39 protein-coding genes are annotated in these 50197 nt (G+C 51.5%); 15 read left to right on the top strand and 24 right to left on the bottom strand.

Features of this window, described 5'->3' with window-relative positions:
- Positions 1–692: hypothetical protein (locus ORL50_RS27450; protein ID WP_266019720.1), on the bottom strand; the 692-nt coding region annotated here is incomplete at its 3' end.
- 942 nt (positions 693–1634) lie between these two features.
- Here ORL50_RS27450 and ORL50_RS27440 point away from each other — a divergent pair.
- The 3 genes from ORL50_RS27440 (at position 1635) to ORL50_RS27430 (ending at position 4846) form a co-directional block, all read left to right on the top strand.
- On the top strand, positions 1635–3263 hold the full coding sequence (locus tag ORL50_RS27440; RefSeq protein ID WP_266019718.1) for an RNA-directed DNA polymerase: 1629 nt from the start codon (positions 1635–1637) through the stop codon (positions 3261–3263).
- Positions 3253–3987, top strand: a complete 735-nt coding sequence (locus tag ORL50_RS27435; RefSeq protein WP_266019716.1) for a hypothetical protein — start codon at positions 3253–3255, stop codon at positions 3985–3987. Before ORL50_RS27440 ends, ORL50_RS27435 begins: the two co-directional genes overlap by 11 nt.
- Positions 3988–4453: 466 nt before the next feature.
- Positions 4454–4846, top strand: coding sequence for an antitoxin Xre/MbcA/ParS toxin-binding domain-containing protein (locus tag ORL50_RS27430; RefSeq protein ID WP_266019714.1), 393 nt, complete (start codon positions 4454–4456; stop codon positions 4844–4846).
- A 1592-nt stretch (positions 4847–6438) separates the two neighbouring features.
- Here the strand turns inward: ORL50_RS27430 and ORL50_RS27420 are convergent.
- The 10 genes from ORL50_RS27420 to ORL50_RS27375 form a co-directional block, all read right to left on the bottom strand.
- Positions 6439–7923: a TnsD family Tn7-like transposition protein gene (locus ORL50_RS27420; RefSeq protein ID WP_266019712.1), complete on the bottom strand. Its 1485-nt coding sequence runs from the start codon at positions 7921–7923 to the stop codon at positions 6439–6441.
- Positions 7924–7944: 21 nt separating this feature from the next.
- Entirely contained in the window at positions 7945–9390 is a 1446-nt protein-coding gene (locus tag ORL50_RS27415) for an ATP-binding protein (protein ID WP_266019710.1), read from the bottom strand.
- The gene (locus tag ORL50_RS27410; RefSeq protein WP_266019709.1) at positions 9387–11555 is read right to left on the bottom strand and encodes a TnsB C-terminal domain-containing protein; all 2169 of its coding nucleotides are present in this window, start codon (positions 11553–11555) and stop codon (positions 9387–9389) included. The genes ORL50_RS27415 and ORL50_RS27410 overlap by 4 nt, the downstream gene beginning before the upstream one ends.
- Positions 11548–12447, bottom strand: coding sequence for a TnsA endonuclease N-terminal domain-containing protein (locus ORL50_RS27405; protein ID WP_266019708.1), 900 nt, complete (start codon positions 12445–12447; stop codon positions 11548–11550). The genes ORL50_RS27410 and ORL50_RS27405 overlap by 8 nt, the downstream gene beginning before the upstream one ends.
- 565 nt (positions 12448–13012) lie before the next feature.
- The gene (locus ORL50_RS27400; protein ID WP_082069125.1) at positions 13013–13666 is read right to left on the bottom strand and encodes an antitoxin Xre/MbcA/ParS toxin-binding domain-containing protein; all 654 of its coding nucleotides are present in this window, start codon (positions 13664–13666) and stop codon (positions 13013–13015) included.
- 409 nt (positions 13667–14075) lie between these two features.
- Positions 14076–14426 carry a copper-binding protein gene (locus tag ORL50_RS27395; RefSeq protein ID WP_045058206.1) on the bottom strand — a complete coding sequence of 117 codons (351 nt, stop codon included), beginning with the start codon at positions 14424–14426 and terminating at the stop codon, positions 14076–14078.
- Positions 14423–17581 (bottom strand): efflux RND transporter permease subunit, encoded by a 3159-nt coding sequence (locus ORL50_RS27390; RefSeq protein WP_115146705.1) that lies wholly within the window; start codon positions 17579–17581, stop codon positions 14423–14425. The genes ORL50_RS27395 and ORL50_RS27390 overlap by 4 nt, the downstream gene beginning before the upstream one ends.
- Positions 17578–19062, bottom strand: a complete 1485-nt coding sequence (locus ORL50_RS27385) for an efflux RND transporter periplasmic adaptor subunit (protein WP_045058204.1) — start codon at positions 19060–19062, stop codon at positions 17578–17580. Before ORL50_RS27385 ends, ORL50_RS27390 begins: the two co-directional genes overlap by 4 nt.
- On the bottom strand, positions 19059–20315 hold the full coding sequence (locus ORL50_RS27380; protein WP_090470168.1) for a TolC family protein: 1257 nt from the start codon (positions 20313–20315) through the stop codon (positions 19059–19061). Before ORL50_RS27380 ends, ORL50_RS27385 begins: the two co-directional genes overlap by 4 nt.
- 99 nt (positions 20316–20414) lie before the next feature.
- Complete coding sequence (locus ORL50_RS27375; RefSeq protein ID WP_045058202.1) at positions 20415–20756, bottom strand: hypothetical protein; 342 nt, start codon at positions 20754–20756, stop codon at positions 20415–20417.
- Positions 20757–21117: 361 nt separating this feature from the next.
- On the opposite strand from ORL50_RS27375, the gene ORL50_RS27370 reads away from it, so the two are divergent.
- From ORL50_RS27370 to rloA3, 4 genes are all read left to right on the top strand, one after another.
- Positions 21118–23472 carry a heavy metal translocating P-type ATPase gene (locus ORL50_RS27370; RefSeq protein ID WP_045058201.1) on the top strand — a complete coding sequence of 785 codons (2355 nt, stop codon included), beginning with the start codon at positions 21118–21120 and terminating at the stop codon, positions 23470–23472.
- Between the two features lie 30 nt (positions 23473–23502).
- Complete coding sequence (locus tag ORL50_RS28990; RefSeq protein WP_311770672.1) at positions 23503–23919, top strand: TFIIB-type zinc ribbon-containing protein; 417 nt, start codon at positions 23503–23505, stop codon at positions 23917–23919.
- A 181-nt stretch (positions 23920–24100) separates the two neighbouring features.
- A complete protein-coding gene (locus ORL50_RS27360; RefSeq protein WP_045058199.1) occupies positions 24101–25015 on the top strand; it encodes a cation diffusion facilitator family transporter in 915 nt (304 codons plus the stop codon).
- 72 nt (positions 25016–25087) lie between these two features.
- Positions 25088–25603: a retropepsin-like aspartic peptidase RloA3 gene (gene rloA3, locus ORL50_RS27355; RefSeq protein ID WP_090470184.1), complete on the top strand. Its 516-nt coding sequence runs from the start codon at positions 25088–25090 to the stop codon at positions 25601–25603.
- A 249-nt stretch (positions 25604–25852) separates the two neighbouring features.
- Here the strand turns inward: rloA3 and ORL50_RS27350 are convergent, their stop codons facing one another.
- Positions 25853–27553 carry a phosphoethanolamine transferase gene (locus ORL50_RS27350; protein ID WP_045057964.1) on the bottom strand — a complete coding sequence of 567 codons (1701 nt, stop codon included), beginning with the start codon at positions 27551–27553 and terminating at the stop codon, positions 25853–25855.
- Between the two features lie 194 nt (positions 27554–27747).
- A complete protein-coding gene (locus tag ORL50_RS27345) occupies positions 27748–28155 on the bottom strand; it encodes a hypothetical protein (RefSeq protein WP_045057963.1) in 408 nt (135 codons plus the stop codon).
- A 938-nt stretch (positions 28156–29093) separates the two neighbouring features.
- Between ORL50_RS27345 and ORL50_RS27340 the strand changes: the two genes are divergently transcribed.
- From ORL50_RS27340 to ORL50_RS27330, 3 genes are all read left to right on the top strand, one after another.
- Positions 29094–29771, top strand: coding sequence for a heavy metal response regulator transcription factor (locus ORL50_RS27340; RefSeq protein ID WP_090470194.1), 678 nt, complete (start codon positions 29094–29096; stop codon positions 29769–29771).
- 285 nt (positions 29772–30056) lie between these two features.
- On the top strand, positions 30057–30389 hold the full coding sequence (locus ORL50_RS27335; protein WP_045061364.1) for a DUF2790 domain-containing protein: 333 nt from the start codon (positions 30057–30059) through the stop codon (positions 30387–30389).
- A gap of 132 nt (positions 30390–30521) precedes the next feature.
- A protein-coding gene (locus tag ORL50_RS27330) for an IS3 family transposase (protein WP_416236051.1) occupies positions 30522–31741 on the top strand; the annotation gives its coding sequence in 2 pieces (ribosomal slippage) (positions 30522–30867 and positions 30867–31741; 1221 coding nt in all).
- On the opposite strand, the gene ORL50_RS27325 is transcribed toward ORL50_RS27330, so the two are convergent.
- From ORL50_RS27325 to ORL50_RS27310, 4 genes are all read right to left on the bottom strand, one after another.
- Positions 31733–33175, bottom strand: a complete 1443-nt coding sequence (locus ORL50_RS27325) for a heavy metal sensor histidine kinase (RefSeq protein WP_045061363.1) — start codon at positions 33173–33175, stop codon at positions 31733–31735. The genes ORL50_RS27330 and ORL50_RS27325 overlap by 9 nt on opposite strands.
- Positions 33172–33846 carry a heavy metal response regulator transcription factor gene (locus tag ORL50_RS27320; protein WP_045061362.1) on the bottom strand — a complete coding sequence of 225 codons (675 nt, stop codon included), beginning with the start codon at positions 33844–33846 and terminating at the stop codon, positions 33172–33174. Before ORL50_RS27320 ends, ORL50_RS27325 begins: the two co-directional genes overlap by 4 nt.
- Positions 33847–34329: 483 nt before the next feature.
- Complete coding sequence (locus ORL50_RS27315) at positions 34330–35757, bottom strand: heavy metal sensor histidine kinase (RefSeq protein ID WP_045061361.1); 1428 nt, start codon at positions 35755–35757, stop codon at positions 34330–34332.
- Complete coding sequence (locus tag ORL50_RS27310; RefSeq protein ID WP_045061360.1) at positions 35754–36428, bottom strand: heavy metal response regulator transcription factor; 675 nt, start codon at positions 36426–36428, stop codon at positions 35754–35756. The genes ORL50_RS27315 and ORL50_RS27310 overlap by 4 nt, the downstream gene beginning before the upstream one ends.
- Positions 36429–36793: 365 nt before the next feature.
- On the opposite strand from ORL50_RS27310, the gene ORL50_RS27305 reads away from it, so the two are divergent.
- From ORL50_RS27305 to ORL50_RS27285, 5 genes are all read left to right on the top strand, one after another.
- Positions 36794–38080: a TolC family protein gene (locus ORL50_RS27305; protein WP_152644308.1), complete on the top strand. Its 1287-nt coding sequence runs from the start codon at positions 36794–36796 to the stop codon at positions 38078–38080.
- Positions 38081–38168: 88 nt separating this feature from the next.
- A complete protein-coding gene (locus ORL50_RS27300) occupies positions 38169–39398 on the top strand; it encodes an efflux RND transporter periplasmic adaptor subunit (RefSeq protein WP_045061359.1) in 1230 nt (409 codons plus the stop codon).
- Positions 39399–39424: 26 nt separating this feature from the next.
- Complete coding sequence (locus tag ORL50_RS27295) at positions 39425–42598, top strand: CusA/CzcA family heavy metal efflux RND transporter (protein ID WP_045061358.1); 3174 nt, start codon at positions 39425–39427, stop codon at positions 42596–42598.
- 143 nt (positions 42599–42741) lie between these two features.
- The gene (locus tag ORL50_RS27290) at positions 42742–42939 is read left to right on the top strand and encodes a co-regulatory protein PtrA N-terminal domain-containing protein (protein ID WP_017341679.1); all 198 of its coding nucleotides are present in this window, start codon (positions 42742–42744) and stop codon (positions 42937–42939) included.
- Between the two features lie 142 nt (positions 42940–43081).
- Entirely contained in the window at positions 43082–43414 is a 333-nt protein-coding gene (locus tag ORL50_RS27285) for a DUF2790 domain-containing protein (RefSeq protein ID WP_017341680.1), read from the top strand.
- A 377-nt stretch (positions 43415–43791) separates the two neighbouring features.
- Here ORL50_RS27285 and ORL50_RS27280 read toward each other — a convergent pair whose 3' ends face one another.
- The 7 genes from ORL50_RS27280 to ORL50_RS29225 all read right to left on the bottom strand — a co-directional run bounded on the left by ORL50_RS27280 (position 43792) and on the right by ORL50_RS29225 (position 50124).
- Entirely contained in the window at positions 43792–45117 is a 1326-nt protein-coding gene (locus tag ORL50_RS27280; RefSeq protein WP_045061357.1) for an OprD family porin, read from the bottom strand.
- A gap of 712 nt (positions 45118–45829) precedes the next feature.
- Positions 45830–46132, bottom strand: coding sequence for a hypothetical protein (locus ORL50_RS27275; protein ID WP_045061356.1), 303 nt, complete (start codon positions 46130–46132; stop codon positions 45830–45832).
- 375 nt (positions 46133–46507) lie between these two features.
- Positions 46508–47011, bottom strand: coding sequence for a hypothetical protein (locus ORL50_RS27270; RefSeq protein WP_266019691.1), 504 nt, complete (start codon positions 47009–47011; stop codon positions 46508–46510).
- Between the two features lie 15 nt (positions 47012–47026).
- Positions 47027–47770, bottom strand: coding sequence for a hypothetical protein (locus ORL50_RS27265; RefSeq protein ID WP_266019689.1), 744 nt, complete (start codon positions 47768–47770; stop codon positions 47027–47029).
- 2 nt (positions 47771–47772) lie between these two features.
- On the bottom strand, positions 47773–48906 hold the full coding sequence (locus ORL50_RS27260; protein WP_045060514.1) for a nucleoid-associated protein: 1134 nt from the start codon (positions 48904–48906) through the stop codon (positions 47773–47775).
- A 284-nt stretch (positions 48907–49190) separates the two neighbouring features.
- Entirely contained in the window at positions 49191–49442 is a 252-nt protein-coding gene (locus ORL50_RS29230) for a BPSL0761 family protein (protein WP_409339150.1), read from the bottom strand.
- 289 nt (positions 49443–49731) lie between these two features.
- Entirely contained in the window at positions 49732–50124 is a 393-nt protein-coding gene (locus ORL50_RS29225) for a DUF6957 family protein (protein WP_404942396.1), read from the bottom strand.
- Positions 50125–50197: the final 73 nt, after the last annotated feature.

The raw sequence follows: 50197 nt of genomic DNA, 5'->3' as shown, positions 1-50197 counted from the left end.
TTGCTAGAAATATTAATGATTTCTTTTAAATTATTTGTTCTAAGTTTTTCTAGTGACGACTTGAGATATTCTGACTCGGATAAATTTGTTTGCCTGATTACTTCAAGCTGATTCTTGATTGCGTCTGCTGCATGCTTCTGATCATTTTCAATTTTACTAAGGGCTGTTATTGCTTTTTCGGGATTTTCTGTGCTTAAAGCACTTTCGACATTTTCAGAGTTTATAAAGCTTAATGAACCGATCGCAACCACTGTGTTGATTAGTGACTGGTCATCTTCCCTTAACCAGTTCCTGACTTTTTCGATCACTACAATGGCAGCTTCTCTTTTTCCTAATTCGTCTTTAGAAATGCTCACGACCCCCTGTTGCAATTTTATAATTTCGTCTACAGCCGTGTAATTACTATAAAAGGTTTTAGATACATCCCTCAACAACTTTACATCAGCAGTTACCATCTCCACCTGCAACTTAAGCCTTTCTTCCTCTTTCGCTCTTGCTTGTTCAGATGCCTGACGTGCTTGCTCTGCCCGCTCTTGGTCTCTTTTTCTTCCATGCTCACCCAATGTCAGCACATCTGCGCTAGAATCAACTATCTTTCCCCAAGTTTCGCCCAAATTGAAAGCAGAAACGTCTGAACTAACTAGGACGAGAGAAAATATAAAACTGAACGTCATAACAGATTTATTGTTCATGAGATTCACTTTACTTAGACCCTAAGGTCAGTAAAGTGCAGTCCATCCATATTAAAATGTCAAATTGACATTATCGACAATCGACGAATGGTATTTGCGTCAGTTAACTTTCTGCGTGCATATATATCTCATTGCTATTCACATTATTCTAAAAATGTTAACCATCGCTTAGCGTTGCCGGCGGCAACGAATTTCCACATTTTTTTCGTTGTTCGTGGATCCGGTGGTGGACGGGTTGACTGGTCCCTCCACGACAATATCACCAGTCATGAGCACGACAAATCCCTACAACTACCCGCTACACATTAATGGGCAATGCGCCGTAACTTACTAAGCCGAGCTACACCACACCCAGCCTCTCGTGCCCATGCCCTCCTCCTCTAAGTTTCAACCCTCTGGATTACTGGCACTTTCCGACTTACCACCCTCGACGACCTGGGACGATCAAGCAGCCGCTGTATTGCCTTTGTGAGCTTACGTTCCCGTCCTCAGTACAAAGAATCTGAGAGCTGTCCAGCTCTTGCTTGGTCATACGAAGCTTGAAAACACCGTCAGATCCCTGAGAATCGACGCCGATGAAGTACTCGAAATGGCGGAGCAAACGGAAGTCTGACCATCCACAGCGAGGCGATGCTAGACCGTCGTTGGCCCGACCCAAAGCGACCCGTCGCGCATGACAGCTAGAGTTTTGGGAATTATTCACGCACCGATAAACGAAGACCTGGACCTGCGGCGTCAGGTGCGACCCGCTGCAAGCGGCTTGTCTGCGCAAGACGGTGATCCGGTTCACGCGATCAGCGGAAGGTTCAAAGCTAAGTTCAGATGCCTGCGTAAGCTACGAAGCGTCTATCGACATGCACCGGGCGTGCTGAGATGATCGCTGGTGAGGGGTTGTCGGTGCACTGAGCCCGGCTAACAGAGGTCGTCGGGCGGGGAAAGGACATGTCTGAAATAACACTGGAGCATTTTCTGCGTGCGGCAGCTGATATCGGAGCGCACGGAGACAACGACACACTGCCTTTCGATGTCGACACGAATTTTGTTTCAGCTAAGCAAAATGAGCTAGCAGAGGTCGCTTTCTGTTTTTCGGAGGAGCTGCGTAAAGATAGTGTGTCCAACAGCAAACACAAAATTGCAGCATTAACTGTATTCAGCGAGCGCCTTTTGGTCGCAACCGGTGCATCAGGATTCAGGGTGACTACAAAGCTTCACCCGTTTTGGAGCATTTATTTCAACGGACTCGGCGTAGCTATCGCCGATCAGTTAGAGCCAAGACGTGATCAGCGAACCTTCTCATACAGGTTCCAGTCGGAAGGCGGATCTGAGCTATTCGACCGGGGTTCATCCTGGAGAGTGTTTAGAGAGACTACGTCGAAAGAGGCAGCGGTCGCTCCCAAGGGGGCAGTAGTCGTCCAAACCGACATTTCAAGCTTTTACGAACACATCTCGCATCATTACTTAGAAAACCTCATCGATGACCTGTTCCCGGATGGCAGGGTAGGTAACCAAATCACCGCACTGTTATCAAAGTTTTCAGCAGGACGTTCCTTCGGACTACCTGTCGGGGGACAGTGCTCGCGGATTCTGGCGGAGCTGTTTTTGAACTCTGTCGACCATCGAATGACACATGACGGCTTACGTTGGTACAGGTATGTAGACGACTATGTGCTCATTGCAGATTCGAATTCCGCCGCTTACGCAGGGCTAGCATTTCTATCACACGCTCTCGCGGACTATGGGATCACGCTAAATAAATCGAAAACTATAATGATGACGGCTAAGCATTATGACGAATACGTTACTACTCAGCTTGGTGGCGACGATACCAACGCCGGAATCTTGAGACATATCGACCTACATTATGATCCTTACTCTGATAACCCAGAAGGGGATTATGAGTCGCTGAAAATGACTGTCGAAAATCTAGACGTCCAGAAATTGCTCGGCAACGAATTGCAAAAGTCGCTTCCTGATAATTTCTTGATAACCCAAATAGGTAGGACCCTGAAGTTCCACAGCCCAATCGTAGCCCTGCAACTCGCGTCGACGCTACTAGAACAGAATAACTTGCATGCGTTTCGCGCTTCGTGGTCAACCATCATGCGAGGTGTGGCCAATCTCAGAGCGGGCGCGGGATATGAGGAAATTCACTCCGATCTGGATGCGGTGATAGATAGAGTGGCTGTCCACTCTGCTCATTTATTGCAAGCTGAAGCGAGCTTGCTGCACTACCTTAGGGTGCTGAAGTTTGCGCAAACGCCAGCCCGAGCTGCTTTTGTCCAAAGTACCTATAAATACAGCTCGTCCCACACAGTCAAAAGGGCGTGCATAGACTGCTGGCGTCTATGGAAAGATAGGTCCGGTTTCAGCTCTGTCTCAAGCCGGTGGAGCGAAATCAACGCTGAATGTCAGCGATTGACATGGCTCGCGGCAGAGTCCTTTGGAGACCAAGGAGATGGCCTGCGCCGTCAGATTGGGCCAAGCTTGGAGCAATCATGGAGGCTCGGAATAGAGCGTCAGGACCGCCCGACCTTCGCTGGTCTCTATCGGAGCTGGTGTGATGTCATCTAGAGCTGGCCGTGACCCTAGAACGATTGCTCGAAATATTCCCGGCATACTGAATGCTATTTTCCCAGGGCTAACGCCTGGCATCGTGTCCTTTTACAACAAATTAGCTATCGGTTGTCCTGTGATCGTCGTGCCGGTAAAAGCCATCCAGGCAAGTGAACTGCAAAAATCTCTGCTATTCGAGCTGGCCTTTGCCGTAGGTGAGCAGCTCGTGCTTGGTAACAATCCGACGTGGGGAGAATGCGTTGCCATCGCTACAGACAGGCAAAGCAGGTTCTTCGATGCCATCAGCCCATCGGAAATTTCTGAGAATGATCAACGTATCGCCCTGCGCGTTGCGGACAACCTAGTGGCTATGGTGAAGCAGGTAGCTACTGATTATAACTCGGCCTATGGCGCGGCGCCGGTGATACCCGGCTTTCGCTGGATCGCCTCAGGAACCGGCGATTTTTTTGCCGGATCGACAATAATCGAGGTGAAATGCATAGCCGGTAATTTCACCGCTGCCGATTATAGGCAAGTCGCAATGTACTGGCTGTTGAGCTATGCGGCCGCTGTAGAGACGGGCAATGATGAGTGGAGGTCGTGCGTCTTGATGAATCCGAGAACAGGCAAGCTCGTGAACATCGATTTTGATGAGTTCATCCACCTCACCGGTGGCGGCCGAAGCAAGGTTGAGATTCTCCAGGCGTTTGCTGCGACCCTCACAGATATCCAGAAATTCTAGTTCTATCGGCCCTTCACTGACATGACCGACGAGCAAAATTCCGCCCCGCTGGTTATACCCCGCGACAGCGGCGGCTGTTTACAATCGGGCTGGCAGTCGGTTCAGGTTGCGGCAGGGTGCGTGACGCGCGGATCCTTAGACAAGCGCGCCCAGACCTATCTGCGAAGCAAGACTACTAATGCACTCGGGTGGTCATCCCAGCGAGTGGAAGTCTAGGGAGGACGTGGCATACAGCCAAATGCTCACAAACGTCCCTTATAGATGTGCAATTCCACACTTTCGCCTTGATCGAAACATCCTCAGGGACGGTAGGAGTGGCTATCCGCATCCCCCCGCCGGACCAATGGCTCGATTACGTCGTTACGTCCACCTGCCAACGGAGTACGATTAGGAAAAAGTGCGAATCGAGGTGATGTCTGTGGAAAAAGACGAGCTCCGGAGCAGAATTCACACCAGGGAGCGGAAAATGCTCATTCAAGCCAAGAACGAAATTTTAGGATGCGGCGATTTCCTACCTGTTAATCGTCTTGCACAGTATTTCAATATTTGCGCTGAAACACTTACTCCGGTTTTGGCTGAGTGGGAGTCAGAAAATCGAATTTTCTCGATAGAACATTATGACAGTAGTCTATTCCCCTGTTATGCGTTTTCCGCTCAAAATAGTTTCACCCCTCATCCACAATTAAAAGAAATACTCTTACTTCTAACTCCTACCAAAGATAGTTGGTCAGTGGCATTTTGGTTTTTTTCGCCTAATGGAATGCTTGGAGGCAAACGTCCTCGAGACTTGCTTTCTACTGATGCCATCCGCGTGGTCATAGCCGCACAAGACGAGGCTGATGGTATCCTTCATGGCTAGATGAGCCGTTGCTCAATGGATTCCTCCACTTCGAGGATTAGCGGCAGGATCAAGTTCACTATCTACTGACCGCCGCTGCCCTTGCCCCCTTCGTTGGTAGCAGCAATAGGCCATTCAACGACGTCCAACAAGCAACGTCTCTAAATAGGTAAAATAGATATTAAGATCGCCTTACCTATTGATTAAGTGATCCTCCGCCGCAGCTTTATGGCAGCCCGGCCGACCCATTCAAATCAGTTGTCGGGAGAGAACGTTGCGCGGTGGGTCGATATCGCTCGACATAAAGGACTATGAGCAACTTTTTCAACTCTAGCATTGATAAGTGCTGTGCGATCCTTCGCCGAGTGTGGCCGTCATCCCAGCGAATCTTATTGGCATGTAGCACTGACCCTCCTAATGGAAGATGGCCAACTGCCTGGTCGTTGCAACGTTGTACCGTTCGAACGGTTGGTCGCGGGTTGAGTTGACCAGGGCATCGGGCATGCTCCAACCACCACAAGCGGCCTACCGATTGCTGGCAGGAGGTTCAGCACTGCAAGCGAGTTTAATGCACTCACGGCTACGGCACTGGCATTTTGACTGGATACCGGGCATTTTTGACATACCAGCCAACTGTGAGATGTGCTTCCTGTTGAAAAAATAGCGAAAGATGGTACGGTCAATATCACGTAGGACAGCTTTAATATATTAACATCACTATTTAACAAGGCTCTAAACGCGGAATTATCACATGAAGATTTTCACTCCATTGCCAGGAGAGTATGTCGCGTCGGCACTAAACAGAGGTAACGAGTTGCTCGGAATTAAGTCCATTAGATTCGAGGACTTTCGTATAAAGCCGATACCCAGAGAAGGATATGTATTTAGTTGCGGAGGTAAGGCGGAATCTAGAGATCATGCGATATTTAAGTTCCCTGATTTTTTTATCGAGAAAAATATTTCCGAAGAAGTTCTCCATAGCCATACTTTATATCCCCTCACAGCGGCACTAGGAAGGTGTCGATCTAATACCATAGTCACTCCTAGAAAATGGAAAAAAATTTGTACTGATTGTGTGGTCGAAGATTTTGAAACTCATGGAACCGCATACATACATCGTAGAAATGTGCAAACCTCTGTGCGATTTTGCAGCGTACATGGATCGGAACTGGTCGATGTGTGCCCAGCCTGCTCAGTACCCATCAGCAGACATCACATAACGAAACTGGGTCTATGCAGTCGAAAATATAAGAAACCGACATATCAGCTGAATTCGTCGAGCCACTTGTATTCAAAATTTATAGCTGAAATTTTGAACTACAATGGAAACATGCTCAAACGGCATATAGTTGATTGGCGAATATATGGTAGTCTAATCATAAGATATAGAAAGGAATACATACAAGACGAGGACTTAACTGAGATCATAAGACGTGAGTTTGGTGAGCAAGTAAAATATACATATCGAGATTCATCCGATCATACGGTCGCGATACTTGCCTTCTTAGCTTGCGAAACTGCGGAAGCATATCTTGATCTAATGACAAACGAAACATCCACCGACTGGTTAACAAAGGAAGTAGACGTAATTCGCCGAGCACGGCGATACGTTGCTACCAGCTAAGCTTAGTAGTGGACAAAATGTTGAGTATTTCGGTTTCAGTCACATGCGGCTTTCTGATTCCGGAATACCTAAGCACGACACTTGTAGCACATCGTTCAGATAGCAAAAAATTCTTAACGGCCCACCTAACTTTACGAATTTGATGATCATGATCAGATTCTAGCAGACCGTTCATCAGGCTAATACTTTTTGGGAATTTAGAAGGTCTTCTCAGGAAATCATGGCTTTGGTCTATCTGCCTGACTAACAAAGATCGCGTGATCTTTTGAGGCTTGCCACTTGTGGACATTATCTTCTCGTTTGCGATTAGCAAGTTGTAAGTAAGCGCTGTGTCCCTAGCTTCCCAGTCGATCAGGCTTTTGCGTGACCTCATAAACGGGTGGGAAATTACATATTCCTTTAACCATTCTCTATCATGACGGTACAGCCAATGATAGTGAGGCTTATCGTGACATTTGGAGTTGGAATCGCTTAAAAATGCTGATCGGTGCGCCTCTAAGTCAGCATCATGAAGAGTCTTGTTCATATTGTTGCGTCGAGGCACATATGCGTTGCCAACTTCCGCCGGTGGATGGAAGGACTGGAGCTCGCTTAATCTCGCCTCAAGCAGCCAACAGAGAAGGTAAAACTTCAGCGGTTGCACAATTAATCCGCGCGGATGCAACATCCGCAAAACCCAATCGCAGGAGTGAGTGACCTCCTGAAACTCATTTATGTTTGGGCAGTGTTTGAGCCTCTCAATCAAAAAGGGCCTCAATATTTTCTCGCTGATTCGACCTGATTTAATAAAACCTAATTCAGCCAAGCGGTGCCTCAAGAAGTCTCCGTTCAAAAGCCCCCTTACACTCGAAGGGTGTTCGAGTCCCCAGAGCTGCATTTCTGCAACGGTGCCAGCGGCCTTATCACCATAGGACTCCATCACTGGAGTTCCACCTGACTCACCCGGTAGCAGCATGCAACGCCAGTCTGAACCGTGTGGGAAGGTCAGAGAGCAAAGAACCTCGTCGTGATGTGGGCAGACGCAAGTGCCAGGAGACAGATGAATACGATGCCAATACGCGACTCCAAACCTCTCACTATCCTCGTGAAGGCAGCTCTCGCAGTACCTGAAAGATGCGTGTTTGAGGAACCGCGAGGCAGTAATTCCCAAGCTCATCTTTAAGCCTGTGCCACGGTTGCCAGCCATGGTGACCTTGGCGCTTTCATACGCCGCATCATCAAGAAAGGGTTGATAGAGCGGTAAAAGCGTGGAGCGGTCGATCAGTTCTGCTACCGAATAGAGCCCTGCTAATCGCTTGGACAGTGCGTCCAAACAGCAGGGCAATATCGAGCCACAAGTTCTCGAATACGTGCCGAAAAGTTCCTGGCTCGTAAGGCGATAGCTGTCATTGGCCATCATCCTGTGGTAGCGGACTGTTAGGCTATATAGCGATTCATCGGGAAATGGCTGGGGAAAAACCAGCAAGCGCTCCATTAACCTAGCCTCCCATGAACCTCACCACGCAGAGTCCTTATCGACCCAGCCACGCTGCTCGAGTTGAGTCTGCACGTCCTCGCCCTTGGAAAAATGGACACTTGGTGCAGACTCGCCGGCGACCGGAATAACCGGCCTACTAATAATCTCCTTGGCTGGCTTTACGGCAGGTACAGCAGGGGCGATCGCAGCCTGAGTAATCATTGAAAGATGTGTCCGATCGGCTGGACGTGCCAAATCGTAATTCATCATCTGAGCGATCTGGTCCTTTGTAGGCATCATGTCCTCAAAATCTGCTATCTGCAGAGAATCACCGCTTCGTAGAGCCTCAATGGGCTTGTGCAGAAGTCTCATCTGATTGTCATAAACTTGCTCCAGAACCTCAGGCGTGACCGAGTCCATGCCTTCCCAAATCGCGTGCCTTTGAGCGAGCATTAGAAGCTTGGCCAGGAAATCTGTATTGCCTTGGGTGAGATCGTAGATTTTGGAAAGAAGTTCGTCCGTTAACTGAGCATGGGACTTTGTCCAGTCATAGGCCCAAAGCTGCAGCACCAGATGCGCCCAAAATGGATCATCTTCGGTGAACCTGTCAAAAGTGATCGGTCCCATTCCAGCCGCTCGCCGGGCATTTCGCAAAACACCAGAAAACAGCGGAAGCATCGCATTTGTGCCGACATAGACCAATGGGACGCCGGCGTCATTTGATAGCGTCACGAAAAAATTGAGCAGCTTTTCGCGGTCTTGCCCGCCTCGGGACGAGCAAAGATGTTGCATCTCATCAATGATGAGAGCGCCAATGAAGTAGGTTTTGCACAACTGACTGATGTGTTGCAGCATCACACTGATGCTGCGACCCGTAGCACCTCTGCCCGAGTACTTATCGATACCTAACGCAGCATCCAATGCTGAGAAAAAAGCCGCGCAAAAACCTCGTAGGGAACCATCGTGCGGACACTCTATCTTGAGCCAGACCACCTGCGTCTCGATGAGGATCTGCTGCTTGTATTTACTATGGCTGATAACCTGTGGATAAAGCTTGACGATGGAGTTAAGTGCGGTCGTTTTGCCCATACCACTTAACCCAATCAGCGTCATCGTCTCAGCTGTGGACATGAACCCCAGGCCCTTTATCTCAGCAGAGGAAGGCAGGCGGTGCCTGACTGATGCCGCCAGCAACGGATTGCGTCCGGTATATCCATATCGGATCAGTTGGCTGAACACATCCTCAAGCCGCAGATGGATTTCAAAGGGTACGACTACGTCCTTCAGCCTGTTGATACCATGTCCACGAAGCTTAGGATCCAAGGCCCGCTCTGCCTCGTCGGGCCTTGTTGGAAGGTTTCCAATGCGCCTGACAACATCAACGTCCGACAGTATTTTGGGGAGGCACTCAATCAGGGGATTGCCGTCGTATTGAGGCATCCCGGTCGGGAGGTAATCAGCAGGAGCAAAGCTGAAGTCACTCATGGATTGGTCTCTTTACCTGCGTTGACGACCAGTTTCAGGAAGGCAGCGCTTCTAGTAGAACCGGATTTCTCGGTGATTGCTTTAGGAGTTTCCATCGCAACAGGAGGGTTATCCACAACGCGGAGCTGATTTAGATCAGCGGTATGCTGGTCGCGCTCATTTTGAGCTTCAGTCGCACGCTTTGAGCGCTTGTCCCGTTTGAATTCAGCGTTCGATTTCGGATCACCTTGGCCCTCGCGTTTGGTCTTTGCCCGATCCAGGATCTCCTCTTGGCGGCCTTTGAGTACCGCCGCCGAATTGTCGTTCTTATACCGCGCGTCAGGCGAAACTTGATTCAAGATTTTGATCATATCGAGGACCTCCTCCATGCGAAGTCCACCATATTTATGGCATTGTTGCGGTACTATGGTGAGAGACTCGAATCCCGCATCAGATTTTATCCAGCAATTCTCTATAGAGTTCGGATCGTAAAAGACTCTAACGTACTTTGTTTGAAGACTATGAGATCGCTCCAACCACTCCCCACGAACTGCTGTTTGACAAGTGTACTGTACGCCTTGAAAGTTTATTCCACCTCGGCTGATACGGCATTCCTGAGAGGGCAGCAAAGCAATTTTTAGTTCTGCGGGAGATACAATCTTCGTGTTCAAAAGATTGTTCGCCATAGACCAATTCCAAATGCCTAGCGGAGTTGGCTCGACTGCTGCGGCAATCATCTCGCGACTCAGAAGATGAGGCACTCGAAGGCTTTTGTTGTGAGCCAGAACTCCCAGAATCACCATTTCGGTAAATTCGTCGATATCAAGGATCGCATCAAGCTGGTAGTCACGATCTCCACGTTCCATTTTCCGAGCGTCCACTCCGCCTGGAACAAATTTCAAGTCCAGGTTTTCATTGATCAGACGAAAACGGCTCTCAATGATGCTTTTCCAGTCTGGCCGAAAAGGTGGCAAAATCTTCACAGCGGTACCCAGAGTATTTGTCATCGTTTCGCCTGCCTCGCTGAGAAGCTCGGCGCGATCTGCGACTAGCTCGATCGGCAGATGAGAGCATGGCCAGTCAGCCTCATCAATATCAATGTTGTAGCGCTTGCAGAAATCTTTTTTGGATGTATAAGCATTATAGATAGCGTGTCTAGCACCATTCCAACTTGGCCCTTCAAGGCCAACATGAATTCCCACAATCATTCTGGTAAACGTATCCACCACAACGTAGAGTACCGGCCGCCCGATCAACCATAGCCTATTAACACGGTGTACCAGATAGACATCCGCAATTGTCGAATCTATTTCGTACCTATGGCCCGCAGCGACTAAACCTTGAGATGCGAACCCGACTAGCGCACGATGGTCTTTGTTGTAGCGAATAGCACCGCCACGCTTCTTTAGCTTATAGAGGTTATCGAAAAATAATTTCCCATGATGCCTCAGTTGATTAATTGATGGATAACTGCTTCGTACAACGTTCCCCTTTGAACCATCAGGCTTCGTTTCCCTGTAGAATTTATTTAGCATCCATTTATGAGCATCCTTCAGCTTGCCGCACTTACCGCTGGCAACACGCCCGTATGCCAAGCGAATATGGGCCATGTGACGCTTTTCGAGCATAATTGCGCCGTCGTCACTAACAACGACGCCAAGATATTTAGCTGGCCGACCGGGAATAATTCCAGAAGCACGACTTTTTTCCTTTCCTCGGCCGCCACATGCGCTGGTATTCCACAGAAACGCGTTACGAGTCTGCCCCATACTCCAATATCGGTAAAGAAGTCGATAAATTTGCTTCCGATCAACTCCCATCTCCATCGCATGATTCGCAACTAGAGTGCCGAAATTTGAAGTCAATATGTCTAGGGGATCCTGATTCTCTACTAAACTACGTACAAGGTTCCAATTTTTTTCTCGGCTATTTTTTTCATTCTCGCTTAACTCATTGTCACTACGAAGCAGGTGCATGGGCACCATTTCCGGACTGATAATCGCTACACCGGAATCTATTTCTTCGGTCAAAAAAGACTTCTCTAGCCTCCATGGCTTAGTCGGGTTTGTGCCAAGTTCAATGACTAAAACGAAATTATCTTTTATGGCCAAAACCCTGACAGGTTTTTCCAATATTTCAGAACCTTCAACTGGAGAAACAATACTGTTAACTCTTAGGCTAAGCATGGCGAGGTACCTCGACTGGTGCTGTAATGGCCAAGGATGACTCACTAACCCAAACATGCAAAGGTTCAGATAAACTGATCACCCTAGAGCTGAGGTCCGCCTCCAACCGGCCTATCCATAGAAGATGGTGAAACAGACGTTTAACGTCCATATAATCGATAAATATTACTCTGGACGCTTTCTCTAATAGCGCTTTAAGTGGGATTTTATTAGTTTTACATCCCTCTATAAAATCGAGCAATCTATGTATATTTTTGTCTGTTGGCAAAGATGGATGGATAATCGCATAAGTTCTAAGGATGACAAGATTTGCAATTTTGTTTACTGGCAGATTTTCGTGAAAAACTAACTTCCACTCGACCTTCCTTATTGCCCAATATTTTTCTTCGATAGCGAGCTTTTCCACGATTCGATTTTGCTCATCGATGTCAGCTTCTTCAAACTCTTTCCGATATTTAACAGATCGCGCAGCCAGCCGCTCTTCGCCTTTCGGGTCTATGAAAGTTATTAGAAAGTCAGTTGTCATGACAACTGGAATTTGAGTGCCCGGGTACACAGGGTGAAAAATATTCAGGCTCGATGCTATAGCCTGTGTCTCCGCTTGTGTGAAAAGTGGAAACTGCTCCCGAATATCAATAATGCAAGGATCCTGTTCAAGGATCATGTGGTAGTCGCGCTCAGCATTGGACAACAGGTGATGGGTACGTGGGAATTTCACTCCTGGCACGAGGTGAGATACACCCTTAGATTTGATATCCCAAATCTTGATCCAAGGCTCATAGGATTCTCTCACCCCATTTCCGCGGCCTGATTTGATTTTTCTATCAATCTTCTGCTGAGTCATCAGCTTGGAGGGAGCAGGCATAGCCGATGTAGCGGGAACAAATGTCATTTTACCAGTCGCTAATCGTTGGGCAACCCACTCCGATCGGAACGGCACAGCATGTACATGGAGTGGGAAATGTCAGGAGCGGGCTCTGCCCGGAGAAAAGTCACAGCGGTGCATAAGGGATTGTGATCCTTAAGTTCAGGATCCGCTTCCGCCCCGATGTACGGTCGGGGCAGAGCCTTGTGACAACCTTTATCAGCCTGTGACATTCTTTATTATTTTGTGACAACCTTTATTGTTCGTAAACATCAACTGGTGCCCAACATCATAGTTTGACACACGGAAACCAATAAAATCAGTCGTTTACGGAACCTGCCGCGATGCCATTTTTACAACATAGATTGACACAACGCATAACGATATCCGAATGACGGGATGAGTTTATAACAACATAGTTTGACACTACCCGCGGGAGCCTTTTTAAAGTCGAGATTGCAGCCGAACAAAATATTGTGACACCACCGGCTCAGTGAACTCAGGGGTAAACGGCTTAACGGAGCATGCCAGCTGAATGAATATTTTGACAAAAATGCCCTTGGGGGCGCGTACCCAATTGTGATGGTTCTACTTAGCTGCGGTTAGATCGAAATGACATGCCCTCATTTACCTCAATCAGCATTTGTTCGACCCGATGTGTGCCGTGAGTTGTAGTGAGCATCGCTGTTGGACTTTTACCCGAAAACCGGGATTTCGGTTTGGAAAGCCATTGTTTGGCCTTCTCTGCGTCCCCGAAGATCACATCGGCCATGGCGGTAATATGTGCAAAGCGGAACAGGCGATCACTCTCATCCACCGTTAAAAGCTGATTGCTGACCAATTTTGTTTTGAGCATTTTGAGTGGAATAATTCTGTCGCGTTCTTCCGGACTTATAGTTCCAACGTCGCAAAGCGACTGGATCAGGCTGGCCGAGAAGCCAGCTACGATAATGTCGTGAATGTCCTGGTCAGAGGCGTTTGAGGGGATATTAAGAGACGCCTCCAGCCGGATGCGGTAGGCATGATAAGCTTCATCAAGCAGGACTCCAGCAAACACGGGCTGCACTGATGTTGTTCCATGCGTAGGCTTCAGCACTATTGCGCCGTCCGCTACCGTAATCGTCAGATCGTCCCCCACACCTACTCCCATTTTGGCAAGCAGTTCTGGGGGTAAATCAACGATGACATCACCGCTACCATCCTCAGTATCCTGGCATTTGACTATCCAGCGCTCGCTCCCACTCATGATCGTCCGGTTCTCATTTCGTAATTAGAGAAGACGCATCATTATGCTCGCGCGCAGAGCAGATCCAGTCACTGGATAACCGTGCATAGAGGCCATTCCTGCCGGTTATTGCGACGAGCGGCTGCACTCTCCGGCGCATCGGCAAAGATGTCAGCTAAAAGCTCGACTACACGCCCGCTGTTTCACGTTCGAGCACCACATCGGACGGAAATGGGTCAACGGCAGCCATTGGTCTGGTCAGAAAGATATTCGCCAAAGGGAAGGAAAAGAAGCCCAACAGAGACCGGCCTCAACTTCGTCGCATCTCGACTGCTCGCGACTCAAAACGAGGCGTACATTTTTCTGACCTGCAGATTTAGTGATAATGGTCGGCTCGACAAGCGCGCCGGCCACTTTCACCACCGCTGTTTCACTTTTGAATGGACACAATCGTAGCTCTACCACCCTCTATCAGGAAGGAAAAAGATACACGGTCTCCGGCCGTCAGCCCTGTCAACTTATCTTGCGTTACGGAAAAGACCATGGTCATCGGCGGCCATCGCACGGCAGGCACAGCGCCGTGAGAGATAGTCACCGTATGCTTCACAGTATCGATAGCCTTGATCGTTCCATCGGCATTCGCGACTGGAGCCTGCTTTGTTTCCTCAGTCATCTGCTTGCTCTCCATACCGTCCATCTTCATACCCGGCATGTCCTCTGCCAGGGCAGAAAAAGACAACGCTACTACGGTGCTGGCAACTGCAATCAGGGTCAGTTTCATACGACACTTCCTTCAGGTTTGACGGTTTCAACGGAGAGGTGCCGGCGACGCATCAGGCGATAGGCTGCCGGAATGACAAACAGGGAAAGCAAGGGTGCCGTGACCATGCCGCCTACCATGGGCGCAGCAATGCGGCTCATCACCTCGCTGCCGGTCCCGCTGCCCAGCAAGATGGGTAACAAGCCGGCAATGATGACGGCCACGGTCATGGCCTTGGGTCGAACACGCTGCACGGCGCCTTCACGAATCGCCGCAACCAGACCGAGCTCAGTGCTGTCGCCGAGGTCTTCACGTTCGGCCCAGGCGTTCTTCAGGTAGAGCAACATGATCACGCCAAACTCGGCGGAAACACCGGCCAAGGCGATAAAGCCGACCCCGGTGGCGACTGACAGGTTGAACCCCAACAGATAGAGGAACCATGCCCCGCCCGTGAGAGCGAATGGCAGAGTGGCCATGATCAGCAAGGCCTCATCGAAGCGGGCAAAAGTCAGGTAGAGCAGCACGAAGATGATCAACAGCGTGGCAGGCACCACCAGTTTGAGTCGTGCGTTGGCCCTTTCGAGAAACTCGAACTGCCCTGAGTAGCTCAGGCTCATGCCGGGCTGCAACTTGACCTGCTCATTGACGACCCGTCGTAGATCAGCGACCACCGACGCAATGTCCCTCCCCCGCACATCGACGTACACCCAGCCCGAAGGTCGTGCGTTCTCGCTCTTGAGCATCGGTGGACCGTCCGTGACTTTGACCTTCGCCACTGTGCCGAGGGTGATCTGGCTACCTAGCGGGGTATAGATCGGCAATTGCTCCAGGGCGCCGAGCGAGTCACGCCACTCCCGTGGATAGCGCACGTTGATCGGGAAGCGTGCGAGCCCTTCAATGGTCTCGCCGACGTTTTCACCGCCGATAGCGCCGGCCACGATGGACTGCACATCGGCGATATTCAGTCCGTAGCGGGCGGCGGCTTTGCGGTCGATATCCACATCGATATAGCGACCACCGGTCAGACGCTCGGCCAGAGCCGAACTGACGCCGGGCACGTCCTTGGCCACTCGCTCAACCGCCTGAGTCGCGGCATCGATCTCCGTCAGGTTGGTGCCGGCAACTTTCACTCCGATGGGACTCTTGATCCCCGTAGCCAGCATGTCGATACGGTTACGAATCGGTGGTATCCAGATATTCGTCAGCCCAGGGACTCGTACCACTCGATCCAGTTCTTCCACCAACTTTTCCTGGGTCATGCCTGGACGCCATTGCTCGTGCGGCTTGAACTGGATCGTGGTTTCGAACATCTCCAGCGGTGCGGGGTCGGTGGCGGTTTCAGCGCGCCCCGCCTTACCGAAGACGTGTTCGACTTCAGGCACGGTCTTGATCAGACGGTCAGTCTGTTGCAGCAGTTGTGCCGCTTTCTGCGCTGACAATCCCGGCAGAGCTGAAGGCATATAGAGCAGGTCGCCCTCGTCCAACGGGGGGAGAAACTCGCCACCCAAGCGAGACATTGGCCATAGCGCACTGACAAAAACCAATAGTGCCACCAGCAGCGTGATCTTTGGTCGACGCAAGACTGCGTCCAGGGCTGGCTGATAGATCCGAATCAACCACCGGTTCAACGGGTTCTGATGTTCACTGGGAATTCGTCCACGAATCCAGTAGCCCATCAGCACCGGCACCAAGGTCACTGACAATCCCGCCGCTGCGGCCATGGCGTAGGTCTTGGTGAAAGCCAAAGGACCGAACAGCCGTCCTTCCTGAGCTTCCAGGGTGAACACCGGAATGAAAGACAGAGTGATGATCAACAAACAGAAGAACAGCGCCGGGCCTACCTCTGCCGCCGCTTCGGTCATTACATGCCAATGACGTTCACCCTTCAGTTCTTCCCCCGGATTGGCCGCGTGCCATGCCTCGATCTTCTTGTGGGCGTTCTCGATCATCACCACGGCGGCATCGACCATGGCGCCGATGGCGATGGCTATCCCGCCCAAGGACATGATGTTGGCGTTGATGCCCTGGTAGCGCATGACGATGAAGGCAATCAGCACCCCCACCGGCAGCGAAATGATCGCCACCAGAGATGAGCGCAGGTGCCAGAGGAAGATCCCACACACCAACGCGACAACGATGAACTCTTCGATGAGCTTGTGGCTGAGGTTTTCCACGGCGCGGTCGATCAGCTTACTGCGGTCGTAGGTGGTGACGATATCCACCCCGGCCGGCAGACTGCTTTTCAGTTCGTCGAGTTTGGTCTTGACCGCGGCAATGGTCTCGCGAGCATTCTTGCCGCTGCGCAAAATCACCACGCCGCCGACGGTCTCGCCTTCGCCGTCGAGTTCAGTAATGCCACGCCGCATTTCCGGTCCCAACTGGATCGTGGCGACATCGCCAAGGGTTACTGGCACTCCTCCCGAAGCCAGCTTGAGCGGGATCGCCCGAAAGTCATTGAGCGTCTTCAGGTAGCCGGAAGCACGCACGATGAACTCGGTCTCTGCCATCTCCAGCACCGCGCCACCGGTTTCCTGGTTGGCCTTGCCGATGGCTTCGGTCACCTCAGCCTGAGTAATACCGAGGCTGGCCAGTTTGAGCGGATCAAGCTGGACCTGGTACTGCTTGACCATGCCACCCACGGTGGCTACTTCTGCAACGTTGGGCAGGGTCTTGAGTTCGAACTTGAGGAACCAGTCCTGAAGTGCGCGTAGCTGCGCCAGATCGTGTCCTCCACTGCGATCCACCAGTGCGTACTGATAGATCCAGCCCACCCCCGTCGCATCCGGTCCCAACGCCGGCTTGGCGCTGGCCGGCAACCGACTTTGTATTTGGCTCAGATACTCCAACACCCGCGAGCGCGCCCAGTACAAGTCAGTGCCGTCTTCGAACAGCACGTAAACGAAGCTGTCACCGAAGAAGGAATAGCCACGCACCGTCTTGGCACCCGGCACCGAGAGCATGGTGGTGGCCAACGGATAGGTCACCTGGTTCTCGACAATCTGCGGCGCTTGTCCCGGAAAAGGGGTGCGGATGATCACCTGAACATCCGAGAGATCTGGCAGTGCATCGATGGGCGTGCTCTGCACCGACCAAATGCCCCACGCCGTGACAAACAGCGTCGCCAGTAGCACCAGGAATCGGTTGGCCACTGACCAACGAATCAGGGCAGCGATCATGGCTGGCTCCCCGATTTTTCCAGGCGCTCAACACGCAGGCCATCGTCGGTCTGACTCACCGCAACCCGAACCTTGTCACCCGTTTTGAAGCCCTGCATCAGCGCCGGGTTGGCGAGTGGGAACGTCATCGTCATGCCAGGCATACCCAGCGTTTTGAAAGGACCATGGGCGAGCGTGACTTCTTTGTCGTTGATCTCAACGATCTGCCCATCCGCTTCATGAAAGCTGGAGGCTGCTGCGCTGGGTGGTGACTCTTCCTCCGAGCTTGCAACGATGCCCTTAAGACTGGCCTCCGAGTCGAGCAGGAACTGGCCAGAGGTAACCACTTTCTGGCCTTCTTCCAGACCTTTCAATATCGCCGTCTTGCCATCGCTTTCCTGCCCGAGTTGCACCGCCACGGGACGGTAGCGGCCGGCGTCTGCGGCGAGCATCACCAAGGCACGTCGGCCCGTGCGAATCACCGCTTCGCTCGGCACCCACAACACACTTTGCTCGGTCGAACGATTCAGGTGTACCTGCGCTGTCAAACCCGGTCTGAGGCGTCCGTCCGGATTGGGTAACTCGACACGTACGCGAAGAGTGCGGCTGTCCGGATTGGTCTCGGGCAAAATCGCGCTGACCCTGCCGTTGAGTATTGTCCCTGGGAAAGCTGGCAGGCGCGCTTCGACCGCCTGCCCCACGGTGATTGATCCGGCATCCGATTCTGGAACGGCCACGGCTAGCCAGACACTGCTCAAGCCATTGACGCGTGCCAGAGTATCGCCAGTCGCCACGGTCATTCCCGCACGTACGTTCAATTCTTGCAGTACACCGGCAATGGGGCTGGTCAGCGTCAGGTAGGGCTGAACCTTACCGCCACGCTCTACATCGGTAATCAGTGCTGCCGGCATCCCTGTGAGCCGCAGTCGTTGTCGGGCCGCATCCAACAGGGCAGCATCCCCGTTGCGTTTCAGGGCAAGGAACTCTGTCTGGGCAGCGGCCCACTCAGGCACCAGAACATCCGCCAGCGCCGCGTTGGCTTTGAGTACATCGCCGGGAGCATGGGCATAGACCCGCTCCACAAAGCCAGGGGTGCGCGCCTGAATCACAGCGACATCACGTTCGTTGAATCCCAACACACCTGTCACGTCGAGGCTGGAATCAAAGATCGCACGGCTGACTGTCGCAAAACGCAGGCCGAGATTTTGGGTCAGACTTGGATCGATACTGACGGTCGCTCGGTCCCCTGCGCTGCTGGTGTACTGCGGGACCAGTTGCATGTCCATGAAGGGAGACTTACCCGGCTTATCGAACTTTTGTTGCGGGTACATGGGGTCGTACCAATAAAGTGCTTTGCGTTCGCCCGGTGAATTGAGGCTCTGCTCTTGTGTGGTATTTGGTAGTCCACTCATACGCTGATGCGCCAACCAGTAACCACCGGCAACACCTAAGGCCAGCGAGATGCCAACCAGCAATGCCCCGTTCCCTTTTTTAAGGCTCATTGGCTGGACTCCCCATAAGCAAAATACAACCGCGCACTGGTCAGCGCTCGCTGCTCTTCCACGTCGATCTGTTTGAGGCGGGCCTCGATGAGTTCACGTCGGGCAGCAACAACGGCGTTTAAATCGCCTTTGCCCGAGCGATAACTGGCCATGCTGAGTTCGACCTTTTCCTTGGCCAGCGGCAACAGGCTTTCCTGGTTTCGGCGCACGGCACGATTCAGGCGCTCATAGTCGGCCAGTTCGCTCTCTAGTTGCTGAGTGTGCTCGCGTGACAGAGCTTCGCGCTCGGCCTCAAGCTGACTGAGTTCAGCCTGTTTGGCTGCGATTTTGGGGTTTTGGCGCGAGTCAGGAAACAGCGGCAGCTCCCAGGAAAATTGCACGCTGACCATATCGCCAAACTCACGGCCGCGACGCTGATAATCCAGCTCCCAGCTCCAGTCCGACTGCTTCTCCGACACGGCTTCACGAACCTTGGCTTGCGCTTCGCGGGTCATCGGCGCAAACGCTGCCAACTCGGGGTGGTGTTGCAGTTTATGGGCGTAGCCGGAGGTATCGACGGGCCAATGCGGCAAGCTGCCCACAGGCTTGTCGTTGGCGGCGGAGCCAATCCAGCGTTTGAGGGCTGCTCGGGCCTGCGCTCTCTGGAGAATCAGATCGTCCTGTTGCTCCGCCAGTTGAGCCGCTTCTTGCTTAGGCGTCACCGCATCGGCGGGTTGAGCGCGGCCACCGGCAATCTGGGCCCTGACGGTATCGGTCAACAGGCGGTTTTCTTTGTAGAAGTCCTGGAACAGCGCATCTTTGCGCTCAACCGAGTAGCTATTGATCCAGGCCAACGCCGTGGACTGGCGTACTTTCAGACGTTCGACTCGACGCTCCGCAGCGGCGCGATCAATGGCCGCATCGGCCACTTCTATGCGCGCTTTGCGCTTGTCGCTGTTGGGCATTTCTTGCCTGACCCCGACCACTTGCATGGTCATGAAGTCCTGATCGATGCTCCAGCGATCCGGACCGCCAATGGGGTAGTTCTGCACACCCAACAGTAGCCTGGGGTCAGGTAGTTCACCGGCTGGAATAGCCGCGCTGCTGGCAGCTTGAATTTTGGCGTCTTGTGCGGTCAGCGACGGTGCATTGTTTTCGGCCAGCCGCAACGCTTCATCGAGTGTCAATGCGGCAGCGAAGCTCGGCAATGCCAGTACGCTTGCCGCCAGACCGGCCACGAGGGACCAGCCTGTGCAATAGCACTTGGAGTTCATGTTTACGATTCCTGTGATCATCCACTGCACGCGTCAAAAGACATGCGCGCAGCTAGTCCATCCCGCTAACGCGGAATGAGGCTCAATGTGGGACAGGAATCAAACGCGAGGCGGTCGCCATACCCCGGACGGGGTCTGTACGGGTAGGGAATCGCTGAAGAAGTAAAGCACTACGGGGCTGAATACGGTTACAGGAGGCTTGAGGATCGAGACTTGCAGCATGCCGCCTGTCTTGCATTCCTGGCCCGGCTTACAAGGTTTGCCGTGCTCGGAAGGGCTTTTCATATCGTTGCAGCAGTCCATCCCCATGTCGTCCATTATCGCCATGCCCATCGTCTTCATTGGGCATGGTTCTGTCGGTGCCTGAACGCCCGCCATCCCGCTGAGGGGAAGCGCCAAGCTAATCATGAAGACGATGCAAAACCGCAGATAGCGTTTCATGGACTGGAGTGTAGACGGTGCAAATGGCCCTTACAATTGGATGCAGGGCATAAACGGCCTGCCGAGAGGCCTAAGTCAGGTGATAACACCGGAGCTGGTTTATAAATCTGAGTCAATTTTTATCTGGCCACATCTCATCTTTTACCTGAGTTTGTGGACAGATTGCAGCCAAAAATAGGCGAATAGGAGACCTCAAATCAAGTTTTTGAACCCTCTTCTGCCTTCCGAGGATTAGGTGATGTCCATGGAGGACCAAGCTATCCGCACACGAAAGCAGCTTCAAATAACTTCATTGGGCGCTTGACCCTGTAGTAGGTACAGGCTGTTGAATGGTGAAATTATCCCAAGCGGTAGAAGCACCATGAACCAGGAAAACAAGCTCAAGCCGGTCCTCCGTCTTCACGTACAGAAGAAAGAAGAGTGTTGCGGATCTGACCATCAACATGGGTCTGTTAATGCTGCTGAACCCAAGCATCACAAAGAACATGGTCACGACCATGAGCATGAGCATGAGCATGCTCACGATCATGCCGATGCGTGCTGTGCTCATGGCACGCAAGCTACTGATGGTGTTGCGATTACTAAGAGTAGCCCTGCCCCGAAAGGGACCAGTAGAGTTCGCTACCGCATCGATAAAATGGATTGCCCTACAGAGGAGCGCTTGATCCGCAACCGACTGGAGCCGATGGCCGGAATTGTTCGGCTCGACTTCAACCTCCTGAATCGTGAGTTGACCGTGCATCACCGCTTGGATGATCCGCAGCCAATCGTCACCGCATTAGTCGCGTTGGACATGGGGCCGAGCCTGATCGAAGCCGGTGCCGCGCCATCGGCGGTTCCCCCGGCCCTGAGCGCAAAACTAAAAGGATTGCTGGCCATCAGTGGCCTGGCTGCTATCGCCGCTGAAGTCATCGCGTGGACAACCGGACAAGAAGGTTCTTGGCCGGTTATGGTGCTTGCGGCTCTTTCCATTCTGAGCGCTGGTTTGCCCACCCTCAAAAAGGGTTGGATTGCAGTTAAGAACCTCACTCTGAACATCTATTTTCTGATGTCGTTGGCTGTCGTTGGTGCTCTCATCATCGGTAAATGGCCCGAAGCCGCGATGGTGGTTTTCCTTTTCGCCGTTGCTGAGGCTATCGAAGCACTTTCTCTGGAGCGCGCGCGGAACGCGATCAAGTCGCTGACCGCGTTGGCGCCAGAAACCGCTGAAGTCATGACTGATGGCGGCTGGAAAGACCATCCGGTGGCGAGTGTATTACTTGGTAGTCGTATTCGGGTTCGCACGGGTTCGCGAGTACCCTTGGATGCCCGCATAGACTCAGGTCGCGCCGCACTGGACCAAGCTCCAATTACCGGCGAAAGCCTACCTGTTGATAAGCAGGTCGGGGACCCACTTTACGCTGGCAGTATCGTTACCGACGGCGTGGTTGAAGCGACTGTGACGGCCGTAGCAGGAGAAAGTACTCTTGCTCGTATCGCGGCAGCCATACAAGACGCGCAGTCTCAACGAGCCCCTACTCAGCGATTTGTAGATGAGTTTGCACGTTATTACACCCCGGCTGTAGTGGTTCTTGCCCTCTTGGTCGCTGTCTTGGGCCCTGTACTGATCGGTGGAACCTGGGGCGATTGGCTTTATCAGGCCCTGGTCCTGTTAGTGATCGCCTGCCCATGTGCCTTGGTGGTTTCAACGCCAATTACCGTCGTCAGTGGGCTAGCCGCGGCTGCCAAGCATGGCATTTTGATTAAAGGCGGTGCATACCTTGAAAGCGGCCGACTACTTAAGGTTGTGGCGCTCGACAAGACCGGCACCTTGACCCAAGGCAAGCCGGTACTGACCGATAACGAGCCGTTTGGTGATCTGCCCATCGAGATGGCTTTGCAGATCGCAGCTAGCCTCGACGAACACAGTACACACCCAGTGGCGAAGGCCTTGGTCAGCGGATGGAAATTACAGCAACCGGATGCGGCGACTCTGCCGGTTGAGGACTTCGGCGTACTCAACGGTCGTGGCGTCAAAGGCAATATCGACGGTCAATCGTGGCACCTGGGTAACCACCGCTTGGTTGAAGAGTTGGGCGTATGCTCGCCGGCCCTTGAGGCCCGATTGTCGCTACTGGAAAACGCAGGAAAAACTGTAATCGTGCTCTGCGCGGCCAGCGGTCCAGTAGCGATTTTTGCTGTGGCTGACACCGTAAGGCCTGAAAGCTTTGCTGCCGTAACTGCTCTGAAAGCGTTGAATGTCGTACCGGTGATGCTCACGGGTGACAACCCTGCAACCGCCAAGTCCATCGCCGCTCAGCTCGGCATACAGGATGCACGCGGAAACCTCATGCCGGAGGATAAACAAGCCGCCGTCGCTGAACTCAAACGCCGCTTTGGTACTGTTGGCATGGTGGGCGATGGTGTGAACGATGCTCCAGCATTGGCGCAAGCCGACATTGGATTTGCGATGGGGGCCGCAGGGACTGCCACAGCCCTTGAAACGGCTGATGTCGCCATCATGGATGACGACCCACGCAAGATTGCTGATTTTATTAGCCTGAGTCGTCGATGTGCCTCTGTTTTGAAGCAAAACATCGGACTGGCCTTGGGTATCAAAGTTGTATTTTTGGCGCTTGCATTGTCCGGCCACGCTACGTTGTGGATGGCTGTTTTCGCCGATATGGGAGCGAGCCTGCTGGTCGTATTCAACGGACTGCGGCTACTGCGTCGGTGATACGAAAGCTGCGACTTCGTGTTCAATTACATGCCCACACAAGGAAATCAAATCATGCAATGTCCGATCTGCAAAGATACTGCCCTCGTAATGACTGAGCGCCAAAGCATCGAAATTGATTATTGCCCTCAATGCCGTGGCGTTTGGCTCGACCGAGGTGAACTCGACAAGATCATCGAGCGCAGCCAACAACAGGAGGCCGTTAGGTTTCTTCCACAGAACCCAATTCCACCCGTACAGAATGCTCCTCCAGCAGTACAACCCGGTTACAGCCAGCATGGAGATAGCCAAGCTCATGGAGATCAGCGAGGAAGTCACGGTGGCGGTTGGAGAGAAGGTGGCCACCAGAGCGGCCATCAAAGTCATGGTGGACATCAAAACCAGAGTGGGCATCAGGGGCAACAGTCGTACCGCAAAAAATCATTTTTGCAGGAGATGTTCGATTAAGGCTGCGATTTCGCGCTTTGATCGGGATATACCTCGAACCAGCACCAATTCTGAAATAGGGTGTTTCATGAGATGGAACGGTTTTGGGTATTAGCTGGTCTTTATATCCTGCAATCGACTCGTAGCAAGGGTGCTACCTGGGTGGTTGGAGTTTCAGCGAGCGGCGTTTGAGGAAAAGGTTATGAGTTCAGGACACAGTCACGGCCAAGTACGCGCCGGTCACGAAAAGTTGCTGTGGATCGCACTCACCCTGACGACAAGCTTTATGGTCGCGGAGGTCATTGGAGCTTTTGTCACCGGCAGCCTGGCCTTATTATCCGACGCGGCCCACATGCTGACGGACGTTGCGGCTTTGGCGATATCCTTGGTCGCTATTCATATAGCCAAACGCTCTGCGGATAGGAAGCGGACCTTCGGGTACGCACGATTTGAAATACTTGCAGCCACCTTCAATGCGGTCTTGCTGTTTTTAGTCGCTATGTACATCGTTTATGAAGCGTATCTGCGACTTAAAGTCCCGGCGGAAATCCAGTCGACTGGCATGTTGGTCATTGCGGTGTTCGGGCTCATCGTCAACCTTGTTTCAATGCGCCTACTGAGTGCTGCCAGTGGGGAAAGCCTCAATGTGAAGGGCGCTTATTTAGAGGTCTGGAGCGATATGGTGGGGTCTATTGGCGTCATCATCGCAGCTCTTTTGATCCGTTTCACCGGCTGGACTTGGGTTGATTCACTTGTCGCGGCTGGCATCGGGTTCTGGGTGCTGCCCAGGACTTGGTCATTGCTCAAGGAAAGCATGAACATATTGCTGCAAGGGGTTCCAGAGGGCATCGATATTGAGAAGGTAGAGGCAACGCTTTATGGCATTGAGGGGGTCAAGAATATCCACGATTTGCATATCTGGGCTTTGACCAGTGGTAAAAGTGTTATGAGCGTCCATCTTGTCGCTGACTCGGCTTCCCGCAGCGAGCAAGCTATCTTGGCTGAAGTAACCAGCCTTATGAGTGATAAGTTCCACATCAGCCATACTACCGTCCAAATGGAAGGATCTGATTTTCACGATCAACTGGCTGACGATCATGAGGGTATGGTCCACTAACTGAGTCGTGGTATTTATTTAAGCTGGATGAACGTTTATACGTCGTGATACAGATCAAAAGGGTCGATTAAAATGGTCAGAAATATTTTAAGTTATTCTGGGCTGGCTTTGTTTTTGGCTTTTGTTGCGCAGCCAGCTTTTTCAACACCTGCTAATCCAGAAAGGGTATACGGGTGGATTGAGGAAGGAATACTTTTACCAGAAAATATTGCTGTGAAAGTAAAGTTAGATACAGGGGCTCTTACATCCTCGATGGATGCGAAAGACTTAGAACGATTCCGTAAAAATGGAGAGGAATGGGTTCGTTTCAACGTTAAAGTAAAAGACACAAAAACTAAGAAGGTGAGTAACGCACTCTTCGAGCGACGCGTCGAAAGAAATGTAAAGGTTCGAGGCGCCGGTGGCGCTGAACATCGTCCAGTAGTCATGATGACGATGTGCATAGGTGATAAAATTTATAAGGAAGAGTTTTCACTGAAGGATCGAGGCGACATGAACTACCCCGTGTTGATTGGTCGCAAAACTTTGGGGGTCTTGGGCGCGGTCGATGTTTCACGCACATTCACTAACGAACCAAACTGTAATTAAACACCTGAATTATACATTTTATCTATACGTGCAGGGTGAATGTATTGAGAAAATAGCTCGGCAGAATTTTGCAGCTTTTTTGATGCTTGATGTGGCTGACTAAATAGTCTTAAAAAAAGCTCACCCGGATGCCGATTTTTAGGAAGAGTTAGAAGTGGCGCCATGCAACGATTAGTATTTAGTTGCATGGCTTCTAATCAAAGTATGCTCATACTATAGGGTCATTTTAGATCTTTCTCGCAGCTCCACTTATTTCGGTGTTTTCATTGATTGACGCTCAAATGTCTGCGCGAGCTTTAACGGTGTTGACGCTTTGGACTGGCAGGTACTGAACAGATCAAGCTCTGGGCGATATGCTGTAGTTTGAATACCCATCAACCCCAATATAGAATGGAATAAGTTGTCATGGGACAGTGATACGTCTCGCTGATCCTTCAAACATTGGGAGTCGAGGGTTTGACGCGACTGCATGTTTTTGGAGATCCAGATTACCATGGGGATACTAGTCTGCTCGCTGGGAGCCATGGCATAAGGAAGTCCGTGCAAGTAAAGCCCATTCTCGCCGAGGGACTCACCGTGATCAGAGACATAAAGCATCGCCGTATCAAAACGCTCAGCGTTACGCTTTAGCAGGTCGATCGTTTGCCCAAGTACATAGTCCGTATAACCGAGGCTGTTATCATAGGCACTGACAATGCTTTCGCGCGTACAACGTTCAAGTTGATTATTATCGCAAACGGGACCGAATCGTTCGAACGCCGGTGGATAGCGCTTGGAATAGGATGGGCCGTGACTGCCTTTCATGTGTAGCACCACGATTGAATCCCGCTGCTGTTGATCCAAGTAGGCTTGTAAATCTTGCAATAAGACTTCGTCGTAACACTCGTCAGCTCTACATAATCCCGTCGATTTCTGATTGTTCAATTTTTCATTTGGTACTCGGTCGCAAATGCCTTTGCAACCCGAATTATTGTCTCTCCACAGGACCGATACGCCGGCCCGCTGCAACACGTCTAATAGTCCTTCTCTGCGCAACGCCATACCGTCTTTGTAGCCTTCTTTACCCACATCCAGAAACATGCAGGGTAAGGAAACGGCCGTAGCTGTTCCACATGAGCTGACATTGGTAAAACTTAAGACACCACGACTGGCCAATTCCGGATTGGTATCCCGGGAATAGCCATTGAGGGAGAAATTCGCGGACCTGGCGGTTTCACCCACCATCAGTACCGTTAGCCGTGGTTTGCGTACACCAGCAGTAGCTTCTTCACGGCGGGCATCAGCACCAATGGTTTTTAATTCGGCGGGAACTGCTAGCTGGCGACGCGTGTACCCATGAATTGCCGAAACCACATTCGACGGAACCAACATCAACCTGAGTTCGCGATGATTACGCATCAGCGATGCATAGGATTGATAAAGCGTAAATACGACGATCGCCAAGCAGGTGAGCGCTACCGCCACCCCCATGAATCGATGAGCAAGTGCGCGGGACCACGATCTTTGAATCAAACGGACTCGAGTGATAACCAGCACCGGCATAACACCAAAGCCCAGCATCCACAGCAGTAGATCCGAGTTCAACAGCTCCGTGGCTTCGGAGCTGTCCGTCTGCATCACATTCGTTAGCATGCTGTAATCAATTACTATGCCATAGCTATTCATAAAGTAACTCGTTGCTGCCGCAACCAGCAACACGATAGCTAGCACAGGTTTTATCAATCGTCCCCAAGCCATCACGCTGAGTAATACGTAGAGCCAAATCAACACGAACCAAGGCAGGCTAAGCACGAATATGGTGTTTCCGTCTTGTAGGCCTCCCACGCCTTGCCAGACAGCACGCCAAAATGGCCAGTTACTAAACAATAGAAGCCAAGTCGAAACTGCAAGAATTAACTGATTGCTGCCGAGTGTGATTTCCCAACTGCGAATTGGTACTTTGTTATTCATGGGTACTCCGGAAAATCTCGACGTATCCAGGCGCGAACTGCCACTGGAGTGTCACTACATTTTAGGTAAGAAAAAATCGCCAATAGCGCGGTGCAACTCGTGGATGCACCAGTGACCCTGAACGTTCTCGTCAGCTAGTTGGCGATCTGCGACTAGCCAAACCGCCAGACACCCCACGCTGATGAAAATCTTTTTCATGAGGTAGCACCCCAAGTAAGTGACGTGGCTGTAGATCCGCTCGATTCGTCCTTGAACGCCAGTAGTTGTGCTGAAGCGAGGTATTGGATACGGGTGCGCGGAGGGCCCAGAACACCCGTAAACTTGCGGTTGGATATTTCAAAGAAATTAGTGTTGGAGTCCTTGGCGCTTCGTGCGGCGGGAAGGATCACTTGACTGAAGAACTTCTTTTCTCTGTGGGCCATCGAGCGCTTGTCTACAGCAAGATGGATTTCGTACCGCAGGCGCGGTTCGGCGACGTTGTGCATATCACGAGACTGATAGGTGCGGCTAGCCTCCGACGAAATGCTTTTTAGTTTGCGGCCGAAAAACAAAATCGGCGTTGAAGCGCCCACCAGGTTCAACCGCTTCCGGATGCTGGTCATCGTTCCGCCAGACAGTGCGAACTCTGAGCTGAAATCAGACCTTGCTGTGCAAGCATGACGCCGTAAAAAACTTCGATCATCGGGGCGCAAGTCATTACGGCAGTGTTTAGACTCCAGCGCCACTATGCCTTTACTCTTAGATGCGACCTCAATCCATGCGTGACTTTTGCGGCACCTTTTCGGTGTCCGGCGGAGCTTAACGTTGGTAGTGTTCGAATTTTCGCGGAAGGCTTGGGCATCTATTATTAGTACTGGATTGGGGATCAAATCAGTCTGTTGCTGCCCGGCTTGGGCAGTTTGGATTTCCCACTGTGCATCTGCGAGGCTTGGGTTATTGGTCAATGCTATTTGAGGTTTGGTCACAGCCTCGGCGTGGGTTGCCCGAAGCAACGCCGTCATCAACGACGAAACACGAGACGGTGGGCCAGCCGCCCACAACATTTTTCTAATGCGAGATGGCATAACGAGATTTACGCCCCCAAAGTGCGCAGTTTCTTTGTTAACTCATAAATATTTGATGGTCTAAAAGACTTCTGATCGATTTCTGCCGGCTGAATTCGATCAGAAGTCGACACGACCGCAGGATCCTATGACGCATAGATTTTTTGCAGGCTCAATGTACTGCTGAACAGTTATCAGAAGGGTGACAGAAGAATTACAAATTTGTTATCCCCCCTCTGCCGCGGACAATTAGTCTAAGATCTACTTAGTGTGTAGGTTTGTATGTTTGTATGTTTGTATATTTGTATATTTGTATATTTGTATATTTGTATGTTTGTATGTTTGACGTCGATAACATAACGGAGCCACAACAGCGCGCAATAGCTCCTTACTGACTAAAATCGTACAACGCAAATATGTTGAAGTTTATCGGTAAATAAAATTTTCTATACGTGTGTAAGGATGATTTATTATTTAGTGTCGAGACTTTATGAAAAATGCGTATTTTGATAATAGAAGACGAGCCGAAAACTGCCCATTATTTGCACCAGGGGCTGACCGAAAGCGGATTTATCGTTGATTGCGTCGCCAGCGGAATCGATGGCTTACGCTTGGTCTGCCAACAGGCTTATGATCTTGTAGTGCTTGACGCAAACCTACCGCAACGTGACGATTGGGGCCTACTTGTAAGTATTCGCAAGGTCACTATTTCGCCCATCATGATACTTACCGTTAAAGGTAGTCTGGAGGAAAAAATCAAGGGTTTCGACCTAGGCGCGGACGATTACATGGTCAAACCAATTGAGTTTCCAGAGCTGCTGGCCCGAGTACGCACTCTGATGCGTCGCGCTGTATTGTCGGCATTGCCCGACGTGCTGTGTGTCGGGGACCTGGAACTCGATCTTGGTAGACACCGGACCTTCCGAGGCGAGCAGCGGATTGAGCTGACCACCAAGGAGTTCGCCCTGCTATACCTCTTGATGCGCCAGACTGGTACGGCGCTGTCGCGCACGCAAATCATGTCCTCTGTCTGGGGGCGGAGTGCTGATTGCGACACCAATGTTGTTGAAGTGTCGATGAGAAGGCTTCGGGCCAAGATTGATGATCCTTTCAACAACAAGCTAATCCATACCTTGCGCGGTGTTGGATATGTTCTCGAAAAGCGTGATCAATGAGCCCTCTTAATCCCTCGAATTTTGAAGTTATGTGAAATAATCGGCAACAACTTTATAAACAGAACACACAAATGCCACTCTAAAATCACAGTTCTATTAGATTACGAAAATCGTCTTCGGGGTGGGGAAGCACTGTGCTTGGCTGATTATGTTACTTCACTGAGCTTGTGAGGATAACGGTTGGAAATTACAAATAAGTAATTCTCATTAGACAATTAATAAAGATTTACCTCGTTAACGTACTTAAGTTTAACAGCTTTGTAACTACTTCAAAGAGACTCTGCTATGAGTCTGTTAAAACTAAGTATTGTTGCACTGACGCAATCATTGCCTTCGATAGAATTCGCTGAAAGCCGTGGTGATCGCAACGTTGTCAACGCCATGGAAGCAAATCAGAAAGCAATGGCCGCCTACGCTGCGCAAAAAGGCAAGACCGCTCCGGAAATTCAGAAATATCACTATAGAATGAAGTTTGATATCGCAAAAGTGGTGAGTATGACCCCACCAATTCGCTCTTGCAACATTGTACCTTTTCGAATGACCTATGAGGACTCAGCTGGAAAGCTTCACACTATTGAATACCAAATTATTGGTGTGTGTCGTAACACGCACGAATGAACGAATGACGTGAATAAGGGCTGTTTTTTCAATGGTTGGTATCACCAGTTGGTGTGTCCATGTGAACGAGCCCCATGAAAGACAGGACACCGTTTCCCCCTTACGATAAGGGATAGGCAAACGGTTATGTTTATGACTAATAGCAACGACAAGAGTGGGGAGCTTTTGGGCCAGGAGCGGCGGCGCCGCTGGAGTCCAGAGCAAAAGCTGGCCATGGTTCGCGAGAGCCTTGAGCCAGGACAAAGTGTGTCGGTCGTCGCTCGGCGCAACGGCATCAATGCCAATCAGTTGTTCTTGTGGCGCAAGCTGTATCAGGACGGCAGCCTGTCGGCGGTCAGTGCTGGCGAAGCCGTGGTGCCTGCCTCCGAGCTAAGCGATGCGCTCAAGCAGATCCGTGAACTGCAACGGATGCTGGGCAAGAAAACGATGGAAGCCGAAATCCTCAAAGAGGCCGTGGAGATCGCCCGGTCGCGAAAATGGATTGCGCACTCACCCTTGTTGCCGGGGGACGACCAGTGAAGCTGGTCAGCGAATGTCTCGGTGTGGCGCGCTCGCAATTAACGGTTCGAATCAAGCAATCGGTATCGCCCAAAGTGCGGCGAAGCAGGCCTGTGAACGATGTAGAACTGGTCGCTGAAATCCAGCAAGAGGTCAGCGAACTGCCCAGTTATGGATACCGTCGCGTCTGGGGACTGCTGCGTCGTGCACGTGAAAAGCGGTCGCTGCCGGCGGTCAACGTGAAACGGATTTACCGGGTGATGCGTGACCACAACCTTTTGCTTGAACGCCGGATCAAACAGCCCGGCGTGCCGCGTCGGCACGAAGGCCGTATTGCAGTGGAAACCAGTGATACGCGTTGGTGCTCGGACGGCTTTGAGTTCCGTTGCGAGGACGGTGCCAAACTGAGCGTGACCTTCGCCCTCGATTGCTGTGATCGCGAAGCCATCGGCTGGGTCGCGAGCCCGACCGGGTACAGCGGCGATGATATCCGCGACTTGATGCTGGAAAGCGTGGAGAAGCGCTTTGGTGATCAACTGCCCGCTACGCCGGTGCAATGGCTAAGCGACAACGGCTCGGCGTACACCGCCGAACAGACACGCCTGTTTGCTCGACAGATCGGTTTGCAGCCGGTGACCACCCCAGTTCGCAGCCCGCAGAGCAACGGCATGGCCGAGAGCTTCGTGAAGACGCTCAAACGTGATTATGTGGCGCACATGCCCAAGCCGGATCGAGAAACGGCGCTGCGCAACCTGGCAATTGCCTTCGAGCATTACAACGAGCAGCATCCGCACAGCGCCTTGAAATATCGTTCACCGAGGGAGTTCAGGCGCTTAGCGGGAACATCAATTTAACGGGGAGTTGGTGTCCGGTTTTATAGGGGCAAGTCCACCATGGATGTTTGGAAAACCCAGCTTGAAGGTCGTGATCTTACCCGGGCGGCTATTAACTTCTGCGACTCCCTGATGCAAACTCATGATTGATTTCACAATGGCTAAACCAAGCCCGGTACTTCCTCCAGCGCGCGAATGATGAGTGTCAACTCGATAAAAGCGATCGAATAAGTGCGGTAGGTGTTGAGGTTCAATACCTGCGCCTCGGTTGGCTACATGTAGCGAGACTTCTGTGGCATGGACTTCGATGGTGATTGTGATGGCTTGGCCTACTGGGCAATGGCGGATTGCATTGGACATCAGGTTGGAAATTGCCCGCTGAATCATCAACCGATCACCAATGGTCGACCCCCTGCCAGTAACGCTCACGCTGATCTGTTTATCTTCCGCCGACAGTGAAAACAGATTGATGACCTTCAAGGCTTCATCCTCCAGAGCAATGGTCTCAAACGGGACCAGCGCAGCGGGATGACTGACCTGTGCCAGGAAAAGCATGTCCGAGACAATCCGGGCTACGCGCCCAAGCTCTTCGGTGGAGGACTCCAAAACCGCTTTGTACTCCTCGGCCGGCCTCTCCCGGGACAACGTCACCTGGGCTTTGCCCATCAGGTTGGAAATGGGTGCTCGTAGTTCGTGGGCCAAGTCATCGGAGAACTGCGACAACTGCTGAACATCGCTGTCTAGTCGGTGCAGCATGAAGTTGATGCCATGGGCCAGTTCGCTGAGCTCCTGCGGCATCTTGACCACCGAGAGTCGATGGCTGAGGTCCTGAGCAGAGATCATGGCGGCCACCTTGCGAAACTCCCGCAGCGGCGCGAGCCCCCGTTTTACCACTGCCCAGGCACTGAGGCCGATAAGTAGCAGCAGCAACGGCAAGGCCATGATCGTCGAGCTTAGATATGTGCTGAGCAGCGCTTCATCGTTGGCGCAATCAAGCGACAGCAATACGGCGACATTCGTACCGTTCGGCAAGCGGATCAGTCTGGATGCAGTCAGGAAGTGCCGGCCCTGATCATCGGTGCTTCGGGAGTACGACACCTTGTCGGTGGCAGCCCCTGCCGCCTTCAACTCCGCCCTGGGGTCCGTCAAGCCAAAGCCTGACTTCAAGAGCGGCGTCCTCATATTTATCAGGTCATAAATGGTAAGGTTGAGGTGGTCATGCCCCATCACCTGATCCAGCAAAACGTGCGGTTTAATGTTGATGTCGACAGGTTTTTCATACAGCGAAAGACTGTGCTCGATTTGCCGCATTTTCTCGCTCAAGTTGTCTTTTGACAGTTTATCTAACTCATGCGTTAGCGCGAGGAACGCAAGAACCGCCAGAAATAACACCAACAATGCGCCCATGATACTCACCGCCAAACCCAGCCGCATCGACAGGCTTGCCGACTTCATTCCCGGGCCTCCAGTACATAGCCAACGCCGCGCAGGGTATGGATTAGCTTCTTGTCAAAAGGATCATCAATCTTGGCCCTCAGGCGGCGGATTGAAACCTCGACCACATTGGTGTCGCAGTCGAAGTTCATGTCCCAGACCAATGAAATGATCTGAGTGCGGGAAAGCACCTCACCCGACTGGCGCATCAAAAGGTGCAGCAAAGCAAATTCCTTGGTCGTCAGGTCGATACGCTGCTCGCCCCGGAAGGCCCTATGGCGGCCCTGGTCGAGTTCCAGATCGGCGACTTTCAAGACCTCAGGGACGGAAACTTGTTCGCTGCGACGCATTAAAGTTCGTACCCGGGCCAACAGTTCCGGAAATTCGAATGGCTTGACCAGATAGTCATCGGCACCCAGGTCCAGGCCGCGGATCTTGTCCGCCAGGCGCCCGCGAGCGGTTAGCATCATGACCCGGGTGTTACTGCTTTGGCGCAGTCGCTCGAGCACACCCCAGCCATCAAGTTGTGGTAGATCGACGTCAAGTATTACCAAGTCGTAGGTTTGTTGACGCGCAAGGTGAAGTCCATCCGTACCATTCGCCGCGCGGTCTACTATATAGCCGCTTTCAGTCAAACCCTGATGCAGGTATTCGGCAGTTTTAAGCTCATCCTCAACTACAAGCATTCGCATGGTAGTGCCGCCCTATGTAATATGAATTGAATAATAAAATTTCGAAGTTTATTTAAGTGCCCGACTAAGAAATGATGTAGAACTATTCGATCATAAAAATCTCAAAACCGCGCATTGCTCAAGTGATCAGTATCAAGCCTGAAGCTGCTACAGGGTCAACAGGAGGAGGACATTTTACGATAAAAGTATTTGCGACTATATGTCGCAGGCATGTTAATGCGCGACTCCCGTACATTTATTTCAGCCAGAAGCCAAGCTCCGCTCGGCTGATATCTATGGGGAATCGTTTCGAAGTGTTACGGCGCAGATAGTCAATTTAATGCTGCACGCATTTTTTGGGGAGACTGGCAGGATGTACCAAGGGGAGTTGATCTCGCTTTGCGATTTTTAAGTACCCCGCGCTATCTATGCTCTATGCATTTTCGGATTCGCGTTTTTGGACTATTGTTTATCGTGATTTTAGTTACGGCTTTACTAAAATCACTACTTTTGTTTTTGGGCTTTTAAGTTGCTTTGTGCATTATATTTTGGAAATGTAAGTTGAAAAACTGTCAGATGGCCCGGCATACTTTGGACCTCTGCCATTCCCTGGTGCAGGCTCATGATGGATCGGACAATGGCCAACCCTAATCCAGTACCACCTTCAGCTCGTGAGCGACTGTTATCCACACGATAGAAGCGATCGAAAATGTGAAACAAGTGCTGGTGCTCAATTCCTACCCCAGGATTGCTTATTGATAGGGAGACTTTTTCAGATTGCGTTTCAATCGCTATAGCAATGGACTGCCCTGCTGGGCAGTGACGAATGGCATTTGATAAAAGATTGGAAATAGCCCGTTGAATCATGAGCCGATCACCTAAAACTTTACCCCATCCGCTGACAGTTATACCAACGCTCTTTTCCTCAGCCGATAGCGAAAAAAGGTCGATGACTTTTAGGGCTTCATCCTCTAGTAAAATGCTTTCAAACGGCACGAGTGCGGCCGGATGACTAACTTGGGCCAAGAAAAGCATGTCTGAAACAATTCTGGTGACTCGTCCTAGTTCCTCGGTGCATGACTCTAAAACAGCCTTGTACTCTTTTGCCGGGCGTTCTCGAGAAAGTGTTACCTGAGCTTTCCCCATAAGGTTCGTAATCGGTGACCGCAGCTCATGCGCCAAGTCATCAGAGAATTGCGATAGTTGTTGAACTCCGCCGTCAAGACGGTGCAGCATGAAGTTTATACCGTGAGCAAGCTCACTGAGTTCTTGGGGCATCTTGACAACTGAGAGTCGATGACTTAAATCCTGGGCCGACACCATTGCTGCAACTTTCCGGAATTCCCGAAGGGGGGATAAGCCACGTTGCACAATAGCCCAGGCGCTGATACCAATCAGAATCAGCAACAGTGGAACCGCTACAATGGTCGAACTCAGGTAGGCGCTCAATAGCGTTTCATCATTCGAGCGATCAATAGACAGTAGGACCGATACGAACTCACCATCCTTTAATTTCATGAGCTTAGAGGCGGTGAGGATGTGGATTCCGGACTCTTCGGCTGGGGAATAGTACGACAGCTTATTACTGGCGGCTGTTCCGGCTTGATTCGTAGATACTTCAGGTATATCTGCTCCAAAACTCAGCAGAGGTTCACTCATGTTGTCATCATCAAAGATGGTCAGGTTAAGATTGTCGTGTCCCAGCACTTGATCTAATAGCACGTGTGGTTTTAAACTCATGTCGCGGGTACTAATATCCATCAGTAGACTGTGCTCAATCTGACTCATCTTCTTCTCTAAGCTATTTTTTGCGCGCGAATCAAGTTCGTGAGTAAGCGCTAAAAAAGCTAGTATCGCTAAAAGCACTACTAGTACCGCTCCCATAATGCTAACTGTCAACCCCAGCCGCATCGATAGGCTGACCGGTTTCATTTCCTCGCCTCCAATACATAGCCTACGCCACGAAGGGTATGTATTAATTTTGTTTCAAATGGATCATCTATTTTTGCTCTCAATCTTCGTATCGAAACTTCGACAACGTTTGTGTCGCAGTCAAAGTTCATATCCCACACTAAAGAGATAATTTGAGTGCGAGATAACACCTCTCCTGATTGACGCATCAACAGATGAAGCAGCGCGAACTCCTTTGTCGTCAGATCTATGCGTTGCTTTCCGCGGAATGCGCGATGTCTGCCTTGATCAAGTTCAAGGTCAGCGACTTTTAATACCTCCGGAACTGGAATATGTTCGCTGCGACGCATTAAAGTGCGTACTCTTGCAAGCAACTCAGGGAATTCAAATGGCTTGACCAGGTAATCATCGGCTCCCAAATCCAATCCTTTGATTTTGTCTGCCAGACGCCCTCTTGCAGTCAGCATCATTACCCGAGTGCTACTAGTCTGCCGAATATTTTCAAGAACGTCCCAACCGTCAATTTCAGGTAGATTTACGTCTAGTATTACCAGATCATAAGCTTGCTGACGTGCTAGATGGAGTCCATCAGCCCCGGTCGATGCGCAGTCTACAATATAGCCACTTTCAGTCAGGCCTTGATGTAAGTACTCAGCAGTCTTCAGCTCGTCCTCTATCACAAGGATTCGCATAGGATTTCACCCTCTGGTAAATGTATCGGAATGATTTGATGCTCGTTAAACATGGTTTAAGGGCATTATTAATCTGTATAAACGTTTCGATTCTGGCTACATCTTTAATTTTATTCGCAATATGGTCTTTTTAAAGCTTTGCAAGGTTCGTCATGTTTCCTTTACCTCCCAAAGTATTAGGTTCGGCGCCCCTTTTTTGTTTCGGGTTGTTTCTTGGCGCGAGCACTTATTGACTTCATCCTAATGCATTAATTGAGGTTTTTCCGCTGGATAACGTATTTGTAATTTTTCAGTCACCTTGTTGATAGGTGCGGAGAATTACATTTGCCTCATGGGAAATTCTTTTTGTTTTAAAGGTTTAAGGAATGATGGAATTACTTCGGTGTAGAAAGTTTATTGCTCACCCAATCACGCATAAGACCATGCTAAGAGCAGGTCTCATTTCGATCCTTGCGCTTTTTACTAGTCCTTTGTTTGCGGCGACCGCTCAAATGCTCACAATGGATCAGGCGCTTGAAACTGCTTTTGCCAATAACCCTGATCTGGCGGCCGCTCAATGGGAGACTGGTATTGCTCAGGGAGAGCGACAGCAGGCAGGGTTGATCCCTAACCCTGAGGTTTCCTGGGAGGCTGAAGATACTCGGCGAAACTCGCGCACTACGACGGTAATGATCAACCAGCCGATCGAGCTTGGCGGTAAGCGCGGGGCTAGGATCGAGGTGGCCAGTCGAGCTCAAGACGCGGCCGGGATTGAATTGGAACGCAAACGCAATGTTCTGCGTGCCGATGTCATTCAGGCGTTTTACAGCTCCTCGACGGCTCAGCAAAGGCTGCTGTTATCACGTCAATCACTTGAGCTCGCCGAGCGCGGTTTGCGTGTAGCTCAAGGTCGCATCAAGAGTGGTAAATCCTCACCCGTTGAAGGTACTCGCGCAGAGGTTCAGCTATCAGAAGTGCGTCTGGAGCTGAGGCGGGCTGAGCGGGATGAGGCCAGTGCCTACCAGCGACTCGCTCAGGTCATGGGCGCGCCTTTGCCTGCATTCGTGTCTGTGGGTGATCCAGGCCGGTCGATGCCAACCGTACCGGATTCGTCACTGCTGCTTAATCGCATAGGTGAAACCGCGGAGCTACGATTGGCAAAACTGCAAATAGATCAGCGGGAAGCCTCCCTTGGCCTGGAGAAGGCTCAGCGAATTCCCGACCTCACCGTGAGTATCGGGAGCCAATACGACGAGCGCGAGCGCGAGCGGGTGAATGTTGTGGGGCTGTCTATGCCCATCCCATTGTTTAACCGTAACCAGGGCAACGTACTAGCCGCTGCCCGCCGTACCGATCAAGCCCGCGACCTTCGTAACGCCAGTGAGTTACGCCTGCGCACAGAAATCCAGACCACCCTGGATCAGTGGATGACGGCTAACACTGAAGTCGCGTCGTTCAATCAAACCATCCTGCCTGCCGCGCAAAGTGCCGTCGACACCGCTACCCGAGGTTTCGAAATGGGCAAGTTTAACTTCCTCGACGTACTCGATGCTCAGCGCACCTTGATTAGCGCCCGCACGCAATACATCCAGGCTATCGCCGAGGCGACAGACGCCTGGGTGCGCATCGAGCGAATTTTCGGAGATGTCGCCCTTCTCACTCGTACTCCGTGAATTTCATATAACGCTTTTTTTACCGCTGCTCAGCATCGCAATACCACGGTAATCCGTGACTGCCGACTGGGCTGCGCAGGGAGTTTCCATGGATAAAAAACTAATTCTCGTCACTGCACTGACCTTGACGGTGGGTATAGGCATCGGCTCGTTGTGGATGGGCAGCCCATCGGTGCCCTCAGCCGAAGCTCAGGCTCAGGCTCAGGAGGGCAAAGGCCATGACGATCACGGCGATGAAACTACTGGCAAGAAATCGGCCGAGGGCGAACACGCCGAAGGCGAAGCGGAAGAAGGTCACTTGACTCTGAGCGAAGAGCAGATCAGCTCAGCCGGCATCCAGTTGGTCGAAGCCAAGGCGCAGAGTATTAGCCTTTCATTGCCCTTTCCTGGAGAAATCCGTTTTGATGAAGACCGCACTGCGCATGTGGTGCCCCGCGTACCCGGTGTCGTCGAGTCGGTCCATGTCAATCTTGGTCAACCGGTGAAAAAAGGCCAGTTGCTGGCCGTGATCGCCAGCCAACAAATTTCTGATCAGCGTAGTGAACAAGCCGCGGCGCAACGTCGTCTTGAGTTGGCCCGTACTACCTACGAGCGAGAGCGACAGTTATGGCAGGACAAAATCTCTGCCGAACAGGATTTCCTGCAAGCCCGCCAGGCTTTGCAAGAAGCCGAAATCGCCCTCAGCAATGCTCGACAAAAAATCAGCGTACTCAGTGGCAGCTCGGTCACCAGCGGGGGTAACCGATATGAATTGCGTGCGCCGTTTGACGGGGTTGTCGTTGAGAAACACTTGGGCCTCGGTGAGGTTGTCAGCGAAACCACTAATGCCTTCACCCTCTCCGACTTGTCGCGTGTGTGGGTGACCTTTGGTGTCTCGCCAAAGGATTTAAACAAGGTACTGGTGGGCAAGTCGGTCACGGTCAGTGCGCCGGAACTGAATGCCGAAGTCACTGGAACCGTGGCCTATGTCGGCAGTTTGTTGGGCGAGCAAACTCGTACAGCCACGGTCCGCGTGACCTTGGCCAATCCACAAGGTGCATGGCGTCCCGGGCTATTCGTGACCGTGCAGGTTGACACTGATACTCGGCAAACAAAGGTCGCAGTACCAGAAGCGGCTATCCAGACGGTCGAGGACAAGCAAACTGTTTTCGTTCGAACGGACGACGGGTTTAAAGCTCAGCCAGTGGAGACAGGTGGCCGTTCGGCGGGTCTGGTCGAGATCACGGAGGGCCTGGAGCCCGGTGTTCAAGTCGCCGCTGCCGGCAGTTTCATTCTGAAATCAGAACTGGGTAAAGCCTCGGCTGAACACGCCCACTGATCCGCCACTTCCACGAGAAGGTTCTCATGTTCGAACGCCTGATCCAATTTGCCATCGAGCAGCGCATCATCGTGCTGCTCGCGGTTCTCCTCATGGCCGGCCTCGGTATAGCCAGCTACCAGAAGCTGCCGATCGACGCCGTTCCCGATATCACCAACGTCCAGGTGCAAATCAACACAGGGGCAGCAGGTTTTTCACCACTGGAAACCGAGCAGCGCATCACGTTCCCCATCGAAACTGCAATGGCTGGTTTGCCGGCTCTAGAACAAACTCGCTCGCTGTCACGCTCGGGTTTGTCGCAAGTCACAGTGATCTTCAAGGAAGGCACTGACCTGTTCTTCGCCCGACAATTGGTCAACGAACGGTTGCAGGTGGCCAAGGAGCAACTGCCCGAGGGTGTGGAAGCCGTCATGGGGCCGATCTCAACCGGTCTGGGTGAAATTTTCCTGTGGACGGTCGAGGCTGAAGAAGGTGCTGTCAAGGAGGACGGCAACCCCTATACGCCGACCGACCTGAGGGTGATCCAAGACTGGATCATAAAACCTCAGCTGCGCAATGTTCCCGGGGTCGCCGAAATCAATACCATTGGCGGGTTCGCCAAGGAGTACCAGATTGCGCCTGATCCAAAACGCTTGGCGGCTTACAAGCTTACGCTGACTGACCTTGTTACAGCGCTGGAGCGCAACAACGCTAACGTCGGTGCCGGTTACATCGAACACAGTGGCGAACAGTTACTGATTCGCGCACCCGGCCAAGTAGCGACCACCGACGATATCGCCAATATCGTCATGGCCAACGTCGACGGTACGCCCATCCGCGTCAAGAACGTCGCAACCGTGGACATCGGCCGTGAATTGCGCACGGGGGCCGCGACCGAAAACGGTCGTGAAGTGGTGCTCGGCACAGTGTTCATGCTGATCGGTGAGAACAGCCGCACCGTGGCCCAGGCCGTTGCCAGCAAGCTTGAGCAAATCAACCGCTCACTGCCAAAAGGGGTGGTGGCAGTCACCGTCTATGACCGTACCAATTTGGTGGACAAGGCGATTGCCACCGTTAAGAAGAACTTGATTGAAGGTGCGATTCTGGTAATCGCGATTCTGTTCCTGTTCCTTGGCAACATTCGCGCCGCTCTGATCACTGCCATGGTGATCCCGCTCGCGATGCTATTCACATTCACTGGCATGTTCACCAACAAGGTCAGCGCCAACCTGATGAGCCTCGGAGCGTTGGACTTTGGCATCATCGTTGATGGCGCGGTGGTCATTGTCGAAAACGCCATCCGTCGTCTGGCCCATGCACAGCAACACCACGGACGCATCCTCACCCGCTCCGAACGCTTTCACGAAGTGTTCGCGGCGGCCAAGGAAGCACGCCGACCGCTGATTTTCGGCCAGTTGATCATCATGGTCGTGTACCTACCGATTTTTGCCCTCACCGGCGTCGAAGGAAAAATGTTTCACCCGATGGCGTTTACTGTGGTGATTGCCTTGCTCGGCGCGATGCTGTTGTCGGTGACCTTTGTCCCGGCGGCGATTGCGATGTTCGTCACCGGTAAGGTCAAGGAAGAAGAGAACATCATCATGCGTGGCGCCCGTCGGGTGTATGCGCCAGCGCTAGAATGGGTCATGGGCCATCGATCAATGGCATTCGCCATAGCACTAGCCGTTATCGCGGTGTGCGGTGTGGTCGCCAGTCGAATGGGCAGCGAGTTTGTGCCGAGCCTCAGTGAAGGGGATTTCGCGTTACAAGCACTGCGTGTACCAGGTACCAGCCTGACGCAATCGGTAGAAATGCAGCAACGTCTGGAAAGACTTGTGTTAGCAAAGGTACCGGAGGTCAAGCGGATGTTTGCTCGTACTGGTACAGCAGAAATTGCCTCAGACCCAATGCCACCAAACATCTCTGACAGCTACGTGATGCTCAAGCCGAAGAATCAATGGCCTGATCCGAATAAATCCAGAGAGGCGTTGGTAGCTGATATCCAAAAAGCTACAGCCGGAATGCCCGGAAGCAACTATGAGCTTTCTCAGCCTATTCAATTGCGTTTTAACGAGCTGATTTCAGGCGTGCGCAGTGATGTGGCGGTCAAGGTCTTCGGTGATGACATGGCGGTGCTTAACAGCACCGCTGCAAAAATTGCCGCGTCCATGCAGAAGATCAATGGTGCCTCCGAGGTCAAAGTCGAGCAAACGTCGGGACTGCCGGTACTGACCATCAACATCGACCGTGACAAAGCCGCCCGTTACGGACTGAACGTTGGCGACGTACAAGACACCATTGCGGTGGCGGTCGGTGGTCGTCAAGCCGGTACGATGTATGAGGGAGACCGCCGATTCGACATGGTGGTGCGTTTATCCGACGCCATGCGTAAGGATCTCGAGGGATTGTCCACACTGCTAATCCCGGTACCGGCGCTGCTTAACACCAATGCCGATCAGATCGGGTTTATTGCTCTTTCAGAGGTGGCTAGCCTCGATCTAGTGTTGGGACCTAACCAGGTCAGTCGTGAAAACGGCAAACGTCTGGTGATCGTCAGCGCCAACGTGCGTGGGCGTGATATCGGCTCATTTGTACAGGAGGCCAGTAGCGCCATTGATAAAGAAGTGCAGATCCCGGCCGGTTACTGGACCAACTGGGGAGGACAGTTCGAGCAGCTCCAATCCGCTGCCAAGCGACTACAGATTGTAGTCCCGGTGGCCCTGCTCTTGGTGTTCGCACTCTTGTTCATGATGTTCAACAACCTCAAGGATGGCCTATTGGTGTTCACCGGTATTCCATTCGCATTGACGGGGGGAGTCATGGCTTTATGGCTCCGAGACATCCCGCTGTCGATCTCGGCAGGTGTTGGTTTCATCGCGTTGTCGGGCGTGGCGGTGCTGAATGGTCTGGTGATGATTGCGTTCATCCGCAATCTTCGGGAGGAAGGACATTCGTTGAGTTCCGCAATCAATGAAGGGGCTCTTACCCGTTTGCGCCCAGTGTTGATGACAGCTCTGGTGGCCTCTCTTGGCTTTATTCCGATGGCACTGGCCACCGGAACGGGGGCAGAGGTCCAGAGACCCCTGGCTACCGTGGTGATCGGGGGCATCCTATCCTCAACTGCGTTGACCCTGCTGATATTGCCTGCGCTTTATCAATGGGCGCACCGCCGAGACGAGGAAGAAGCCGAAGACGAAGACGATAAAATAGAAGCCGTATAATTCTTTAGTTTTAAAAGCCCACTATCGAGATTCGATAGTGGGCTTTTTTATGTGAGCTACATAACGAATCTGTAATCTTGGCGCCACCGTGTTGATAGGTTCGAATTGATACCCTACTAGCGTTAACTATATGAGGTGTCAGTATGAAAATTGCTCAAATCTGCGCTCTTGCGGGTGCTTTAATCCTTTCTTCAGTTGCTTTAGCCGAAGGTGGGGGGGACAGAACCTTCGAAAAAATGATGGCGGCGCGAGATGTGGCAATGGAGGCATATGTTGCTAGAGAAGGGAAGAGCGTTCCCGTGGTTTCAAGTGATGCTAAAGATGAGACAGGTAAAATGTAGTAGTACTGCGTATAAAAAACCGCTTCCGGTTTCCGGCGGCGGTTTTTTTTACGGCTTTATTACACATTCGTAACCTAGCCGCCACGCCATCGCAATGTTCGAATTGATATCCTTGTAACAGTTAATATATGAGGTACTAAATATGAAGTTCATGAGTATTATTACTTTCGCTGGAGCTCTGACGTTATCCTCTCTCGTACTGGCGGAAGGGGGAGGAGACAAAGCCTTTGAAAAGATGATGGTGGCGAATGCTAAAGCCATGGAGCAGTATGCAATTAGCCAGGGGAAAAGCGCCCCTGTGTCGAAAGAATACGAGTACGGGATGAAGGTGGATGTTGTGAAGGTTATCAGTGTGGTGCGGCCTGCAAAAGTCTGCGCAGTGGTGCCCGCCGCAATGACCTATGAAGATTCAAAAGGACAGCTAAATACAATTAGGTACACTGTGGCTGGAGAGTGTCGTAAACGAGGCGGCTAGCAGCTATGCTGCTGTCAGAGGGATTTATAACGCTCGATTAACCTCAATACTTAGAGGTATCGGGCGTTTTTTATATGCTCGTGTTTTAACGGTCATAAAAAAGACGCCCCGAGGGACGTCTTAAAAATTCACCTTTTTCCAAAGGAGCTTCTAAAGGTGAGCTTGGAGCTTTTAACTGAACAGCGATGAGTTTCAGATTTTCACATACTAGCTACTTGTCTATAGGACTCCAACCAGATGCGCTAGCTAGATTCCTATTAACTCCCACTCACTATAAGCAATTCAAGTTAACATGAAGATGATTGAAAAATTACATTTTTGAAATCTTTCTAGCGAAAACGGGATATTCGTGAAGAACGAATTATCCCGTTCAGGTATTACAGAATCGCTAGTGGGTACTCAACGATCACACGGACTTCATCCAAATCAGACTCAAACGCGGTTGCACGGGTGTTCATTTGTCGCAAGCGGAAGGACATATCTTTCAAGGAGCCTGTCTGAACGACGTATTTTACTTCGATGTCGCGCTCCCAACGTTTCTGATCGGTCAACGGGTTTCCATCCGCATCGCGCCGCATGTATGTGGCGTTGGCGTTGGAGTAGTCGGCGTCGGTGCCACGACCATAACGTGTCATAAACGACAAGCCAGGTACACCATACGAGCTCATGTCGAGGTCGTAACGCACCATCCATGAACGTTCTTTTGGCGAGTTGAAGTCGCTGTACTGGATTGAGTTGTCGAGAAAGATGGAATCCGACTGACGCAGATAGTCGAAGTCGTCGTTACCATTATTTCGCTGGTGAGAAAGTGCAAGTGAGTGTGCGCCATACTTCACGCCAACCTTAGCGCTCCAAATATTGTTGTCGAACTCGCCCAGCAGTTTTTTCCCTTCGTCAACGGCCTTGTAGTAATTCACACCGCCGAATACGGAAAGCTCATCAGAGAAGGAGTAGTTCAACCCGGTGCCAGCATAGTATTGATTCCAGGCGTCTTTGAGACGACTGGAGTAAAGACTAACGATAATATTCTTATTCACATTGTAGTCGCCACCAAAATAGCCGACCCAAGGTGAGTTAACTGGGCCTGCATAGAAGGTTGCGAAGTTGTCGCGCATATTGCTGGAGACTGGTTGACTCATAGCATGCAGGCGACCACCCTGAACTGTCAGCCCTTCGATGCTGGTATTGGTAGCGGTCACACCACGGAAACTTTCCGGTAAAAGCCTTGAGTCGCCAGAAGCCACGACAGGGTTGGCGGGAAATACATCACCTACTTTCACCACAGTGTCAAAAGCGCGAACTTTTGCCGCGCCACCGACTTTCGTGTATTCATCTCGAGCTTCGCCGTCGCCATTGACAGGTAGCACATCGAATGAACTACGACCGCCGTTACGACCGTCACCCGTATCAAGCTTCAAACCGATCATCGCGAAAGCGTCGACGCCCACGCCTACAGTGCCTTGGGTAAACCCGGATTCGAACTTACTGATAATCGCATGCGACCAAGCTTCGGAGTAGCCATTGCCCGTGGGGCTTGATTGACCGTTACGATGATCACGATTGAAGTAGAAATTTCGATTGAGCACGGTAAGGCTGCTGTCTTCGATAAACCCCCCAGTCTTTTCCTCCGCAAACACTATAGAAGGCCCAGAACTGACAACCAACGCCAAAGCGGCCATCGAAAATTTCGTATTGTTATCCATTAATCACTCCTTAGGTTCGGCAGAACTAGAAAGCTCTTCGGCTGGAATTATTGTTTACGGGAGCAGTTTCTGCTCCCGTATCGTCGCCGACTTGTATCGTTGCAATTTGAAGATAACGGGGAGATGATTGAAAAATTACAATTCTGTAATGTTCGCCTGTTTTTTCAAAATTAACTTTTGCGGCATGCTCCCAACCGATGGGTGGCTCTACCTTTACTAGGGCTTTTCTCAGGAATTCTCTTAACCAGCAGCACGAATCCACACCTGAAAGTGCGCATGCTCAGGAGCTGAAATCAGTTCTCGATGCATCGTCACAGTGAAGTCGAACCGAGATCGTTTAGATTTTTGGCTCACCTGACCAATCTGACCATCACACAGCTTTATATGATTCAAGCAGTGACCGCGGTCAAGTTGGGATGCGGTAATAGCTGTACCCGGAAGGCGGTGGCCGCTAACCAAAATGGGATAGCAATAGCGGAAATATTCCGGATGTAGTGTTGTGGAGTTCCCCATCCGCTTGTTCAAAAAACCGAGTATTTTTTAATACTGCTGGAGTTGTTGCTTTTGGACTTTATCAGCCAGTCCCTATTACGGCGCATACTGGTCAAGTTACATGCAAACGAATGTCTGCAAGAAAACAACTGGCTGGTCAGTGGTATTGCATAGGGAGCAAGAGCAGTGCAATGAAGCACGCTCTTTAACGACACGATAGTTACTGGATGGGTTTGACCGAGACCACATCGAAATATTTGAATTTCTTTTTTTTAGCTTCTTTTTTAGCCTCTTGTTCCGCGATAAGAGTACTCAGCGTGTTCGCATCATAAATGAACACGCTCACGTCGCCTTCGAAGTCCTTGGTAACGTGCAGTGTCACCCTCAGCTTCAGTGATAGCGGTTTAGAGTTTAGTCGGGACGTTGGACTCGGCTGCGGCTTTGCGAGTACTACGGGGTCGGATTGTTTTGGGGAGCCGAATAGCGCCAAGCGCATATCCTCCTCATTCAGTTCAACGCTCATCTGGGATTTCTCGTCGCTAATGTAAGACGCGGGACCTTCATTACGTAGACTACGTGGCAAGCTCCTGCTGACTGCCAACTGTGATGGCCTCAGGAGTTTCAAATGGTGGGTTTTCATCTCTTAACGTTCATCACTGAGCGATTGAAAACGACGTGGCCGAGGGATAAGCCAGATTTCCTGCAAAGCGCAGCCTTTATGAAAACCGCCGCACGCTCCAGCTCCGTTGAGGATGCTGCGTGCTCAGCTGCCATCTGTTTGTTGCGAGCATAAATTTTTTCCTCGATCAATTGTAGGCAGCGTGGATCATTATTCAACAGTTTGAACTTACTAATCCTATTTCACCTTAAAATTTTCCATAGAAATGAGGCAAAGCCTTTACGGGCTGAGAAAGTTCGGGGCTACGTTGAGCGCGGAAAACACGATCGACAGGATGGTCATCAATAGCCATACGAAACCATCCCAGTATTTTATCGCGGCCAGCAGCAAGGCCCCGACGATTGGCAGCAAGGACAGCCCCTTCAGCAAGCGAAAGGTCCTGGTTAGCGTTCGGCCCTGCTTGTCGACCTGGTCGATGGTGATCCTGAGCAAGCCCTGAAGTTTTGGGGGATAGGTTTTTATCTTGTCCTTAAAATCATCGAAGATGACATTGAAACTGTGTAGCAGGCGCTCTGTTTGCAGCATTTGATTGTGCAGGATCGCAAGCAGAACCACAGAGACCACTGCTAGCCCAAGGACAAGAATAAAACCTTCGAATTTTGAGGTTGTTTTCTCCAGCACGACCAGACCCGCTAACGATATCGGCAGGGCAAGCATCTTGCCCGCGATGTCGCCCAGTACTCCACTAAGCTTAGTGCCATAGTCGATTTCAGCCTGGGCCACCTCGCGCCGGGCCCGCTAAAACGAGAAGCTATAGACGTAGGTTTGCAGATTCGCACGGTACGTGGCGAGGACCTCCCGCCACTCCCGCACGATCACCAAGAACAGATTCGGCTCGCTCTCAAACTTCTCGATGACGCTCGCCACCGCCATCCGAATCATCAATTTTCGTTCGGAGAGGTGCGCCTTGTTTTCGTTTTTTCGATTGAGTATTTCTTCCAACAAACTCAGGTGGTTGAGCTCATAGTCAAGAACCTTGACGTCAACCTGGGTAGGCAACAGAAAAGTTCTCGGAGGCTTAGCCCCATCGGGAGGCAAGGCAAAAAACAGGTTATAACCATCTGGACTGCTGTCTTTGTCGACGCCGATCGCTAGCAGTGCAAGCAGCTCGATCATCCGGCAGACGCGCCTGAGCGCCTTAATCGCCGAAGGTTCGGTGTCATCACTATCCGCCCAACTGAGCTCAACAATGTACACGTTGCTCGGAAATTGGCCCTTGCCCAATGAGCCATTGCGAGCGACAAACTCGCCTAAGTTCGCGTAGAACCGGCCCGACTCGTTCGATGGCAAGCGAAACTCAATATCGAGAGAGTCAGCTTCTTCAGAGCAATGCTCGAACTTGCCATAAGCTGCGGGCAGGTCATCACACATTCGCAACGCACCGATAATGTCGGGCGTTGGCCTCCCCTGATAGCGGATGACCCCATCCTCAATGGTGGGCGCTCCGAGGGTACGGTAGAGAGCTACCACATTGGAAAACATTCTTAGCCAGCCCTAGCCAGCAATTCTTTCTCGATCACACCAACCAGTTCGGCAGTCAGATTGGACAGGGTCAACTTCTTCCGTCCCTCATCATAGTAAACGTCTGCGGCCGGATCCTTACCTAACGCTCCACGCTCGAATTGCAACGACCAGTTAGCAGCGTCCCCCTTGATACGGGTCTTCTCTTTCAGCGATTTCGCATTGACCGTAAAGTCGTCCGGCACCTTATGTTTCTCACTATTCAAATAGTCTTTCAGCCCAACGATTTCATCCACTAAGTCAGCGGGTACGTGTGCGACAGCGACGTGGCAGATGGCGTCCAGGCGTGCGGACTTACCTGCGGCCAACTGCTCCTCCAGATATTTGATCACCGCCTCTTTGGCCTTATAACCAAAGCTTTTTAACGCTTTGTTGTCGCGAAAAAACCGGGCAACGTTATCAATGGCATTTTTGGTAGCGCGTCCGGAGGCCACTCCTTTCGCACAACCCAGTGCAGAAATGAAATAGTCAGATGCCTGACTATCACGGCCGCGGCTGATGAAGCACAGGTAGGTTGAATCCACTTCATCCTCCGCGTCATCCTCATCCTGCTCAGGCGCAGCAGCGGCCGCAGCAGCCATAGCCTTTATGGCCACGAAGCTAGCCAAGTTGATCCTGGCGGCCTGCTGAACCTTGTTGAGATCGACCTCTTGAATTTCCTTCGGCACATAGTTTTCGTCCAGCTGAATACCACCGCGCTCCTTCATGCTGGCGACCAGGAAAAAGTCGGTTGCGCCCGAGGTGTACTGGGCGCAAAGGATGTGTCCACCAGTCGACAAGACTTGATTACCGGCTTGCTCCACCAGTTGGTCCATTGCCAAGTGGGTCAAGTCGATAAATTGCGCTTCATCATCTTGTACTTCTACGAACGCGGTGAAGCGCTCTGGAAACGGCCCCTGACGGTCATCATTGGCAAACTGTCCATAGACCACGCTGTTGCCTTCTTTGCCGATGAGGCCGTGGATGCCATTGACCAGAAAATGCAACGCAGGATTTTCAGTATCGAGCGCCACATCCTTCTTGACCACCTCGGAGATAAAGCTGGTCTTGGCCAGCTTCTTGAAGCTGTGAATAATGGCAGTTTTCAGTGTGATCATAGGTCGAATTCCGTTCCGATAGTATCAATATGGAATCACTGAAAATAACACCTTACCCAACAAACTTCAGGGCTTATCTCGGCACATGACACCGCCTAAGGGCTTCAACACTTAGGCAATGAGTAAGGCCGCAAGAACCCATTAACTGTACATGCATACAGCATAAGAATCTATGCCGTTCATCAACACGAGGGTCGGAGCGTTGAAGCGCGGACAGCACCATCGCGGATTGCCACAGACCATGGTCTCTATCATAGACTCAGTCTGAGGAAGTTTTTCCAGCCTTATCCGTCAGTGCTGGAGCTCAACTGGGGAGTGTGGACCACTATCGCGAACTCTCGCGTTGGATCGCTCGGACCCTTTGTTTGAAGCAGCTCTTCGAAGGAGCCGATCCCAAAGATCACCCATGGTTCTGGGTAATGCCGCAGGAGGCGTTTTGCCTGCTGACGAACAGATTCTGGGAGAGTCTGATCTCTGGACAGCTCACGCAAGAACTCGCCTGTTTGGACGATACTCCGGGTACGCTCGCAGGGCATAGTCATGTGTTGCCACTCCGCTAGAATTTGCGCTTAACCTTAGAAAACCAACCGCCATCGCCGAGGATTCTGGGGGTGTGAACCATTCGTTTGAATTATAGCAAGCACGCCGCTCGGCTCCTCTGAAGTAGACAGGCTACCCCCTATCAAGCCAAGTTCTAGGGGGCGATTGCTGATACGTGGCCAACACTAAGTCTTGGTAAGCACCGGAAAAATATAGGGATGGCTGAGGCGGACGAAACCTAAAACGCTGAACGTCGATGACTGCCACATTGCGCACCAGTGACTTTCAGTACAGGCTCTGCGCGACGTCCAGGTCTGTTCGTACCCTTCGACCGGGTCCCATCAACACATAAACGGTGTTTTTTGTCTCGAACAGGCAATCATGGGTGAACGAAACCCCCAATGAAGTTCTTACCCAGTGACCGCGAGGGAAACGTCCTTTGCTATCGTGGATAACACATAAAGCGTTGACCAAAGTAGGAGTGACTCCTCTTCTAGCAACGGCGTTTAACTGACGGGGGGAGACCGCTATATCAACCACTGTCCAGTCAGCGACTAGACAATAGGCGCGTCCAGGGAAGTAAAATCCGACCAGTGCCAAGGCGTCTGAATGAGCTAGCTCACATCCAGGTAGTTTTTCGCCACCGGAAAGCAGTTCGGCTAGGCCCTCAAGATTCATTCGTCCCTCCGACCCACTTCAAAAATCGAGTCGAACTATCAATCACACCAGTCAGCATAGCTGCCCGTAAAAC

This window comes from Pseudomonas sp. RIT-562 (assembly GCF_026241895.1).
GTDB lineage: Bacteria > Pseudomonadota > Gammaproteobacteria > Pseudomonadales > Pseudomonadaceae > Aquipseudomonas > Aquipseudomonas mandelii_F.
Note: the sequence above shows the minus strand (reverse complement) of the source record. Positions and strands in the feature narration are given on the sequence as shown.

Bases quoted from the DNA above. Each gene is read 5' to 3' on its own strand.
- ORL50_RS27340 (WP_090470194.1), top strand. From the start codon at position 29,094: ATGCGTATTTTGATAATAGAAGACGAGCCGAAAACTGCCCATTATTTG.
- ORL50_RS27345 (WP_045057963.1), bottom strand. From the start codon at position 28,155: ATGACCAGCATCCGGAAGCGGTTGAACCTGGTGGGCGCTTCAACGCCG.
- ORL50_RS27385 (WP_045058204.1), bottom strand. From the start codon at position 19,062: ATGAGCCTTAAAAAAGGGAACGGGGCATTGCTGGTTGGCATCTCGCTG.
- ORL50_RS27390 (WP_115146705.1), bottom strand. From the start codon at position 17,581: ATGATCGCTGCCCTGATTCGTTGGTCAGTGGCCAACCGATTCCTGGTG.
- ORL50_RS27315 (WP_045061361.1), bottom strand. From the start codon at position 35,757: ATGAAACCGGTCAGCCTATCGATGCGGCTGGGGTTGACAGTTAGCATT.
- ORL50_RS27405 (WP_266019708.1), bottom strand. From the start codon at position 12,447: ATGACATTTGTTCCCGCTACATCGGCTATGCCTGCTCCCTCCAAGCTG.
- ORL50_RS27395 (WP_045058206.1), bottom strand. From the start codon at position 14,426: ATGAAACTGACCCTGATTGCAGTTGCCAGCACCGTAGTAGCGTTGTCT.
- ORL50_RS27400 (WP_082069125.1), bottom strand. From the start codon at position 13,666: ATGAGTGGGAGCGAGCGCTGGATAGTCAAATGCCAGGATACTGAGGAT.
- ORL50_RS27420 (WP_266019712.1), bottom strand. From the start codon at position 7,923: ATGGAGCGCTTGCTGGTTTTTCCCCAGCCATTTCCCGATGAATCGCTA.
- ORL50_RS27310 (WP_045061360.1), bottom strand. From the start codon at position 36,428: ATGCGAATCCTTGTGATAGAGGACGAGCTGAAGACTGCTGAGTACTTA.
- ORL50_RS27430 (WP_266019714.1), top strand. From the start codon at position 4,454: ATGCTCATTCAAGCCAAGAACGAAATTTTAGGATGCGGCGATTTCCTA.
- ORL50_RS27325 (WP_045061363.1), bottom strand. From the start codon at position 33,175: ATGAAGTCGGCAAGCCTGTCGATGCGGCTGGGTTTGGCGGTGAGTATC.
- ORL50_RS27285 (WP_017341680.1), top strand. From the start codon at position 43,082: ATGAAGTTCATGAGTATTATTACTTTCGCTGGAGCTCTGACGTTATCC.
- ORL50_RS27290 (WP_017341679.1), top strand. From the start codon at position 42,742: ATGAAAATTGCTCAAATCTGCGCTCTTGCGGGTGCTTTAATCCTTTCT.
- ORL50_RS27260 (WP_045060514.1), bottom strand. From the start codon at position 48,906: ATGATCACACTGAAAACTGCCATTATTCACAGCTTCAAGAAGCTGGCC.
- ORL50_RS29230 (WP_409339150.1), bottom strand. From the start codon at position 49,442: ATGCCCTGCGAGCGTACCCGGAGTATCGTCCAAACAGGCGAGTTCTTG.
- ORL50_RS27375 (WP_045058202.1), bottom strand. From the start codon at position 20,756: ATGAAACGCTATCTGCGGTTTTGCATCGTCTTCATGATTAGCTTGGCG.
- ORL50_RS27380 (WP_090470168.1), bottom strand. From the start codon at position 20,315: ATGAACTCCAAGTGCTATTGCACAGGCTGGTCCCTCGTGGCCGGTCTG.
- ORL50_RS27410 (WP_266019709.1), bottom strand. From the start codon at position 11,555: ATGCTTAGCCTAAGAGTTAACAGTATTGTTTCTCCAGTTGAAGGTTCT.
- ORL50_RS27280 (WP_045061357.1), bottom strand. From the start codon at position 45,117: ATGGATAACAATACGAAATTTTCGATGGCCGCTTTGGCGTTGGTTGTC.
- ORL50_RS27300 (WP_045061359.1), top strand. From the start codon at position 38,169: ATGGATAAAAAACTAATTCTCGTCACTGCACTGACCTTGACGGTGGGT.
- ORL50_RS27360 (WP_045058199.1), top strand. From the start codon at position 24,101: ATGAGTTCAGGACACAGTCACGGCCAAGTACGCGCCGGTCACGAAAAG.
- ORL50_RS27370 (WP_045058201.1), top strand. From the start codon at position 21,118: ATGAACCAGGAAAACAAGCTCAAGCCGGTCCTCCGTCTTCACGTACAG.
- rloA3 (WP_090470184.1), top strand. From the start codon at position 25,088: ATGGTCAGAAATATTTTAAGTTATTCTGGGCTGGCTTTGTTTTTGGCT.
- ORL50_RS27440 (WP_266019718.1), top strand. From the start codon at position 1,635: ATGTCTGAAATAACACTGGAGCATTTTCTGCGTGCGGCAGCTGATATC.
- ORL50_RS27305 (WP_152644308.1), top strand. From the start codon at position 36,794: ATGATGGAATTACTTCGGTGTAGAAAGTTTATTGCTCACCCAATCACG.
- ORL50_RS29225 (WP_404942396.1), bottom strand. From the start codon at position 50,124: ATGAATCTTGAGGGCCTAGCCGAACTGCTTTCCGGTGGCGAAAAACTA.
- ORL50_RS27295 (WP_045061358.1), top strand. From the start codon at position 39,425: ATGTTCGAACGCCTGATCCAATTTGCCATCGAGCAGCGCATCATCGTG.
- ORL50_RS28990 (WP_311770672.1), top strand. From the start codon at position 23,503: ATGCCCACACAAGGAAATCAAATCATGCAATGTCCGATCTGCAAAGAT.
- ORL50_RS27265 (WP_266019689.1), bottom strand. From the start codon at position 47,770: ATGTTTTCCAATGTGGTAGCTCTCTACCGTACCCTCGGAGCGCCCACC.
- ORL50_RS27350 (WP_045057964.1), bottom strand. From the start codon at position 27,553: ATGAATAACAAAGTACCAATTCGCAGTTGGGAAATCACACTCGGCAGC.
- ORL50_RS27435 (WP_266019716.1), top strand. From the start codon at position 3,253: ATGTCATCTAGAGCTGGCCGTGACCCTAGAACGATTGCTCGAAATATT.
- ORL50_RS27415 (WP_266019710.1), bottom strand. From the start codon at position 9,390: ATGAGTGACTTCAGCTTTGCTCCTGCTGATTACCTCCCGACCGGGATG.
- ORL50_RS27275 (WP_045061356.1), bottom strand. From the start codon at position 46,132: ATGAGCGTTGAACTGAATGAGGAGGATATGCGCTTGGCGCTATTCGGC.
- ORL50_RS27320 (WP_045061362.1), bottom strand. From the start codon at position 33,846: ATGCGAATGCTTGTAGTTGAGGATGAGCTTAAAACTGCCGAATACCTG.
- ORL50_RS27335 (WP_045061364.1), top strand. From the start codon at position 30,057: ATGAGTCTGTTAAAACTAAGTATTGTTGCACTGACGCAATCATTGCCT.